Here is a 57,108-nt window from a genome sequence, read left to right as displayed (position 1 = left end):
CCAGTCGATGGTTTCTTGAATCGTACTGAGCGGTAAGCTCGTGGTGTCCACATAATCTTGCTTCGGACAGGCTTCGATTAAGCGGAATCGGTTCATAAAGAACTCGAATGGACGATCTTCATCCGCGACGACATGTTCTGTATGCAGATAAGGTTTGACCATATTTTGATAAGCCGCTAAATAGCCTCGCGGGTGTTTTACCTTTGTCGTTCGAATAATACGTCCGTCGGTAAAACTGAGTTTGCCATGAGAGCCACAACCGATACCAAGGTAATCACCAAAGCGCCAGTAGTTGAGGTTGTGCTGACACTGATAGCCCGGCTTGCTGTAACCGGAGATTTCATATTGCACATAACCCGCGGCTGCAAGTTTTTGGTGTCCGAGCTCGAAAATATCCCACAAGTCATCATCGTCAGGTAGCGTTGGTGGCTTGTAGTAGAACATGGTGTTTGGTTCGATGGTCAGCTGATACCAAGACAAGTGCGGCGGTGCCAACTCAATCGCTTTGTCCAAATCTGCCAAGGCTTGTTCGATGCTTTGATCAGGTAAGCCGTGCATGAGATCGAGGTTAAAACTGTTCAAACCGATTTGGTGCGCCAGCTTAGCAGCATTGACGGCTTCGTCTTGGCCGTGAATGCGCCCCAAACGCTCAAGCTTTTGTTGCTCAAAGCTTTGCACGCCGATAGAGATACGCGTTACACCAGCTTTGCGGTAGCCAACAAAACGCTCTGTTTCGATGGTGCCTGGATTCGCTTCCATGGTGATTTCGATTTCAGGCTTGAACGGAATACGCGCTTCAATGCCCTTAAGTAGACGCTCGATGCCTTCTGCCGAAATCAAACTCGGCGTACCACCACCAATGAAGATTGAATGCAGTGGACGTGGCGCTTCGTTAAGTCGGTATTTCTCAATGTCGGTATCCAAATCTTCTAAAAGGGCACTGATGTACTCTTCTTCTGGAATCTCGGTTTTGAGCGCGTGAGAGTTAAAGTCGCAATACGGGCACTTTTGCACACACCACGGGATGTGTACATACAAGCTGAGTGCTGGGGGCGTTAACATGGTCTAATTCGCTCGTGATTACTGAGACACTTGCTCAGACAGTTGAGCAAACAACGACTTGAGCGCTTTACCGCGGTGAGACAGTTGTTTTTTACGTGCAGGTTCAAGTTCGGCTGACGCACAGTTGTCTTCAGGAACAAAGAAGATTGGGTCGTAGCCAAAACCATTTTCACCGTGAGCTTCAGTTAGAATGCGACCTTCCCATTTACCGTGGCAGACGATAGGCGTTGGGTCGTTCTCGTGACGCATGAGGACTAATACACAGTGGAAACGTGCTGTACGCTCTGCTTCTGGTACGCCTTCCATTGCCGCTAGCAATTTTTCTAAATTCTCTTGATCAGATGCGCTCTCGCCTGCGTAACGTGCAGAGTAAATGCCCGGAGCGCCTTTTAAGAAATCGACTTCTAATCCAGAGTCGTCTGCAATGGCAGGAAGCCCTGTTTCTTGTGCGGCATGGCGAGCTTTAATGATTGCGTTTTCAATGAAAGTTGTACCCGTTTCAGCTACTTCCGATACATTGAATTCACTTTGCGCTAATACTTCAAAGCCGAAGTCAGACAATAAATCTGCCATTTCACGAACTTTGCCTTGGTTACCAGTTGCTAGCACAATTTTTTTCATGGGAATCTCTTTTAATAGTGATAGAGGAGAACAAATCGTTCTCCTCTAGATATTCTTTAACTAATAAGTGGTTTTTAGCCTGCTTAGATCCAAAAACTTTTGGAACATCACAACCCAATTACTCTTCAACATAAAACTTCTGGGTGAATTTAAGCTTACCTGAGCCTTTGTTTCCAGCTTTTACGTCAATATCGAAAGTAAAAGTTTCTTCGTGGGTAATTGGCAGTTCGGCTAAATAGTATATCGCATTGCCTTCTTTGACTTCACGAAAGGTCAAGGTCTGAGTTTGGCCGATAAGGTTCTTCGCGCGTCCAGCAATTTTTGCTTCTAATGCTGGCTTACCCAATGAAGCTCTATCTAACACGCTAATATTAACCACAGCGAGGTATCCATTACGTTTGATATCGTAGCTACGTGCGACTTTGGGTGTTAGGAATGTTGAGTTAAACGCGACATAGTGTACTTCGATATCTTTCATATTTTTAAACTGATCGGCGAAGCTTGGTAACGACAACAGGCTAATCAGTAATGCGGTAATCCATTTGCTCATTGTTACTTCCTCAAAGCACTTGTTATAAAACAACCATAGCTGCAATTTTACCTTGGTCAGGGGGGTAAAAAATGCGTACTCAGTCGTTGGTATTAGTAAGTGTGGTTCAAAATCGTAAATAAAAAGCCATCATAAGATGGCTTTAATTTCTGTCGGTATCTGGGTAGGCGATTCTATCCGAATTTGTTTGTGCCGTCCTAATTCACCTTTTTCTATGTGAACCAAGCCCTTAGCGATTTTAAACTGCTTGGCTAAGAACTTAGTTAGGTGTGCATTAGCTTTGCCATCGACAGGTGGAGCAGTAATGGCGATTTTTAGCTCTTCACCATGCAAGCCAACGATTTTATCGCGGCTAGCTTTAGGTTGAATATAGAGCTTCAGGATGATGTCCTCACCATCTTGCCAAACTGCAGCTGACATTATAGCTGGAACCAAATTGGACCAATGATATCGCCCATTAAGAAGTTCGCGAACTGCAAGCCGATAAATAACACCAGTACGCTTAAATCAAGACCACCAATAGCCGGAAGAATACGACGGATTGGAGCGCACATTGGCTCGGTCAGTTGATGGAATACGTACTCGATAGGGCTGCGGCCTTGGCTTACCCAGCTCAAAATTGCACGGATCAATAGTACCCAGAACAATAGGCCACCTGCGGCTTTGATTAATGATAATAAGCCCAAGAATAAGAAGTCAGCGCTGAAAGAGACGGAACCGTTCGAAGCTATTAGGATAAGCACGACAAATTTAAGCACACACAACACGTAGGCAAACAACACGGTTGCTAGGTCAATATTCCCCACGGAAGGGATAACGCGGCGCAATGGACCAATGACCGGCTGAGTCGCTTTTACTATGAATTGCGAGAATGGGTTGTAGAAGTCTGCGCGCGCAGCTTGCAACCAAATTCGCAAAATTACGACCATGATGTACAGGTCAAATAGGGTTGAGATGAGAAAACTCATTGAATTCATAAGGTACCCTTAACAAGTGATGGATGATACTAAACGGAGTTCATCCAAATAATTAAAACAGTTTTTCCATTTCTTCCGCGCGAGCCACAGCAGCTTGCATGGCTTTAGCGACAATATCTGAAAGTTGATGTTCGTTGAATGTACGCAGTGCTTCTGCCGTTGTCCCACCTTTCGATGTTACGTTCTCACGCAGGGTTGATAGCTCAGTTTCTGGGTTGCTAACCACCATACTGGCCGCGCCCAGTGCAGCTTGCTGAACCAATAGTCGAGCGGTCTCTTTATCAAAGCCTTGCGCAATCGCTTCTGCTTGCATCGCTTCCATAAACAGGAAGAAGTATGCTGGAGCACTGCCCGCTGCGGCAATCACATTATTGATGCCAGACTCTTGCTCAACCCAGCATACTTTACCGACCGCTTCCATTAACTCTGCGGCAAAAGCTTTGTCGTGCTCGGTTACATGAGTTGGTGCGAATAACCCACTCATACCCAACCCAAGTTGTGATGGCGTATTTGGCATAACACGAACCAAGTTCAATTTGGTGGCTAGCATATCATCCAATCGTGAACAGTTGATGCCTGCGGCAATAGAAATCACCAGTTTATTAGTGAAATCGATCGATTGCAGTGGTTTACAGACATCAGCCATCATTTGCGGTTTTACAGACAATACCACCACATCCGCCTCGGTCGCAGCTTGGATGTTATCGCTGGTGGTACGGATGCCAAAATCTTGTTCTAGCAGAAGGCGGCGAGCCTCTGAAGGAGCCGTCGCGGTAATGTTTTGCGCTGGGTATCCGTTAGCAACCAAGCCGGAAACAATGGCTCTCACCATGTTGCCAGCACCAATGAAGGCGATTTTTTTATGTTCCATTTGTCTGATTTCCATCATGATATTTAGAATTTGTTGTGCGCTCAGGTGTATAATGGCGCCGCTGTTACTTACTGCTCCTATTGGCGAGTAAGATGATTGCGCATTTACGCTCTAACGATTGACGACATAACTTATGTCGCGAGTGAGCGTTTTGTTGATTTAGCTGTAGTCTCGTGCGCCGAAAATAGCGGTTCCAATACGAACCATTGTACTACCAGCTTCGATTGCAGCGGTCATATCACCACTCATTCCCATTGATAATGTATCGATTTCTGGGAACTGTGCTTCGAGTGTTTGCTTCAACGTAGCCAACTTCTGAAATTCACGGAGTTGTGATTCGTAGTCAGACACGTTGGCAGGAATCGACATCAACCCTCTTAAAGTGAGGTTGGGTAGGCGAGAAATCAACTCCGCCAGCTCGAATACTTCCGCTTCAGTGACACCAGACTTAGATGCCTCACCACTGGTGTTAACCTGAATCAGAACTTGTAGCGGTTTAAGTTCGCTTGGCCGCTGATCATTCAGGCGTTGAGCAATCTTGGTTCGATCGATGGTGTGAACCCAATCGAAATGTTCAGCAACAAGTCGCGATTTATTCGATTGAATCGGGCCAATGAAGTGCCATTCGATTCGATTATCTGGATAATGCTCGGCAAAGTGCTGAACTTTACTGACGCCCTCTTGAACGTAGTTTTCACCAAAGGCGGTTTGTCCCGCTTGGTAGGCTTCGAGAATTGCCTCGACAGGTTTAGTTTTGCTTACCGCTAGAAGTTGCACTGACTCTGGAGTTCGACCACATTTTTGCTCGTCATATCGAATTTGAGAGGTGATATGTTCAATATTTTGTTGAATACTACTCATAGCTGTACTTTAGACTTAAGGATTTTAAATGGATATCACTGAGTTACTGGATTTTAGTGTAAAACATAATGCCTCGGATCTACATCTTTCTGCAGGTGTCCCACCAATGGTTCGTATTGATGGGGATGTGAGAAAACTAGGTATTCCAGCGTTTACACACCAAGAAGTGCATCGTTTGGTTTTCGAAATCATGAACGATGCCCAACGCAGTGAGTTCGAAGAAAAACTCGAAGTCGATTTCTCTTTTGAGTTGCATAACGTTGGCCGTTTCCGTGTCAACGCCTTCAACCAATCCCGCGGTTGTGCGGCAGTATTCCGTACCATTCCAAGTAGCATTCCAACTCTGGAAGAGCTAGAAGCGCCAGAGATCTTCAAAAAAATTGCGAATGCTGAAAAAGGCTTAGTTCTGGTCACTGGCCCAACAGGTTCAGGTAAATCGACGACCTTAGCAGCCATTGTTGACTACATTAACCGTAATCACAACAAGCACGTACTCACAATTGAAGATCCGATTGAATTTGTTCACAACAACAATAAATGTTTGATCAACCAGCGTGAAGTTCACCGTGACACCCATAGTTTCCAAAATGCTTTGCGTAGTGCATTGCGCGAAGACCCAGACGTTATTCTGGTTGGTGAGATGCGTGATAAAGAAACCATCAGCCTTGCCTTAACGGCGGCAGAAACGGGTCACTTAGTTTTCGGGACGTTGCACACCAGCTCGGCGGCAAAAACCATTGACCGTATTATCGATGTGTTTCCTGGTAGTGATAAAGATATGGTCCGCTCGATGCTATCTGAGTCCCTTCGTTCGGTTATCGCGCAAAAGCTTCTGAAGCGTAATGGTGGTGGCCGTATTGCATGCCATGAAATTATGATGGCAACGCCTGCGATTCGTAACTTGATCCGCGAAGACAAAGTCGCGCAGATGTATTCGATCATTCAAACAGGTGCGGCTCACGGCATGCAAACCATGGAGCAAAATGCTCGTCAGTTAATGGCGCAAGGCATGGTTGCCCGTGAAGAGGTCGATAGTAAGATCGGATTAGAAGTGCAGCAATTCTCGTAACGTTCATACAGATAATGGTGAATACGGAAGATGGATCTAGATAAATTTCTCGAAGGCATGCTGGCGCTGAAAGCGTCGGATCTTTACATCACGGTTGGAGCGCCAATTCTATTTCGTGTGGATGGCGAATTGCGTCCGCAAGGGGAAAAACTCACCGAGAGTGATGTGGCTGCATTACTCGATAGCGCTATGGAACCAGATCGGCGTCAGGAATTTCGTAAAAGTCGCGAGTCGAATTTTGCCATTGTGAGAGATTGTGGTCGCTTCCGTGTGAGTGCCTTTTTTCAACGCGAGTTACCAGGCGCAGTGATTCGTCGTATTGAAACCAATATTCCTACTTTTGAGCAGTTAAAGTTACCGTTAGTGTTGCAAGATTTGGCGATAGCTAAGCGTGGTTTGGTGCTGGTGGTCGGTGCTACTGGATCGGGTAAATCGACCACCATGGCGGCGATGACAGGCTATCGAAACAGCAATAAAACCGGGCACATTTTGACGGTCGAAGATCCGATCGAATTCGTGCATGAACACAAGCGCTGTATCGTGACTCAACGCGAAGTTGGGTTAGATACGGAAAGCTATGAAGTTGCGCTTAAAAACTCGCTGCGCCAAGCACCAGATATGATTTTGATTGGTGAGATCCGTAGCCGTGAAACAATGGAATACGCGATGACCTTCGCCGAAACGGGTCACCTGTGTATGGCAACGTTGCACGCCAACAATGCAAACCAAGCTTTAGAGCGCATTCTTCACTTGGTACCGAAAGATCAAAAAGAACAATTCTTGTTCGATTTGTCGATGAACCTAAAAGGCGTGGTTGGTCAGCAGCTGATCCGAGATAAAAATGGGCAGGGACGTCATGGTGTATTTGAGATCTTGCTAAATAGCCCACGTGTGTCGGATTTGATTCGTCGCGGAGATTTACATGAGTTGAAGTCAACCATGGCTCGCTCAAATGAGTTTGGTATGCTGACGTTCGATCAATCTCTTTATAAGTTAGTGATGCAAGGTAAGATCAGCGAAGAGGATGCACTACATAGTGCCGACTCGGCAAATGATCTGCGCTTGATGTTGAAAACGCAGCGTGGTGAAGCATTCTCTACGGGCAGTTTGGCAAACGTTAAGATCGATATGGATTAATCCAATCCAGAAACAAAAAAGGTTGGCAGAAGCCAACCTTTTTTCATTGTGCTTGAAGTGTTTACTCACCCCAAAGGGCTTCAAACCAGCTTTCTAGAATCACCACCGCTGACTGGCAGTCAACATTACCTTTCGATAGGGCTTTGTAGCCGCCCATGCTGAACAACTCCGCACGAGCTTCTGCAGTAGATAAACGCTCATCATGCAGTTCAACTGGCAATCCGTATCGGCCTTGCAGACGCTTAGCAAATTTTCGTGCACGAGGGGTTATGGTCTCAAGGTCTTTACCATGCAGATCGGTCGGTAAACCGACCACTAGCAAATCTGGTTGCCACTCTTTGATTTGCTTTTCGATATCGTCCCAGTTTGGAATACCGTCATTGGCTTTAAAGGCTTTTAATGGGGAAGCTGTACCAGTAATTTCTTGGCCAATAGCGCTACCAATGCTTTTGGTTCCAAAGTCAAAAGCCATAATTGTGCGTGACATAAGGTGTCTCTATCTAATGTAACTGTATATTTGGACTAAGCATGTCCAGAGTCTGCTGAAAGGTGACTTGGGTCGATGCCCAGCTTTTCGACCGCTTTCTTCCAACGCTCGTTGATTGGTGTATTAAAGATAATTTCAGGCGTTGCTTCAATGGTGAGCCAAGAGTTTTCGACCAGCTCACTTTCTAATTGGCCTGCACTCCAACCGGAGTAGCCAAGTGCCACTAAGTAATCACTTGGTTCTGCTTCTGTTCCTAACACCGACAGAATATCACGCGAAGTGGTTACCGCGAGGTCATCGGTCATTTGGACGCTGGACTCGTAGTAATCTTTGGGTTTATGCAAAATAAAACCACGATCTTCCGAGATTGGGCCGCCATTGTAGACTGGTCTATCTAGACTGGCTTCAAATAGGCGCGGGTGTACTGGCTGAACTTCCACCTGCTTGAGCATGTTGCCGACGGTGATATCAACAGGAGCATTGATCATCAGCCCCATAGCGCCGTCTTCGTTGTGCTCACAAACGTAGATCACGCTGTTTTGAAAGTACGGATCTTTCATCCCAGGCATGGCAACCAAAAAGTGATTTGTGAGATTCATACTCATACTGACCCTTAACTCTCGTAAATGCCCTTAAGCAAACATCATACAATTTACCATCTAGGTATGTGCATGAGTTTGCTTAAGTTAATGTACTACGCTCTCTATTAACTGTAATACAGTTTGAGTTATTCGCCTTTTACTCGACGTTCAATCGCATCCATCAGCTTGCCTGTGATTGAGATATCAAAAGCTGCTTCAATTTCGCGAATACAGGTTGGACTGGTGACGTTGATCTCTGTTAGCTTGTCGCCAATTACGTCAAGGCCAACAAAGATAAGGCCTTTTTCTTTCAGTGTCGGAGCAACGGTTTGCGCAATTTTGAGGTCGGTTTCGCTTAGCGGACGAGCTTCACCAGTACCACCAGCGGCTAGGTTGCCGCGCGTTTCGCCTTTAGCAGGAATGCGTGCTAGACAGTAAGGCATAGGTTCGCCATCTACCACTAGGATACGTTTGTCACCGTTGCTGATGTCTGGCACGAAGGTTTGTGCCATTGCGTAGTTTTGACCGTGGTTAGTCAATGTCTCGATGATCACAGAGACGTTTGGATCGTTTTCTTTCACACGGAAGATGGACGCGCCACCCATACCATCAAGCGGTTTCAGGATGACATCACCATGTTTTTCACGAAATTCTTTAATTTTCTCTGCTTTTCGCGTCACGATAGTTGTAGGTGTCAGCTCTGGGAACCATGCTGTAAACAGCTTTTCGTTACAATCACGTAAGCTTTGAGGCTTGTTAACGATCAGTGCACCTTGTTCTTCTGCACGCTCAAGGATGTAAGTCGCGTAGATGTATTCAGTATCAAACGGAGGATCTTTACGCATTAGCACCGCGTCTAGCTCAGACAGTTCGATAGTTTGCTCTGATTTGAACTCGTACCAACCGTTTGGATCTTCTTTTAGTTCCACCACTTTAGTATCTGCAATGGCAACGCCTTGATCGAGATGCAGATCATTCATTTCCATGTAGTGGATTTCATAGCCGCGTCGTTGCGCTTCAAGCATCATGGCAAAGCTAGAGTCTTTTTTGATGTTAATGGACGAGATTGGGTCCATTACGATACCGAGTTTGATCATTATTTTTCTCCGTTTAACCAAGATCGCCGAAACGAACTTGTAAGGCTGTAATTGCTGTCAGAGCCGCTGTTTCGGTACGCAGAACGCGAGGGCCGAGTAGCGTTTCTTCAAATTGGTATTCTCGAGTCATCTCGATCTCTTCAGACGATAAACCGCCTTCAGGACCGATCAGTAGGCGCACTTTTTCAACCGGGGTTGGCAAAGTGTTGATTGAGTATTTAGCACGAGGGTGAAGGTTAAGCTTTAAACCATCGTACTCTTCTTTACACCACTCTTCCAAGCTCATAATTGGACGAATTTCGGGCACGACATTACGCCCACATTGTTCACAGGCACTGATGGCGATTTTCTGCCATTGCGCGAGTTTTTTCTCAAAACGCTTTTGGTCAAGCTTGACACCACAACGTTCAGAAATCAGAGGAGTGATGGTATTGACGCCAAGTTCAACAGACTTTTGGATGGTGAACTCCATCTTATCGCCACGTGAAATGACTTGGCCAAGGTGCAGATCTAAAGGGGATTCAATACTGCTTTCTACACGCTCGGTGATGTTAACCAAAACTGATTTCTTGCTGACTTCACTGATAACCGCTGGAAACTCTGCGCCACTGCCGTCAAAAAGGAGAACGTCTTGGCCTTCTTTCATGCGCAAAACACGACCGATATGGCCTGCTGCGTCGTCACTTAAAGCAAGTGAGCCAAGTTGATGAATGGTTTCTGGATGATAAATTCGAGGGGTACGCATGAGATTTCCAGCAAGAGAATAAACTTAAACCCTAACATGGATGCTTTGCACCGAAAAAACAAGGGGCAAGAAGCGTTTCAATATCAGTAATTGAAACGCTTCGAGGTCGGAGGTTACAGTGCGCGGCAGGCTTCTTGAACAAATGGGTTGTGATTGCCCTGTACTTTTGCAATGCGCTCGTCACGCTCACATTCCCATTTATCGACAGGATAGGTTTTGTTCCAAGCACTCATTAATTGCGTTTGCTGCTTCGACAGTTTGAAACCGTACTCTTTGCTCATGTATAGATAGGTACGAGCAATTGAGCCACGCGCACGGTCTGGTGGCATGACTTTACGCTGCTTAAAGTTCACTTGCATCTCACAGCGACCATAACTCACGCCATCCATACCGTTCCATTGGCTGAAGTTGTAGTTCGAACGGTCACCGTTTACTTCACCAATAGCAGGAGTTAGGTTGTGCAAGTCTGCTTCCATCAAACGAAAAGTTTTGTCTTTTTTCTTACAGTTTTTACGTCCGCCATCTTGCCAGCATTGACGCTGGTGGCCAAATTGCCACGCAGGAACAATGTGCTCCCATTCGATTCGTGCAGCCCGTTTTTCTTGTTTACGGACTTGGTAACCGCAAGAGGCTAAATCGGGTAAGCCTTTCTTGCCTTGCCATTGAATGTTACAGCCACAGTAGAAGCTTGTTGGATGGTCTTGATAAATTTTGACCGCCTCACGTTTGGCTGCAGAGAATGAGCTCGGTGGCGCGGCAATCGCAGTGCTAGAAAGCGCGATAAGCAACAGAGAGAGTAAGTATTTCATGATAAAAGTCTTTATAAAGTATGACTTTATTCATGATAACACGCATAAAATAGCTTTAGTGATGAGTAAGTTAACAATAAGTGGCGAAGGGAAGGTTTTGATCAACTCGATCTTTATTTTGGGAACGCAAGTAACACTATGAGGTAAGGGCTACGATAATTGAATGCCGGTGAAGTTAAGTGGTTGGCGGCATTTTTGACAAGAGTACGTCGCCTCTTTGCGCAGCACTTTATTATGACGGCGAATCGATAGAGGGTAGGTCATACAACCACAACGATACTCAAAGGTTTTACCTTGAACGGATTTTACTTCAAAGCTGTGAGTGGTTTTGGCTGGTACGTTAAATACGGCTTCCATGACGCTTTTCCATTCTTTACCGTGAGGCCTAACTCGCCCGTAAACCTGATAAGTAATCAGGTGTGCTACTTCATGAGGAATGACTTCATCTAAGAATGCTTGGGTGTTTTCGCGAAATAAAACAGGGTTTAGGCGTACTTGATTTAATTGAAGGTAGGCTTTTCCTGCCGCTTTCCCACGGACGTCGAAGGTGATTGTTGGAATCGGGAAAGAACGTTTGAAAGCTTGTTCCGCCATCGCGATACAGCCCGCCATCACTTGCTTGGCTTTATAGCTGAGTTCTATATCCACAATTCACCTCGATAAATCAAATAAAAAAGCCCCCGCATTTGCGAGGGCCAGATCATAGCATCAGTTAATTATGGTGTGTGTTTTTTCTTGATGGTGGCATGGTAAGCGTGCCATGTACCGTAGCCTAGAATTGGCATGGTAAACAACATTCCGATCCCGTAGGTCGCAAAGCCGATAAGAATACCGCCGCAGATGATCGCTGCCCAAACAATCATTGCTGGAATGTTGGATTTCACGGCATTAAAGCTGGTAAATACAGCGGTCATCATGTCTACGCGACGCTCCATCATGAGCGGAATAGAAAAGGCTGAAATGCTAAACACCACACAAGCCAAAACAAAGCCAACTAAAGAGCCGATGACAAGGAAGGGTAGGAACTCACTTAAAGGTGCCCCTTGAACAGAAGGGTAGAGTGCATGAAGTAGAGCGGCAATGCGCATCCAAAATATCATACACACTGCGAGTAACACGGCGAACGCCCATTGAGATGTTGAGTTACGACCGATCGCTTTCATTGAATGGAACAAGCTTGCTTTGTGTCCGCGCTCTCTCTCCCAACTGGCATCATACAAGCCCAGCGCGAGAAACGGACCAATTAACATGTAAACAATCAAACTGGGCATGACGACTAAGTGTGTGCCTTGCCACTGTACGAGCAAAACAATGCCTATCGCAGCTGCCATAAAACAGATGCCATAGAAAGCACTAATAAGTGGCATTCGCACGAAATCATGCAGACCTAATGCGAGCCAATGAAAAGGTGCAGAAAGATTGACCGTATTGCACGGTATGGTTCTGGCGTATTCGTTGTCTGGCACTTCCTTTCGCTTGTTGTGGAAGTCCGATGGATTAACAGTTCGAGGCATAACTCCTCCTTGATTTATTCCCACATTATCCGCTTATACCAACTGACAGCGGTTTTTGTTCAGTCAAACTTGAAGCGACTTTTTCAAGTTTACATCTAAGCATTGGCTTAGTTTGGTATCGGCCATAAAGATGCTTAACTCATGTCTTTACTTAAGTGTTGCTTCCACAGTCGCCAGCATCCGACGTCTCTATTTAAATTGGAATTAACAATATTTTAACTATTGGCGGAGATGGGATAATTTACAAATAATTGCTTAAAATTTATTCGGTATAAAAATGAGGGAGAAACAGGACTGCTTTGTGGGGCAGGGCGGTATGAGCCGAAATGACTAGATAAAAGTTGCTGAAAATAAAAAGCCCCCACCATAGGCGAGGGCTTGATTGATTCTTGCTTAGCTTGATTATTTGATGCCAGCGAAATCGCGTAGAAGTGCAGCTTTGTCTGTCGCTTCCCACGGGAATTCTTCACGACCGAAGTGACCGTATGCCGCTGTCTTCTTGTAGATAGGTTGAAGAAGGTTAAGCATTTCTTGTAGACCGTATGGACGTAGGTCGAAGAATTGACGAACCGCTTCAATGATGATGTCGTGAGGTACTTTCTCAGTACCGAACGTTTCCACCATGATAGACGTTGGATCAGCAACACCGATTGCGTAAGAAAGTTGGATCTCACAACGGTCAGCCATGCCTGCCGCTACGATGTTTTTCGCTACGTAGCGTGCTGCGTATGCTGCACTACGGTCAACTTTTGATGGATCTTTACCAGAAAACGCACCGCCACCGTGACGAGCTGCGCCGCCGTAGGTATCTACGATGATCTTACGACCAGTTAGGCCACAGTCACCCATAGGACCACCGATTACGAAGCGACCGGTTGGGTTAATGAAGAAGTTTGTTTCTTTGTTGATCCACTCAGAAGGTAGTACTGGCTTAATGATCTCTTCCATTACCGCTTCACGCAGGTCTGAAGTTGAGATTGAGTCACAGTGTTGAGTTGAAAGAACAACCGCGTCGATACCAACGATGTTACCTTGATCGTATTGGAATGTTACCTGAGATTTTGCATCAGGACGCAACCAAGGTAGTGTGCCGTTTTTACGAACTTCTGCTTGCTTTTGAACAAGACGGTGAGAGTAAGTAATTGGCGCTGGCATTAGTACTTCAGTTTCGTTACAAGCGTAACCAAACATGATGCCTTGGTCGCCTGCACCTTGTTCTTTAGGGTCAGCTTTATCAACACCTTGGTTGATATCTGGCGACTGTTTACCGATTGTGTTTAGTACCGCACAAGAATCTGCGTCAAAGCCCATATCTGAATGTACGTAGCCGATTTCACGAACGGTTTCACGAGTTAACTCTTCGATGTCTACCCATGCTGAAGTCGTGATTTCACCACCCACCATTACCATACCGGTTTTAACGTAAGTCTCACATGCAACACGAGCCTTTGGATCTTGCTCTAGAATCGCGTCAAGAACCGCATCAGAAATCTGGTCTGCAATTTTATCTGGATGACCTTCTGATACTGACTCAGAAGTAAACAGGTGCTTAGCCATGTTAGCTCCACTATATCTGGTTTAAAACTGGGGAATGATAAACTCTCCAGCGCAAATTAATACTAATTTTTGTAGGTGTATCTACATCTAGACGTCTATTCTAAATTTGATTGCTCGAATTACAAGCTCTTTTTTGGTTTTTGTTATAACCAAACGTTTGCCTGATTTATTGATAATTTTAAGAACTTCGAACGATTTGGCGCGAAAGGTGCAATATTTGTGAGGTTTTGGACTGGAAAACGTTTGCACACCCAACAGGGCTTTGAGAGAATTATGACCTACTTTTCGTTTCGCTTAATGTACTCAGGAGCAGACATGTCGTCTCGTAAACATCTTGCCAATGCAATTCGTGCTCTAAGCATGGATGGTGTTCAACAAGCTAACTCAGGCCACCCAGGCGCACCAATGGGTATGGCTGATATCGCTGAAGTTCTTTGGCGCTCTCACCTAAACCATAACCCTTCAAACCCAGAGTGGGCCGACCGCGATCGCTTTGTGCTGTCAAACGGTCATGGGTCAATGCTTATTTACTCTCTACTGCACTTAAGCGGTTACGAGCTATCTATTGACGATCTGAAAAACTTCCGTCAATTGCACTCAAAAACCCCAGGTCACCCAGAGTACGGCTACGCGCCTGGTATCGAGACAACAACGGGTCCTCTAGGTCAAGGCATCACTAACGCTGTTGGTATGGCGATCGCAGAGAAAGCACTAGCGGCACAGTTCAACAAAGAAGGTCACGATATCGTTGACCACTTTACGTATGTGTTCATGGGTGACGGCTGTCTAATGGAAGGCATCTCGCATGAAGCATGCTCTCTTGCTGGGACGTTAGGTCTAGGCAAACTGATCGCGTTTTGGGATGACAACGGCATTTCTATCGACGGTCACGTTGAAGGCTGGTTCTCTGACGATACACCTAAGCGTTTTGAAGCGTACGGCTGGCATGTAATCCCAGCAGTCGATGGTCACGACTCAGACGCGATCAACGCAGCAATTGAAGCAGCAAAAGCGGACCCACGTCCTACGCTTATCTGTACCAAAACAATTATCGGTTTCGGTTCTCCTAACAAGTCTGGTTCGCACGACTGTCACGGTGCACCACTAGGTCACGATGAGATCCAAGCGGCTCGTGAATACCTAGGTTGGGAGTACGGCCCATTTGAGATCCCGGCAGATGTTTACGCTGAGTGGGATGCAAAAGAAGCGGGCGCCGCGAAAGAAGCAGCTTGGAATGAAAAATTCGAGGCATACGCTGCAGCTTACCCTGCTGAAGCGGCAGAGCTTAAACGACGTCTAAACGGCGAACTTCCTGCACAGTGGGAAGAAAAAGCGAACCAAATCATTGCCGATCTTCAAGCAAACCCAGCGAACATTGCATCACGTAAAGCATCGCAAAATGCACTAGAAGCGTTTGGTCAAATGCTTCCTGAGTTTATGGGTGGTTCTGCTGACCTAGCGCCTTCTAACCTGACCATGTGGTCTGGTTCTAAGTCTCTAGAAACGGAGGACTTCTCTGGCAACTACATCCACTACGGTGTACGCGAATTCGGTATGACTGCTATCATCAACGGTATCGCATTGCACGGTGGTTTCGTTCCTTACGGCGCAACATTCCTAATGTTCATGGAATACGCTCGTAACGCAATGCGTATGGCTGCGCTGATGAAAATTCAGAACATCCAAGTTTACACGCATGATTCGATCGGTCTTGGCGAAGATGGTCCAACTCACCAACCTGTTGAGCAAATGGCGTCTCTACGTGTAACTCCAAACATGAGCACATGGCGCCCATGTGACCAAGTTGAGTCTGCAGTTGCATGGAAACTAGCGATTGAACGTAAAGATGCACCAACTGCACTTATCTTCTCTCGTCAAAACCTAGCGCAACAAGAGCGTACTGCTGAACAAGTCGCAGACATCGCGAAAGGTGCTTACATCCTGAAAGATAGCGAAGGTAAGCCTGAGCTAATCCTTATCGCAACAGGTTCTGAGGTTGAGCTTGCAGTGAAAGCCGCTGAGCAACTAACTTCAGAAGGCAAGAAAGTACGCGTTGTTTCAATGCCATCAACAGATACATTCGACAAACAAGACGCCGCTTACCGTGAAGCTGTACTGCCATCAGACGTAACGGCACGTATCGCTATTGAAGCGGGCATTGCTGATTTCTGGTACAAGTACGTTGGCTTTGACGGTCGCATCATTGGTATGACAACATTCGGTGAATCTGCACCTGCTGGTCAGCTATTCGAGATGTTTGGCTTCACGACTGAAAACGTAGTGAACACAGCAAAAGAATTGCTAGCGTAATTGCAGGACCATCTAAACAGTCGAACGTAAACGACAACTGTTAGATGCTAAAGTTAGAAAGGCCATCATTATGATGGCCTTTTTATTTTTGTCAGGTTTTCCAACCTTGTGGAATGCTTTGGTGAATGCAGTCTAAAAGTACGGATAAGCGCAGTGGTGGTCGTCCTGCTGGTGTATAGCAGTTAATGGAAATAGGCTCAGAAAGCCAACCTTCTAAGCATGGTGTGATTCGCCCTGGGTGATGTTTCTCATAGCCGCATGCTGTCCAAGTCGGCAGCAGTCCAATACCATGACCATTCGCGATACTGTCTATTTGCATTGCTATGTTGTCGCTGTATAAGCGACTAACAAAGGGTTCTAAAAAGAACTCACCGTGTTGAGGGTGTGCTAGCATCAATCCATTTTCTTGCACTGAACCAAAATCGATCCATGGATGTGCTTCAAGTTCTTTGGGGTGCGGTATAGGCCCATGTTGTTTTAGATAATTTGGAGAGGCAAAAGGCGTATAGCGAAATACCCCCAGCACTTCTTTTCGCCAGTCTAGCTCTTTACGTTCACCGAGCCAGATGAACAAATCTGGGTCATGGTGCGCTTCAGAAAAGTCACTGGTAAGTTGAACCCTAACGTCAGGATTATCAGCAAGAAAACGATTGAGTACGCCGCCGAGCCAGCTTCTAACTAAGGCGGTGTGACAAACAATATGCAGTGGCCCTGAAACTTGGTTCGTTAAACCTTGGAGTGCATCATAACTCTCTTCACTTAACTCAAGAATCTGGCGGCTGTAGTGGGCAAAGATTTCTCCAGCTCTTGTCAGAACTAATCGATTACCTTGTCTGGCGGTTAGAGCCTGACCGAAGTCTTCTTCTAATTGTGCCAAGCGACGACTTAGCGTTGATTTTGGCTGATTAAGGGCTTTAGCAGCGGCTGTCAAACTTTTATGCTGATTGAGCGCATCAAAGGCTCTAATTGATGCTAAGTCGTGCATATTTCTTTTACTCCTTACTGCGTTATGTACGAGTTCCATAAATGGAAAGAACCGTTCCATAACTCTCACTATGCATCTCATTCTATTTGTGAATAATTCACTTTCGAAAATAATAATCATTATCAATTATGGAGATGTAGATGTCTACTCTTAGACTGCCAGTTATTACCGCAACTGGTATTTTAGCCTTCGTCAGTGTCCCTCATGTTTTTGCCAATGATGCAGTTTCTAAAATGGAAACAGTGGTTGTAACTGCATCAAGTTATGAGCAATCTCAAGCGGACGCGCCTGCAAGTATTAGTGTGATTTCACGTGAGGAATTGGACTCCCGTTATTACCGCGATGTGACTGATGCACTAAAAAGTGTGCCAGGTGTTGTCGTGACAGGTGGTGGTGATACCACCGACATTAGTATCCGTGGTATGGGTTCTAAATACACTTTGATACTGGTCGATGGTAAACGTCAAAGTACGCGTGAAACTCGTCCAAATAGTGACGGCCCTGGTATCGAACAAGGTTGGTTACCTCCTCTTCAAGCGATTGAGCGAATCGAAGTTATTCGTGGCCCAATGTCGACGCTTTACGGTTCTGATGCGATTGGTGGTGTGATTAACGTCATCACACGAAAAGATGCGCTAGAGTGGACGGGTAATGTTCAACTGGGCACGGTACTACAAGAGAATAGTCGCTCAGGGGGAGAGCAGAGCGCGAACTTTTTCGTTAATGGTCCGTTGGCTGAAAATTTATCTCTCCAAGTATATGGTCAGTACACAACCAGAGAAGAAGATGACATCGAATACGGTTATGAAGATAAAGATATGCAGAGTATCTCTTCAAAACTGACTTACCAGATTAATGATCGCCACTCGGTGCAATTAGAGGGCGGCACGTCGGCACAAAGTCGTCGTGGTAATGTGGGCCTTTCAGTGCCGACCACAGGGTGTCGTGGTGGGTGTGAAGATTCACTGAATGAATATCGTCGTAATTACGTAACGGTAAGCCACAACGGTGATTGGGATTCGGTGGGAATTTCAGATACTTACTTACAGCGAGAAGAGAGCGAGAACAAATCTCGTGAGATGACGATCACCAACACCACGTTCAAATCGAGCTTGGTGACTGGTATTGGAAACCATACGTTGACGACGGGTGTGGACGCTACTCATGCAGAGCTTGAGGATTTCACCTCCAACAAAGCGTCATCGAAGACTGAAACATCGAATACGCAGTGGGCTGTTTTCATTGAAGATGAATGGAGAATTGCTGATCCGTTTAGCGTTACGCTTGGCGGCCGTCTAGATCATGACGAAAACTATGGCGCGCATTTTAGTCCGCGTGTTTACGGTGTATGGCGAGTTGATCCGTCTTGGACGGTGAAAGGCGGTGTGGCAACAGGTTTCCGTTCTCCACAATTACGTGAAATTACTCCTGGCTGGGCGCAAGTCAGTGGTGGCGGTAATATCTACGGTAACCCAGATCTTGACCCTGAAACGTCGCTAAACAAAGAAATCAGCGTCTTGTATCAAGGTGATTCTGGCTTAGATGTCTCTTTGACAGCGTTCCATAACGAATTCAAAGACAAGATCACACGTGTTGTTTGTCCAGACACTATCTGTACTGATGGTCCAAACCAATGGGGCGCAGATCCAACGTACCGTATTAACGTGGATGAAGCCGTCACACAAGGTATTGAAGCGACCTTAGCATCGCCGTTAACGGAAACCATTTACCTTAGCTCGAGCTACACATTTACCGACTCAGAGCAAAAAACAGGTGAATACAAAGGCATGCCGCTGCAGCAGTTACCAAAGCATCTGTTTAATGTGGATGTGACTTGGCAAACGACAACAGATCTAGAGAGCTGGGCGAAAGTCACGTACCGAGGTAAAGAAATGGATCCGGTTACTGGCCCATCAAGAAACAGTATTGTAGAACCAGCTTATACCTTTGTGGACGCCGGTGTGACATACCAGTTAACCGACAATACTCGTATTAAAGGCGCTATCTATAACTTGCTGGACGAGGAAATCAGTTACGAAGAATATGGATATATTGAAGATGGTCGTCGCTACTGGTTAGGTTTAGACGTCGCATTTTAATTATCTATCGTTGTAATAAGGTCGAGCATAGTCTCGACCTTTTTTAATCCTGCTTTACTTTGATTCAACAGGTGCGTTTGTCAGCCTGATCAGGTAGTATCTGTGACACGAAATTTTTGGTAGGGCGAAGGATAAATGCTAAAGGTTGCGATCAATGGATTTGGACGTATAGGTCGTAATGTTCTGCGAGCGGTGTATGAAAGCGGAAAACACCAGCAGATCAAGGTTGTGGCGGTAAACGAACTAGCACAGCCAGAGGCGATGGCACACCTACTGCAATATGACACCAGTCATGGTCGCTTTGGTAAAAAAATTTCCCATGACCAAGAACATTTGCATGTTCATCATGACAGCGGTGAATATGATTCCATTCGCATTCTCCATCTCTCCGAAATCGAATTACTTCCTTGGCGTGATTTAGAAGTTGATATCGTCTTGGATTGCACTGGCGTATTTGGTTCGCAAGCGGATGGGCTAGCGCATATAGAAACTGGCGCGAAGAAAGTACTGTTTTCGCACCCGGGCGCAAACGACCTAGATAATACGATTATCTATGGCGTGAACCACGAAACTCTGAAAGACGAGCACCGTGTTGTCTCCAATGGCTCTTGCACCACCAACTGTATCGTTCCCATCATTAAAGTACTAGACGAAGCCTTCGGCATAGAGTCTGGCACCATTACGACAATTCATTCGTCCATGAACGATCAACAAGTAATCGATGCGTATCATAACGACTTACGCCGTACCCGCGCTGCAAGCCAATCTATTATTCCGGTGGACACTAAGTTGCATAAGGGGATTGAAAGAATCTTCCCGAAATTTTCCAACAAATTCGAAGCAATTTCTGTTCGTGTTCCAACGGTTAACGTCACTGCAATGGATTTAAGTGTCACAATTAGTACAAATGTGAAAGTTAATGACGTAAATCAAACCATTGTTAACGCATCTCAGTGTACATTACGTAACATTGTTGACTATACTGAATCGCCACTCGTTTCCATCGACTTTAACCACGACCCCCATAGTGCGATTGTGGATGGAAGCCAGACTAGAGTGAGTAACGGGCAACTCGTAAAAATGCTCGTTTGGTGCGACAACGAATGGGGCTTTGCTAACCGGATGCTGGATACTGCCTTAGCAATGCAAGCTTCTTCGCAAGTGGAACAGTAATGACGAAGAAGTGATGGAGAATTTTTATTTCTAGCCTTGAAATAAATCCATAATATCTCCATATCTATAACCAGTTTGAAGAATTAACAGGCTTGGCAGGGTTGCCGAGTTTTCAAAAACTTTAATTATTAAATATTTGAGAGGACACATCATGTCTGTAATCAAGATGACTGACCTGGATCTTGCAGGTAAACGTGTATTTATCCGTGCTGACCTAAACGTGCCAGTAAAAGACGGTAAAGTAACTTCGGATGCACGTATCATCGCATCTCTTCCAACTATTAAGCACTGCCTAGAAGCAGGCGCTAAAGTAATGGTTACGTCTCACCTAGGTCGCCCAACTGAAGGTGAATACGCTGAAGAGTTCTCTCTACAACCAGTTGTTAACTACCTAAACGACGCACTAGATTGCGAAGTGAAGCTAGCAAAAGACTACCTAGATGGCCTAGAGCTAAATGCGGGTGAACTTGTTGTTCTTGAAAACGTTCGCTTCAACAAAGGCGAAAAGAAAAACGACGAAGAGCTATCTAAGAAATACGCAGCACTATGTGACGTATTCGTAATGGACGCATTCGGTACAGCTCACCGTGCACAAGCATCTACTCACGGTGTTGGTATGCACGCAGACGTAGCATGTGCTGGTCCTCTACTAGCGAACGAACTAGAAGCTCTAGGTAAAGCAATGGACAAGCCTGCTCGTCCAATGGTTGCTATCGTAGGTGGTTCAAAAGTTTCTACTAAGCTAACTGTTCTTGAGTCTCTATCTAAAATCGCTGACCAACTAGTTGTTGGTGGTGGTATTGCTAACACATTCATCGCAGCTGCTGGCCACAACGTTGGTAAGTCTCTATACGAAGCAGACCTAGTTGAAACAGCTAAGAAGCTAATGGACGAGTGTGCAATTCCAGTAGCAACTGACGTTGCATGTGCGAAAGCATTCGACGAGAACGCAGAAGCTGAAATTAAGCACGTTTCTGAAGTACAAGACGACGACATGATCTTCGATCTTGGTCCAGATTCAACAGCTGAACTAGCTGAAATCCTTAAAAACGCTAAGACTATTCTATGGAATGGTCCAGTAGGCGTATTCGAATTCAAGAACTTCGAAGCAGGTACTAAAGGTATCTCTGAAGCTATCGCAGCTTCTGAAGGCTTCTCTGTTGCAGGCGGTGGTGACACGCTAGCAGCTATCGACAAGTTCGGTATCAAAGCGGATGTATCTTACATCTCTACTGGCGGCGGCGCTTTCCTTGAGTTCGTAGAAGGTAAAGTTCTTCCAGCAGTAGAAATGCTAGAAGCACGCGCTAAGTAATTAAAGCAAAGCGGGGGAGTGATTCTCCCGCTTTCTTGTTTGCTGCAACGTGTGAGGAACTCTGCTAGAATAGCCTCAGTTGTGAGCAAACGTTTGCAAGATTTTCAACTTAACAAGTTTTGTTTAAAACGACAGATAAATAGGATTACATCCATGTCTAAGATCTTCGACTTCGTAAAACCAGGTGTTATCTCTGGCGATGACGTTCAGAAAGTATTTGAAGTTGCAAAAGAAAACAGCTTTGCACTTCCAGCAGTAAACTGTGTGGGTACTGACTCTGTAAACGCAGTACTTGAAGCAGCTGCAAAAGTTAAAGCTCCAGTTATCGTTCAGTTCTCTAACGGTGGCGCTGCTTTCTTTGCTGGTAAAGGTCTAAAACTTGAAGGTCAAGAAGCTCAAATCCTAGGTGCTGTTGCTGGTGCGAAATACGTTCACGCTGTAGCTGAAGCTTACGGTGTTCCAGTAATCCTACACACTGACCACGCAGCTAAGAAACTACTTCCTTGGATCGACGGTCTACTAGACGCTGGTGAAGAGTACTTCGCGCAAACTGGTAAGCCACTATTCTCTTCTCACATGATCGACCTTTCTGAAGAGTCTCTAGAAGAGAACATCGAAATTTCTGCTAAGTACCTAGAGCGCATGGCTAAAATGAACATGACTCTAGAAATCGAATTAGGTTGTACTGGTGGTGAAGAAGACGGCGTTGACAACTCTGATATGGATGCGTCTGAGCTATACACTTCTCCAGAAGACGTTGCATACGCATACGAGAAACTAAGCGCAATCAGCCACCGTTTCACTATCGCAGCATCTTTCGGTAACGTACACGGCGTATACAAGCCAGGTAACGTTGTACTAACTCCAACTATCCTACGTGATTCTCAAGCGCACGTTTCTGAGAAATTCGGTCTTCCAGCGAACTCTCTAAACTTCGTATTCCACGGCGGTTCAGGTTCTTCTCTAGAAGAAATCCGTGAATCTATCGGCTACGGTGTAATCAAAATGAACATCGATACTGATACACAGTGGGCTACTTGGGATGGTATCCGTAAGTTCGAAGCTGAAAACCACGATTACCTACAAGGTCAGATCGGTAACCCAACGGGTGAAGATGCACCAAACAAGAAGTACTACGATCCACGCGTATGGCTACGTGCAGGCCAAGCTTCAATGGTTACTCGCCTAGAGCAAGCATTTGCTGACCTTAACGCAGTTGACGTACTATAATCGTTACTGATTAAGTTACTTAAAAACCCGCTCTTTGAGCGGGTTTTTTTATGTCTATCACTTTCTTCCCCGCTGCTTTCTCCCGATATTTTTATGCGTTAGGTTGTATTTGCTAGTGAGATATCTCACCTTTAACGTTTTTTTAAAGAAAACATGGGAATATCAGTCTTAAGAGTGGCGAAATCAGAGTGCATTGCGTAACCTGTAACAAGTCAGTGTCAGAAAGCTCTGATAAAGTCTTGTTTTGCATATCTTTGCGAAACTCTGACTTTGAAAAAAGTCAGAGTTGGGATATTGTGCCAAAAATCTGACACTGTTCAGTGGAGCAATAGGGATGTTGTTTTAGAAAAGAGCCTTTAAAAACAAGGTTCATAAATTAACGGCAATTGGATTTATATCTCTTTATTTTTGAGGATAAGAATTATGGCAGGTGAATCGGTGGGTATCGATACCACTTTAACGGATGGTCTAACTCAGGCTGAAACTTGGCTGACAAACAATTCAGATCTACTGGTTCAGTACGGTGTGAACATTATCTCTGCGCTGCTTATTCTGTTTATCGGTAATCTTATCGTTAAGGCAGTCGCTGGTAGTGTTTCTAAAGTACTAGAAAAGAAAAACATGGATAAGGCCGTCGTTGAATTTATTCACGGTCTTGTTCGTTACTTGCTATTTGTAATCGTGCTAATCGCGGCTCTTGGTCGATTAGGAGTTCAAACCGCTTCTGTTGTTGCTGTGATTGGTGCGGCAGGTCTTGCTGTTGGTCTTGCACTACAAGGTTCACTATCAAACTTTGCAGCAGGCGTACTTATTGTTGCGTTCCGTCCATTCAAATCAGGCGACTACGTAGAAATCGGTGGTGTAGCGGGTAGTGTTGAAGCAATTCAAATCTTCCAAACAGTTCTAAAAACACCAGACAACAAAATGGTTGTTGTGCCTAACTCTTCAGTTATCGGCGGTGCCATTACTAACTACTCTCGCCATGCGACACGACGTGTCGACCTAGTGATTGGTGTTTCATACAAAGCAGACCTTAAACTAACGAAGAAAGTGATTCGTGAGACGCTAGAGAAAGATCCACGTATCTTGAAAGACCCAGATATCACAATTGGTGTACTTACGTTAGCAGACTCTTCAGTTAACTTTGTGGTTCGTCCATGGGTGAAAACTGCAGATTACTGGGGCGTATACTTTGATGCAATGCAAGGTATTAAAGAAGCATTGGATGAAAATGGTATCGAGATTCCATTCCCACAAATGGATGTTCACCTGAACAAAGTCGACGCTTAATCAAAAGTAGTCGATATTCAAAAGCGAGGCCAATAGGCCTCGCTTTTTTATACTTCGTAAAGGGTGTGATGACCAGCAAGTAAGAGGCGTTTTAGATGTTTACCTGCAAATCCAAATGTGAATTCAGGTAAGCCAGGCGTATAGAGCAACTCTTGATGTTGATAGAGATTGGTATCAACAATGATAGTGATGTATTCCGGTAAGCCTATTGGGCAAACCGCGCCGGGTACGCAACCCAACACTTCGACCATTTCATCGTCATTACAAATAGAGGGACGTTTACCTGTAATCGCTTTAATCTGCTTGGCATCGAGGCGCGAGTCCTTATCTGTCAGATAAACCGCGTAACCTTGTCCTTTGAGTGTTAAAAAGAGGCTTTTGGTATGCGTACCCGTCCAACCAAGCTCTCTCGCAATGCGTATATCTGTCTCAAAGTCTAAGATGGCTTCGTGCTGCCATTCCCGAAAAGGAATAGAGAGCGCGTTGAATCGCTCTCTATTGTTGTTATAAATACGTTTTAGTGACTCCATGTCTTTGCTGCCTTACTACCTTATGATTACCAATACTTATCAATAAGCTCACTCGCTAAGATATACGCTATTGTGAACATCATCATTGCGATTGCAATGTCGATGGTTTTTTTCACTTTTGGTTTAGAGAGTGTTGGACCTAGTTTGGCTGCTCCTATCGATAAAGTGTAGAACCAAACAAAGGAAGCCAGAATCGTACCTAGTGCAAAAGCAATGCGATCATGGCCTTCAAATTGTCCACCGATCGAACCTAGAATAACGACTGTATCTAAATATAAGTGCGGATTAAGCACAGTGACAGCTAGCGCACCTAGAATAACCGTTCGACGACCTCGAGCTACAATCTCCCCTTTTGATTCCGATTCACTCTCTGGCTTAAAAGCACTTTTTAGCGAGAGCAGTCCATAGAAGCTCAAGAAAGCAATACCACCAAGTGTCACCGACATCAGTAAGATTTCATTTTGAGACAGAATTGCACCACCACCAAAGATACCTAGAGAGATGAAAATCATATCTAGCACGCTACAAATAGTGGCGGTTGTTAGGTGGTGATTACGCTTTATGCCTTGATTCAAAACATACGCATTTTGCGCGCCGATCGGAATGATCATTGATGCTCCTAAACCAAAACCTTGCAATAGAACCCACAAGCTCACACTTCACCTCACTTCAAAATAACAAATACATTTACAGAAAAGGGAAAGATAAAGCGTTTATCTAAATAAGTATAATTAATGATTTTAATCTTACATTAGATAGACTAATTTAACGGGAGGCGTTTGATCAGGAGTGAGAGGAAAGGTATGCGAGGGTTAGATTACAAATGGATTGAGGCATTAGATGCTATAGTTTATCAGGGTAGCTTTGAGCGTGCTGCCGAGCATTTATTTGTTTCTCAATCCGCCATTTCTCAACGTATCAAGCAGTTAGAGAAGTTTCTCGCGCAGCCTGTTTTAATTCGAAGCCAGCCACCTAAGCCAACGCTAATTGGTAAAAAATTGTTGGGTCTTTATCGGCGAGTACGCTTGCTAGAGCATGAAATTCTCCCCGAACTAAAAAATGATACCAGTACGCGACCTGTGCAACTCTCTTTAGCGACTAATGCAGATAGCCTTGCAACATGGCTACTGCCAGCGCTGCAAAATGTTATGAAGCAGCGTCAAGTTGAACTAAAACTGACTATCTATGGTGAATACCGCTCTATTGAAAAACTCAAAAGTGGCGAAGTGACAGGAGCGATCAGCTTGGAGTCCCAGCCAATCCCCGGATGCAGCTCAGACTATTTAGGTCGCATCGATTATGTTTGTGTCGCGAGCCCAGAGTTCTATCAGCGTTATTTTTCTAAAGGCGTAAATAATCAGACATTGGCAAAAGCACCGGCCGTTTCATATGACCAATATGATGATCTACATAAAACATTTCTTACCGAGCACTTTAACGTCAATCCTGACAGCGTTATTCATCACAACATCAGTAGTTCTGAAGCGTTTCTAAAAGTGGCGTTAGCTGGTGTAGCTTATTGCTTGATCCCCCGCTTGCAAATTACCGACGAATTAGACAGAGGTGTGTTGGTTGATGTGACTCCAGGTTTTTTAATGTCCCATCGGATTTATTGGCACCACTGGCAGTTAGAAACTGGGGTACTACAAGAAATCTCACATGCGATAGTGGGGTATGCGCAGCAGCATCTACCTCAATAAGTTTGTCAGAGCTGCATATCGTTAACTTAGTGTGTTTTGTTTAAAAATTACGCCAATGTTACATAGTCAAAGTTGTGTTAGAAGTCACTATGGGTGCTTGGATAATCGGCGGAAGTTTCTATTATGAAACCACACGCTTTCTCAGCCATGATAGTGATGTTGGAATCTGAGATTAAGTACTTAATTTTGTATGGATGGATTTATTGAATGAAATTGTATTCATTTTTGCTGGCTTCAGCACTCAGCCTTACCAGTGCTTCAGTTTTGGCGAATACGCCAGAGTTTGCTCATGTTACGACAACGGGGTATGGCGAAGTGACGGCTACACCTGATATGGCTACGTTTTCTGTAAAAGTAGTCGATACGACAATGACGGCTGAACAAGCGAAATTGTCCGTAGATAAAACCGTTGAAGAGTTTCTAAAAAGCTTGTCGGATGCCGGCTTGTCAAAAGACAATATTACTAGCTCGAATTTATACCTTGCTCCTCAGTACCACTACCCTAAATCAGGAAAAGCAGAACTTGTTGGGTATCGAGCATCTCGCAGTATTGATGTCACGGTGACGGATCTGAAAAACCTTAACCAATACCTAGATATGGCGTTAGAAGCGGGAATTAATCAGGTTGATAATATTCAACTTAAGGTAAGCAACCAAGCCGAGTATCAGCAAAAGGCACGAATGGCGGCGATTAAGGACGCAAGAGAAAAAGCAGGGTCATTAGCGACTGGTTTTGAGAAAAAGTTGGGCGATGTATGGCAGATCAATTACAGACAGATGCACGTTCAGCCTGTGTTAATGCGTTCAATGGCGATGGATAGTAAAGAAGGAGCGAATAGCTACCAAGATTCAACTATGATCATTCGCGATCAAGTCGATGTCATTTATAAGCTAAAGTAAGGCTTAGCAAACAGTAAAAAGCAAAAGGCAGGGAGTCATAACCCCTGCCTTTGTCGTTTCTGTTTCACTGTTTAGTGAAGGATACGAGCACGGATTGTGCCTTCAATGTTTTTGAGCTTTGTTAGAGCTTCTTCTGCTCGTTCAGTTTCAACGTCGATCACTACGTAGCCTATTTCAGCGGCTGTTTGTAGGTACTGCGCGGCAATGTTAATGCCTTCTTCAGCAAAGATGGTGTTGATCTGAGTTAGAATACCAGGACGGTTCTTGTGGATATGAAGCAGACGAGAGCACTCTCCACTGTGTTCTGGCAATGACACTTCAGGGAAGTTTACGCTTGAAAGTGTCGAGCCGTTATCAGAGTACTTAGCCAGTTTGCCCGCCACTTCTAAGCCGATATTCTCTTGTGCTTCTTGCGTTGAACCACCAACGTGTGGAGTGAGAATGACGTTATCGAATTTTTGTAAAGGAGACTCGAACGGGTCAGCATTTGTTTTTGGTTCAGTTGGGAATACATCAATTGCAGCGCCGGCAAGGTGACCAGCTTCTAAGCTATGGCAAAGTGCAGGAATATCCACAACGGTGCCACGTGCCGCGTTGATAAAGATGGAACCTGGTTTCATTCGAGCAAATTCAGCTTCACCCATCATGTTTTTCGTTTCCGGTGTTTCGGGAACGTGCAAAGAAATCACATCACATTTGTTCAATAGTTCACTCATGGTATGTACTTGCGTCGCATTACCAAGGGACAGTTTGTTCTCAATATCGTAGTAGTAAACGCGCATACCTAAGTTTTCGGCAATAATACCAAGCTGCGTACCAATGTGACCGTATCCGATAATGCCAAGGCACTTACCACGAGCTTCGTAAGAGTTGTCTGCACTTTTCTTCCAAATACCGCGATGTGCAAGTGCATTCTTTTCAGGAATACCACGCACTAGTAAAAGGATTTGCCCAAGTACAAGCTCTGCCACGCTTCGAGTGTTAGAGAATGGTGCATTAAAGACAGGAATACCGCGTTTTGCTGCTGCATCTAGGTTTACTTGGTTAGTACCAATACAAAAACAGCCAATTGCAACCAGCTTGTTCGCCGCATTGATTACCTCTTCGGATAGGTTCGTACGGGAGCGGATACCAATGAAGTGCACGTCTTTTACCGCTTCAATTAGTTCTTCTTCCGGAAGGGAACCTTTATGGTATTCAATGTTGGTATAACCAGCTGCTTGAAGAACTTCAACTGAAGAAGGGTGGAGTCCCTCTAACAAGAGGATCTTAATCTTTTCTTTTTCCAGTGAAACTTTGGCCATTTTTTCTCGTCCTTAAAATGGAAAGGTGGGCTAATGTGGCGCACATTGGACAAAACTATTAAAAAGGGGATAATTAACAGTTTTGTAGGAAGACAAACGTTTCCCTGTGCGTCTTCTGTTCAATAAAGTAACAAAAAAAAATTGCTTTGGGTAAGAAAATTACGGAATAAGAGATAATTTTCTTATAGAAAGGAATAAAAAACGGTGCCTTGCAGCACCGTATGTAATGAAATAACAGAAAAGTGAACCAGATAGGTTCATTTTGGGCTGTTATTTATTCTTCAATTTTTGCACCTTCTGGTGTGCCGGTGATCACTACGTCTGCACCACGATGAGCGAAAAGACCCACAGTCACCACACCAGCGATGCCGTTTATTTTGTCTTCCATTTCTTTCGGGTTGGTAATTTGCATATTGTGCACATCCAGAATCACGTTGCCGTTGTCAGTCACAACGCCTTCACGGTAAGCTGGGTCACCACCTAGTTTTACCAATTCACGAGCCACGTAAGAGCGTGCCATTGGGATTACTTCAACAGGCAATGGGAACTGGCCAAGTACGTCAACTGCTTTAGTGCCGTCAACGATACATACGAACTTATCAGAGATTGCTGCGACAATTTTCTCACGAGTCAGAGCCGCGCCGCCGCCTTTGATCATTTCACGTGCTGGGTTGATCTCATCTGCGCCATCAACATACACATCCAGCTTCATTACATCGTTACACTCGTATACTTCAATACCAAGCTCTTTAAGGCGCTCAGTTGAAGCGACAGAGCTAGACACTGCACCTTTAATATCATCTTTGATAGTGCCTAGTGCATCGATGAAGTGATTCACGGTAGAGCCAGTACCAACACCGACAATGCTGCCTTTCTCAACATATTTTAGTGCTGCCCAACCAGCCGCTTTTTTCATTTCATCTTGAGTCATGCCAATCTCCTGAATAGATGTTCGTTAACGTTTGCGGGCGTGATTATAGCGGCTTACTTGTCACTTTCCCATTGCCATATTTGGCTTGGGGTCACGATCTTAGGTAATGGAATATCCCAGCTTTCAATTGGTAAGCGTTCTACATGTTGGCAGTCATGAGCGATACCAACAGGTTTAGCTCCCTCTCCAGTTATAAACCAACGTGATAGAGTACGATCGTAGTACCCTCCGCCCATGCCTAAGCGGTGTCCGATACTGTCGAACCCAACTAAAGGCGTGCAGATTAAATCAAGCTGGCGAACGGGTTTGAGGTGTCTGATATCGAGCTTGGGCTCTAAGATGCCGTACTTGTTGTAGACGAGCTGTTCATCACTTATATACTGAAGAAACAGTAACTGACCTTTAGAAAAGGGATGGATGACGGGCAGATAAACCGATTTTCCCTGTTGCCATAACCATTCAATGAGCGGTTTAGTATCAAGCTCACCGTCTGCAGAAAGGTAGATGGCAATATGTTGCGCCTGATCGATTTCAGGAAGTTGGGAAAATTGAGTAATAAGGTCGATTCCCGCTTGGTATTGCGTATCACTGCACAGAGCGTTGCGCTTTTCACGAATCAGTTTGCGGAAGTCTTGTCGAGAGAGGTCTGACATAGAGAGAATACCCCAGGGTGCCGTTGAGGATTGTGGCCCTTGAACCAGCTGGTTCAAGGCGGATCAGCAATGACAACCGTAGGCTTCTCGGTGCATGCCGAGCTTGCTCAATAGTTACCAAATACTAACCCTTAGGTATTGCTTATCGGCTCAGGGACTTAAATCCTGCTGACGCACACCCCAGGGTAAATTTTGTATTTACTGCTGTCCTTGCGTAACTTTGCTTAGTGCGTTCTCTAAAGACGCGGTGAGCTTTTCCATTCGCTCAGTAATTTCTTGCTGTTGACCATTGGATTCGTATGACTTGGTGTGCAACTCATAGCAAATATTCAATGCAGCAAAGGTCAGCAGTTGGATTTCATTGGTTACCTTAGTACGTTCGCTCATTTCTTTCAATCGGCGATCCAGATCTTTTGCCGCTGCAACAAGAGACTCTTCTTGTCCTGTCGGACAATTCACACGTGTAAGTTTGCCTAATATTTCAACGTCGATCGCTTGATTGCTCATGATGAATAAACTCTATATTCGCGCTATCTAAGGTGTTGCTTCATACAACTACCGAGGAGCAAACTATAGGAAAACCGCTATTAAGATTCAAGCATTTCCCATCACAGAAAGAGAAATGATGACGAGATCACACAGGAATTGGGCAAATTGAACAAATGCTGTCCAAAATTGAATTTGATAGCCGTTTCAGACCACTAACCTTGATGGTAGGATATACCAATACATTATTACGCAAGAATGAGCCAAGTTATGAGTGAAATCACCCTTCCTGAATACCAATCTATTGCTGCTGAACTGCAATCGGCAAGCCTGGCTGTGACACCGGCGGAGTTACATGGCTTATTTGTTGGCATGTTAAGTGGTGGATTGGCGATCAATGATCAAACTTGGCAGCCGATTCTTTTTGACTACACCAATGATGGGATGGGGTGGCCCTCGACAGCACTCACTTTTGCTCAGAGCATATTCAACGTTACTGTTAATGAGCTTACTGGCACATCAATGGAGCTGTCTTTACTATTGCCAGATGAGCCGGGCGAAGAAGGCTTATTCGCATTAGCCGACAGTGTGTCCGACTTTGTAAACCACTTTATTTCTGGGTTAGGTCTAGCAGGCGTTGCGCTTAATAAAGCATCTGATGACGCTAAAGAAGCACTGGCTGACCTAGAAGAGATTGCCAAATTAGGCATCGATGAAGATGACGATCTTGGTGAACAAGCGCAATTGCTAGAGCAAGTGATTGAGCACATCAAAGCTTGCGTACTAACGATTCATGCTGAATTTGGTGTTCGTCCTGAAAGCAGCGACAAAAAACCTACTATTCACTAATCGTAGACCGTCCAGAGGTTAGTATGAAGCAATATGATGTAGTCATTGCTGGTGGTGCCATGGCTGGTGCAACGTTAGCATTGGCGATTGACCATTTGTCTCAGGGAAAGCTCCGCATTGCCGTCGTTGAGCCTTTTAAAGCACAATCAGATATGCACCCTGGTTTTGACTCTCGCTCAATCGCATTGTCTTACGGTACTGTCAATCTGTTGCGTCAACTACAGCTCTGGACGTCAGTAGAACCGTTTGTCACACCCATTGAACATATCCACGTTTCTGACCGTTCTCATGCTGGGATGACGGAGATTACCAAGCAAGAGGTTGGGGTTGAAGCTCTAGGGTATGTTGTAGAATTAGCCGATGTTGGGCGTGTATATCAAGAATTATTAGACAGCAGCGAATCAATTACGCTGTTTTGTCCTGACTCCGTTACCGATATCGAGCGCGAGCAAAACTGTACCCATGTGACGTTGAAAAGTGGTGAGCAACTTGAAGCAAAACTGCTGGTGGCTGCAGATGGTGCTGTTTCGACCTGTTGTCAGAAAATTGGTCTAGAACTTTCTGAGCAAGATTTTGAACAAGTGGCTGTCATTGCCAATATTGTGACTCAAGAACCTCATCAAGGTAGAGCCTTTGAACGTTTTACTGAAAATGGCCCTGTTGCTTTATTGCCAATGAGTGACAATCGAATGTCCTTAGTTTGGTGTTTGCACCCTGAAGAAGCCCAAGCCGTTCTTGAGTTATCTGATCAAGCATTTCTCCAGCATTTACAGAACGATTTTGGTTGGCGTTTAGGCGCGATGAAAAAAGTGGGGCGTCGTGCAAGTTACCCATTGCTTCTTCGCCATCGAAAGCAAAATATTTCACATCGCTTTGCGATTGTTGGAAATGCGGCGCAAACGCTGCACCCGATAGCTGGACAAGGCTTTAATCTCGGTATTCGCGATGTAGTCTCACTAGCAGAAGAAATTGTGCACCAAAGTGAGGATGTGGGTCTTTATCAAGGCCTGATGCGCTTTAGTCAACGTAGAGAAGCAGATCGAAGCGAAACTATTTGGCTAACCAGTGCCTTGGTGCATGTTTTTTCAAATGATTTACCCGCGATGCGAATTGGCCGAAATACTGCCTTAGCAGCGATGGATAACCTTTCTATTTTTAAGCAGCCGCTACTACGCCATACACTTGGCTTGGTAAAACGATGAACGGCCGCACTGAATTAGGTAATAAAAAGCAATGATGCAAAGTGTAGATATCGCCATCATCGGCGGAGGGATGGTTGGGTTGGCACTTGCTGCCGCGTTCAAAGACAGTGATCTGCGTGTCGCCGTTATTGAAGGTAAAGTGCCAGATGATTCGTTGAAAGAATTGCCCGATGTTCGTGTGTCTGCGCTGAGCCGCTCTAGTGAGACGATTTTGCGTAAACTTGGTGCTTGGCAGGGCATAGAACAGCGCCGAGCTTCACCTTACCATGGCATGGAAGTATGGGAACAAGATAGCTTTGCCAGTATTGAATTTAATGCACAAAGTATGGCACAACCTGATTTAGGGCACATTGTTGAGAATCGTGTGATTCAACTTGCGCTGCTTGAACAAGTCCAAAAGCTCGATAACGTCACTATGTTTATGCCTGCACGTTGCGCGACTCTCGCGGTCGGTGAGCAAGAAAGCTGGCTGACGCTCGATAATGGCCAAGCCATGACCGCTAAATTAGTGGTCGGAGCCGATGGGGCGAATTCGTGGCTTCGCCATCAAATGGATATTCCATTAACGCATTGGGACTATGGTCATCATGCTTTGGTCGCGAATGTCAAAACTGCTATGCCACACAACAGCATTGCGCGCCAGATATTTACTCCTCACGGACCGTTGGCATTTTTGCCAATGTCGCAACCAAATATGTGCTCTATTGTTTGGTCCACGGAGCCAAATCGAGCAGAGCAGTTAGTGGCGATGAGTGAACATGATTTCAATAAAGCGTTGACGAGTGAGTTTGATGCTCGACTTGGTCTATGTGAAGTAGTGGGAGAGCGTGCTGCGTTTCCTTTGAAAATGCGCTATGCGCGAGATTTTGTCGTCGAGCGAGTCGCGCTGGTTGGTGATGCGGCCCATACCATTCACCCATTAGCGGGGCAGGGTGTGAATTTGGGTTTATTAGATGCGGCCAGTCTTGCTCAAGAGGTGTTAGCACTTTGGAAGCAGGGACAAGATATCGGTAGTAAACGCAACCTAAGAAGCTACGAGCGTTGGCGAAAAGCGGAAGCGGCAAAGATGATCGCTACTATGCAAGGGTTTCGAGATTTGTTCTCTGGCGAGAACCCAGCTAAGAAGCTCGTTCGTGGCATTGGCTTAAGTTTAGCGGGGCAACTGCCGGGAGCGAAAGATGAGATCATGAAGCGCGCGCTTGGTTTAAAGGGACACTTGCCGGATCTGGCGCGTCAGTAAGTGCAAAGCGAACTTCAAATACACAAAAGGCTGGTTAATCCAGCCTTTGTTTTATCAACATTTTGCTAAGCATATGCGCATCGGAGTTTCATTATTTCTTGATTGATCTCTTTGACCGCTCGGAAATGGCGTTGCTCTGCTTTCTCCGGCAGTATTAACTTACCGTTATCAAACTCGAATCTACCGACCCCGTAAATATAAATTCTTCCTTTAAAAAGACGACTTATATGTTTAGCAATCATACTTGGTGTATAGCGCTTAAACAGTCTCATATTTACTTTCCTTTTATCTAACCTAGCCTAGGTATTCTACGTTCTGGACGCGAAAATTATTGTGACAGCAATAGTATTAAATACAGATGTAGGGTGTTGCGTCAGAGAATTGTGTTGTCTTAGACAATTTGACAGTGTCATCTCTTAAATAGCGTGAGGATTACCCCAAAAATAACCTCTCTAAAGGAACCCTTACCCAATACACTCCTTTTTACGTGACGCATTAAGCAATAGTTTTGTTACAGAATTAAGAATAGAACGAAAACGGTTGTTTGCTAGTTGTTTCTATTAAGGTCGTGCTTCGCGTAACACACTTTACGTTCTAACGATTAGAGGAAATGAAAGAGAAAAAGTTCCACGTAAAAAAAAGCCCGCTTCAGCGGGCGAATAGTCACAGATGCATTACACAAAAGTGGATAACTAACTGCATGAATGCTGTCACTCAGCTAGCTGACTCACTTTATATTGGTTAAGTGCTTGTTTGAAACTTAACCAACAAATTCAGCATATACGAGTTTTATCTTTGTGACTATTTATGTTTTATATGTGATTAAAAATTCTCATGTCTATTTTTGTAGATATGAGCGAGATCACGCAGTGATAGAAACACTACGTGTCATTACATTGTTTTTAGACGATTAACGACAGATCTCAGCTACGGTCGGCTGACACAATTGGATAAGATCTTGGATAGAAAGCGCCAGTCCAGCCATGCGATCGCCACTGCTGATCGTGACTTCCTGTTCTTCTAGTAAGCTAGGGTCGAACACGATTGGCATATGACGTTTTAGTAGCAGAGGAGTGACAGTACCAATTTTGTAACCAGTGATGGACTCAACATCGGCTTGATCAACACAAGTCATCCGGCGACATTTCAGTAACGAGCGCACTTTTTTGGGATCAACGCTACGATCACCTGGCGCACAGGCGAGTGCATATTGATTACCCATGTCTCGTAGCAAGATTGCTTTCACCATTTGAGAGGGGCGAATGCCGCGTTGGTGCGCGGCATCCTCAATGGTGGTTGCTGGTCTTTGATGCGGTAACAGACGAAACGGAATGTGTTGGTCTGTGAGAAATTGCATCAAAGGAGTATTGATTGTATTACTCATCATCAAGACTGTAAGGCAGTGATTCGATTGTCCATTCACATTCTGGTTGCGCAACCAAACGAAGACGAGTGTCCTCATCGAGATTATTAGGCAGCACGATCAGGCCAATCGCGTGATTGTCACTGAACTGGTAGTGATTTAATAAAGCACCTACTGAACGCCAGTTTTCACCTACGCTGCGTTCGAGCTCAATTGGTTCGTCACTGAATGGAGCAGAAGTTGCACCTTTTACGATATACATCGCACGTTTATTGGTACCGCGATACTTCGCTCGTGCTACCGTTTCTTGTCCCGTGTAGCAGCCCTTTGTGAAGCTTATGCCTCCTAAAGCTTGCACGTTAAGTGCTTGTGGAATGTGAGCATTCTGCGCGGATGCAGAGACAAATGGTAAACCTGCCTCAATATCGAAACGATTCCAAAGCTCATTTGTCGTAAAGACAGCGTCGGTAGTTTCAACGATTTGCTGTGCTTCTGGCGCACTTAATATCAGTAACCAGCGATCTTGTGCAACTTGCACTGCTGTGCCACCGTCAACTGGGCGAACGCTGCCAGTTGTCTTGCTCATTGTTGAAATGAATTCGTCGGCTTTGACGCCAGCAACACCTAAGATAACGTCATCAGAAGCTTCAATCGTTACTTTAGAGAAAATGGCGTATTTCTTTATTTCACTAAGTTCTACGTCAATCGCCGATTTTGGTTGGATCATGCCGTAGCCATCATGATGATGGAAAAGCCGGAACACGCTCCACACTTTGCCTTTTGCATCACAATGTGCGCCCAGTGTTGATTGGTCTTGTTCTAAAGAAACAACATCGCAGGTAACCTGACCTTGTAAGTATGATTTTTTATCATCACCGATCATGGTGATCATGCCGAAGTTATCCAGCAGTGAGATAGATAACTCTGGAAGTGCGTCTTGAGTTGAGAGAGGTAATGCTGAAAAACGAGTTTGCCATTCCATAATTACAATGCCTTTTGAAGATATTTTTCCGCTATGTTATACCCAAATAACCTTGAGATACTAGGGGAGCGATTTACGAATCAACATTTGTCTGCTTTCACTATCGTATTGTGACCCGCACACTAGTGACGTAGCACATCCCTTGTTACACTCCGCACTAACAACAAGACATCTATGAAGGAATAGTGAATGTACACTCCGGAAGAAAAAGCGCGTATTAAATGGGCTTGTCGTCGAGGCATGCTTGAGCTTGACGTAGTAATTATGCCGTTTTTTGAAGAGTGCTTTGATACTCTGAGTGAACAAGAGCAGCGTGACTTTGTTTCTTTACTTGAATGCGATGATCCTGATCTGTTTACTTGGGTAATGGGGCATGGCCGTAGCGAAAATTTAGGTCATGCAGCAATGGTTGATAAAATTGTCGCCCATAACCTCAGCAAAGTTCGTTAATTTTACTGCTTCTCCCTCTCTGACTGCCCGAGTCTTCAATGTTGTACTTTTCTTATTGATGACTTGGGCTGTTATCTTCTCTAGCATTCCGCTCGTATTATCGACTTATTTGTTATTACTGATTGTTAAGGCTCTCTCAAGCCAAGGCCTTGTTCAACCTACAAGTCATGGGCATTGGTATGTGCACTGCGATGGCTCGGTTAGGTTTGATGCCCTTGAGTATGGCGAATACTCGGAAGATATTGAGTCCGAAAAGGGTCATTTACAGCGAGTCGATACATCGGCATCACCATTCAAGATAACATTCCAATTGCAATCTGGCCGTAGTGTTACGATTTGGCGTGATAGCTGTGACGATGAGCAGTATCGTCAACTATCTTTGGTATTACGCCAATGGGAAATGAAACAGGGAGCTAATGCTCCCTGCTGATGTAATAGTTTACTTGGTAGAGTTAAAGCTGTTTAGCTGGAACCAAAATCGTTGGTCCGCTGTTTTCCAGTTGGTTCGGATAATCAAGCGTGTAGTGCAAACCTCGACTCTCTTTACGCTGCATCGCACAACGAACCATCAACTCTGCTACTTGTAAAAGGTTACGCAGTTCTAATAAGTTGTTCGACACTCGAAAATTGCTGTAGTACTCGTGCGTTTCTTGTTGCAACAGTTGGATACGGCGTAAGGCGCGCTCTAAACGCTTGTCAGTTCGCACAATGCCCATGTAGTCCCACATAAACAGACGAAGCTCGTGCCAGTTGTGCTGAATGATCACTTCTTCATCACTATTGGTTACTTTGCTTTCATCCCAACATGGCACCTGTGAAGGTAGCTCAACGTTAGTGTGATGTTTTAGAATATCTTTTGCCGCAGACCAAGCATAAACCACGCATTCGAGAAGTGAGTTTGATGCCATGCGGTTAGCACCATGCAGCCCGGTGTAGCTAACTTCACCAATCGCATACAAATTTTTCAGATCGGTGCAGCCATTTCTATCCACCATGACACCGCCACAAGTGTAGTGTGCAGCAGGTACGATTGGGATTGGCTCTTTAGTCATGTCAATGCCCAAGTCCATCAAACGTGAATAAATGGTTGGGAAGTGTTTCGTAATAAAGTCAGCAGGCTTATGGCTGATGTCGAGATACATACAGTCGGCACCTAAACGCTTCATTTCGAAGTCGATAGCACGAGCCACGACGTCACGCGGAGCAAGCTCTTTACGTTCATCGAAATCTGGCATAAAGCGAGAACCATCTGGACGACGCAGGTAAGCACCTTCGCCACGTAACGCTTCAGTTAGCAAGAAGTTACGTGCTTCTGGGTGATATAAACACGTCGGATGGAACTGGTTAAATTCCATATTAGCCACACGACACCCTGCACGCCAAGCAATCGCAATACCATCACCAGACGACACATCTGGGTTAGAGGTGTATTGATAAACCTTTGAAGCACCACCTGTAGCGAGAACCACAAATTTGGCTCGCACGGTTTCGACATGCTCTTCGTTGCGGTTCCAAATATAAGCACCGATAACTTTGTTTTTATCACCGCCAATTTTGTCTTCGGTGATTAAGTCCAGAGCATTGTGACGTTCGAGAACATGAATGTTTGGATGGTTATGAGCGTTATCTTGCAGGGAGGTTTGCATCGCCATACCTGTCGCATCTGCCGCGTGAAGAATACGACGACGGCTATGACCACCTTCACGAGTTAAGTGGTAGCGAGGTTCATCGTCAGAGTCATCTTCTTCACGATCAAATGGGACACCACCGTCAATCAACCACTGTACACACTCTTTTGAATGCTCAGCAATGAACCTTACGGTCTCCTCATCGCAAATACCATCCCCGGCGATTTGCGTGTCTTCAACGTGTGAATCAATGGTGTCTGACTCATCAAATACGGCAGCGATACCGCCTTGAGCATAGTAGGTCGCCCCTTCGCTGCGTGGTCCTTTACTCAGCACCATCACCTTACAGTGGTTAGCAACGCGCAAAGCCAACGACAAACCTGCCGCGCCACTCCCTACCACTAATACATCACACTCATGTTCACGATTTGTGTTCATATAACTTTTATAATCCCAAGCTAAGGTAACAAAGTTACCTTGTGTATTATTTGCACACCATGTGCATTCCATTATCGCGACATCTGTCGCTAAGGGCTAAGTTGGGAGACCTATCGACGTCCGTGTTACTGCGGTGACTGAGCCACTCTTCTTTTTCATGCAGAGCATGAGCATGCTTCCTAAGTTATAATTTGTAACGCGGTGTTCAGATAGCCATTAGCCATGCAAATGAAAAGTAATAGTTTGTCAATGCCATTGCTTTTCCATGCTCGACCCAGCACAATCTGGGACAGAGATCATTCATTATACCCATTTCCCTCCAAGATGCTCGCTTGTCAAACTTAGACTAAAGTCAGGCAGCGGTGGTCATTTGGGTACAGACATCACACTGTGAAAAACAATGACAAAAAACTTGAGAAACCATGGAACTTTCTCATTCACGTTAGGGTCACAATAGTGCTCAAGTAAGCAGTGGTGTCAATACTACGTTTTGCATAATTAGTACCCATATCTGAGAAGAGTAGGGGCATAACAAATAGGAGTATCCGCTCGAATGAACGAGCAGCTGACCGATCAAGTATTGATTGAGCGAGTTCAGAATGGCGATAAGCAAGCATTCAACCTGTTGGTAACAAAGTACCAGAATAAGGTATGTAATCTTATTTCCAGATACGTTAGTAATCCTGGCGATGTACCAGATGTAGCACAAGAAGCGTTTATTAAAGCTTACCGAGCTATCCCTAGCTTTCGTGGGGAAAGTGCGTTTTATACGTGGCTGTATCGCATTGCAGTGAATACTGCGAAAAATCACATTGTTGCTCAAGGGCGTAGACCTCCAGCGACAGATGTCGATGCTGAAGATGCTGAATTTTACGAAACAGGTAGTGCACTTAAAGAAATATCGAACCCTGAGAACTTAACGTTGTCCAAAGAATTGCAACGGGTGGTGTTCAGTGCAATCGAAGCTTTACCTGAAGATTTAAAAACCGCAATGACATTACGAGAGCTCGATGGCTTGAGTTATGAAGAAATTGCAGAAGTGATGGATTGCCCGGTAGGAACGGTACGATCGCGTATCTTCCGTGCTCGTGAGGCGGTGGAAAAGAAAATCAGACCTCTTTTGCAACGCTAGTACAAGTAATAACTATGGTGAAAATAATGGCTGACAAAGAAAAACTTTCAGCTCTCATGGATGGAGAATTGGTCGATAAGGCTTTAATTCAAGAGTTAGAGCAAGACCAAGAGAGCCGTGATGCTTGGCAGAACTATCACCTGATTGGTGATGTGATGCGAGGCGAAGCGCCAGCAAAACCTGAGTGGAATATTGCTGAAAGCGTGGCGTTAGCGTTAGAAGATGAACCTGCACACCGTGCGTTTGATTCGCACAGTGCAAATGTTATCTCAATTGCGGATACGCCAAAAGAGTCGCAACCAGAACCGCAAAAAGCAAAACGTCAATTGCCAGGTTGGTTGACGCAGTTTGGTCAAGTTGCTGTTGCTGCATGTGTATCGCTTGTTGTTATTTTAGGTGTACAGCAGTACGGTGGTAGCGATTCAATGTCGCCGCAAACAGATCAATTACCTGTATTGCAGACGGTTCCGTTTGCTGGCAGCGCAGAACCAGTGAGTTTGACTCGTGAGTCTGTAGAACGTTCTGTAGGCGAGGCAAATATGCAAGAGCAGCGCAAGCGTGTTCATGCTATGCTGCGAGACTACGAATTGCAGTTACGAATTAACAGTGATGCATCTCAACAAGATGCAAATCTGAATCCGGATATTGAATGAAAAAATTTCTGATCAGCGCTTGCGCTCTGTTCAGTATGATGTCTTCTCAAGCCTTTGCTGGTGATAAGCCAGCGGAGGCTTTATTGCATCAAATGAGCGAGGCGAGTAAGAATTTAAGTTACGAACTCTCTTATATCCTTATCAAAAAGAACAGCATTGAGCCGTTGCTGTATCGTCATGCCACGCATGGTGACGATCAATATGCTCATCTTGTCTACTTAAGTGGCCCCGTGCGTGAAGTGATTCGTCGCGGAACTGAAGTAAGTTACATCGAAACGGGTTTAGAACCGTTCACCATCGAGTCAGGTAAAATGGTCGCTCCGACTATGCCTATGCTCAACACCAATATCGATGAGCTAAACTTGTATTACGACTATGTAAAAGTGGGTAGAGCTCGTGAAGCTGGTGTTGCAACACAAGTGCTGCGTATTGTTCCTAAAGACGGTCTGCGTTATTCATACGTACTATGGATCGATGAGAAGAGTAAATTGCCGTTACGTGCCGACCTTGTGGACCGCGATGGTGAGATGCTTGAACAATATCGCACTATTTCTTACACGGTAAACCCAAAAATCGCAGAGTTAATGAGTGGCCTGCAAGATGTTCAATTACCTGCTGTTCTCACCATGCCAAAAGGCGATATTGGGACCAGTAATTGGCAGGTTGGTTGGATCCCTGAGGGTTTCGAGCCGAACGAGCTCAACCGCTATCGAATGGCCGTTACTAATCAAATGGTGGAGAGCCAGCTGTATTCTGATGGTCTGTTTAGCTTCTCTGTTTACGTAGCAAACAAAGATGAGCATTCGTTAAAAGGGCAGTTGGTTCGCCAAGGCAGAAGAACGCTACACAGTTTTGTGAGCGGTCAACATGAAATCTCTGTTGTAGGAGACATTCCACCGACCACAGCACAGCGTATAGCCCAATCTGTCACATTTAATGTAACAAAGAGTAAATAACAATGATGACCGCGTTGGCTACCGTGACAGACGTGCATCGTCGCGGCAAGCAATTCGAAATTGATTTAAGTTGCGAACAGCAGACCAGTTGCAGTAGTTGCTCTTCACAGAAAAGCTGTGGAACGGGCGTTGTTACTAAAGCTATTGGTAACAAGAGTTTATCTTGGCACCTGCGCACGGATAAATCGGTGAAAATAGGTCAAGTCGTCGAGATTGGTTTTCCTGAGTCGAGCCTAATAAAATCAGCAATGGCGGTTTATTTACTGCCATTGTTTGGTTTGATTATCGGTGCGATGTTTGGTCACTTCCTATTAGCGCCGCTGACAGCCGGCGGGGAAGGCATCATTATATTGGCATCGGTATTGTTTGCCGCTGGTGGAATGTGGATCGCAAAACGTGTTTCTCGTCCGTTAGAAGATGAATCCAAGCGCCAAGTTACCCTCGTTCGGGTACTTGGAGAGCCAATCCAGTAAGTGCTGTCCCCCTCCACTAAAGGTTATTTGGGTATGTACTTTAAATTACGTGCGCCCGTTAACGAAATTCGGTAGAATCTGCCAACTTGATTGAAATGCCGTCAGTAGATGGCGTTTCTTACTGTCCCTATTTGTAAAGAGTTAGTCACCCTAAATCTATGAAGCACATTCGTAACTTTTCGATTATCGCCCACATCGACCATGGTAAGTCGACCCTATCAGACCGTCTAATCCAAGTTTGTGGCGGGTTAACCGATCGTGAAATGGCCGCACAGGTTCTGGATTCTATGGATCTTGAACGTGAGCGTGGCATCACCATCAAATCTCAGAGTGTGACGCTAAACTACACCGCTAAAGACGGTGAGACGTATCAGCTGAACTTCATCGATACTCCGGGGCACGTTGACTTTGCATATGAAGTATCACGCTCTCTAGCGGCTTGTGAAGGTGCGCTATTGGTTGTGGATGCGGGTCAAGGTGTTGAAGCTCAAACACTGGCTAACTGTTACACCGCGATCGAAATGGATCTAGAGGTTGTGCCAATCTTGAACAAGATTGACCTACCAGCAGCCGATCCTGAGCGTGTAGCGGAAGAAATTGAAGAAATCGTTGGTATCGATGCAATGGAAGCAACCCGCTGTTCTGCGAAGACAGGCATTGGTGTTGATGACGTTCTAGAGAACATTGTGTCAGCGATTCCAGCACCGGAAGGTGATCCAGATGCGCCACTACAAGCGCTGATCATAGACTCATGGTTTGATAACTACCTTGGCGTTGTTTCTCTAGTGCGTATTAAAAACGGCGAACTGAAGAAGAACGATAAGATCAAAGTGATGAGTACGGGCCAAGTTTGGGGTGTAGACCGCCTTGGTATCTTTACGCCAAAACAAGTAGATACCGATACCCTTCGTACTGGTGAAGTAGGTTGGGTTGTTTGTGGTATCAAAGACATTCTTGGTGCCCCTGTTGGTGATACGCTGACTCTAGCGAAGAATGGTTGTGATAAACCGCTACCTGGCTTTAAGAAAGTTAAACCTCAGGTTTACGCAGGTCTGTTCCCTGTATCTTCCGACGATTACGAAAACTTCCGTGACGCACTAGGCAAACTAAGCCTTAACGACGCATCGCTATTCTACGAGCCAGAAAACTCTGCGGCACTTGGCTTTGGTTTCCGTTGTGGTTTCCTTGGCATGTTGCACATGGAAATCATCCAAGAGCGTCTAGAGCGTGAATACGACTTGGATCTTATTACCACAGCACCAACGGTAGTTTACGAAGTTGAGAAGACAGATGGCGATCTGCTGTATGTTGATAGCCCAGCAAAACTACCAGCGATCAATGACATTGAAGAAATTCGTGAACCGATTGCACGTTGTAATATCCTTGTGCCTTCAGAGTACCTAGGTAACGTAATCACTCTGTGTGTTGAAAAGCGAGGCAGTCAAGTTGATATGGTTTACCACGGTAACCAAGTCGCTGTGACTTACGATATTCCAATGGCCGAAGTGGTACTGGATTTCTTCGATCGTCTGAAATCAACATCACGCGGTTACGCATCTTTGGATTACAACTTCCAGCGTTTTGAAGCTTCGAACATGGTACGTGTAGACGTTCTTCTTAACGGTGACACTGTTGATGCATTGGCGATGATCACACACAAAGATCAGTCTCAGACTCGCGGTCGTCAGTTGGTAGAGAAGATGAAAGAATTCATCCCTCGCCAAATGTTTGATATCGCAATCCAAGCGGCAATTGGTAACCACATTATCGCTCGTTCAACGGTAAAACAGTTGCGTAAGAACGTTATCGCGAAATGTTACGGTGGTGACGTAAGTCGTAAGAAGAAACTTCTGAAGAAACAGAAAGAAGGTAAGAAACGCATGAAGCAGATCGGTAACGTTGAGCTGCCTCAAGAAGCGTTCCTAGCCATCCTTCACGTAGGTAAAGACTAAAGTTGAACTTTGTCTCACACTTGTCGGTCTTAAGACGTTAGATATTAAAATAAGTGAAAGGGTTTCGGCTCTTTCACTTTCGTATTTTTAGATAAGGGAATTTAATGGCGAATACATTCTCACTGATGTTGGTTATTGCGACTTTGGTAACTGGCGTTGTTTGGCTATTGGAAAAGCTGGTTTTCGCGAAAAAGCGTCAGGAAAAACTGGCTGAGATTCAAGCTCAGACGTCTAATGGTTTGGATGCAGTGACCTTGCAAAAAGTTGAGCGTCAGCCTTGGTGGGTTGAAAATAGCGTCTCTATTTTTCCTGTGATCGCGTTCGTTTTAGTATTACGTTCTTTTATCTACGAACCATTTCAAATCCCATCAGGCTCAATGATGCCTACCTTGCTGGTTGGCGATTTCATTTTAGTTGAGAAGTACGCGTACGGTCTAAAAGACCCAGTATGGCGTACTCAGCTAGTGGAAACTGGTAAGCCTGAGCGTGGTGATATCGTGGTCTTCAAATACCCACCACAACCAAGTGTGGACTACATTAAGCGTGTAGTTGGTTTACCTGGTGATATCGTGCGTTATTCAAGTGATAAGCAGCTTTGCGTGCAAAGCCAAGGCGAATCGGCATGTAAGCCAGTTAAACTGAGCAATGTTGAAGAAAGTCAGTTTAGCTCGAACGGTATTCCAATGATCCAACTGGATGAAAAATTGGGTAACGCTGAGCACAATATTTTGGTTAACCCTCTTGTGCGTAACCGCGTGGAGCAATATTTCCCACGCAGCGGAACGACAGAGTGGGTTGTACCACAAGGTCAGTATTTTGTGATGGGTGATAACCGTGACAACAGTGCTGACAGCCGTTACTGGGGCTTTGTTCCAGAAGCAAACTTAGTCGGTAAAGCTGTCGCGATCTGGATCAGCTTCGAGTTTGATCGTGGCGCAGATAGTGTTCTACCTTCATGGATTCCAACTGGTGTGCGTTTTAACCGCATCGGTGGCATTCACTAACCATTCAAATATCGAGAGAGTATGAATTCTCCAATTGATAAACTAGAGAGAAAGCTCGGCTACCAGTTTCAAGATGCCGGGCTTATCAATTTGGCGCTGACGCACCGCAGCGCCAACAGTAAGCACAATGAACGTCTTGAGTTTCTGGGCGATTCAATTTTAAGTTTTGTCATCGCTGATGATCTGTACCATCGTTTCCCAAAAGTGAACGAAGGTGACATGAGCCGCATGCGTGCTACTTTGGTTCGCGGACATACATTGGCGGAACTGGGTCGTGAATTCGATCTAGGAGATTATTTAAAATTAGGTCCAGGTGAATTGAAGAGTGGCGGTTTTCGCCGAGACTCTATTTTAGCCGATGCGGTTGAAGCCATTATTGGCGCAATTTACCTAGACAGTGATCTTGAAGTTGTGCGAGGCATTGTACTGAGTTGGTATCAGTCACGCCTTGAAGCCATTAAACCTGGCGTCTCACAAAAAGATCCGAAAACTCGCCTACAAGAGTTCCTACAAGGCAGAAGAAAACCGCTGCCTGTGTACACAGTGACTAATATTAAAGGTGAAGCGCACAACCAAGAGTTTACGGTTGAGTGTGAAGTAGCAGGTGTGGATAAGCCTGTAATCGGTAAAGGCACCAGCCGCCGCAAGGCAGAACAAGCGGCTGCTGAAACAGCACTTGAGCAATTAACAAATGGCTGATAACGAATTCGATATCGATGCGTTTTTCGCATCACAAGGTGAGCCAAGCTCGCCAGAAAACCAACACTGTGGCTTTATTGCTATTGTTGGTCGTCCAAACGTAGGTAAGTCGACACTTTTGAACAAGATTTTGGGTCAGAAGATTTCGATCACCTCTCGTAAGCCGCAAACGACACGCCACCGTATTATGGGTGTGGATACGGACGGCGATTACCAAGCGATTTACGTCGACACGCCTGGACTTCACATTGAAGAAAAGCGTGCGATCAACCGTTTGATGAACCGTGCAGCTAACTCGTCATTGAGTGATGTAAACCTTGTGTTCTTCTTAGTCGATGGTACGCATTGGACTAAAGACGATGAGATGGTGCTGACCAAACTTCAAAAATCGAACTTCCCAGTTGTGCTTTGTGTAAACAAGGTCGACAACGTACAAGATCGTAACGACGTGATGCTACACATGGCGGAGATGTCGAAGAAGATGGACTTCGTGGATGTTGTGCCAATCTCTGCCAAGCAAGGTAAGAACATTGACGTACTGCGTAAGCACGTGCGTAATCACTTACCTAAAGCAACGCATCACTTCCCAGAAGAATACGTGACTGACCGTTCTCAGCGTTTTATGGCGTCTGAGATTGTGCGTGAAAAGCTGATGCGCTTTACTGGTGAAGAGCTGCCATACTCAGTAACGGTTGAGATTGAACGTTTTGATTACAACCCAGAAACCGACGGTTTCCACATCAATGCATTGATTCTTGTTGAGCGTAATGGCCAGAAGAAAATGGTGATTGGCAAAGGCGGCGAGAAGATTAAAACCATTGGTCGCGAAGCGCGTTTAGATATGGAAGAATTGTTCGGTCGTAAGGTTTACCTAGAAACTTGGGTAAAAGTGAAATCTGGCTGGGCAGACGACGAACGAGCGTTGCGATCGTTGGGTTATATAGACGATTTATAATCTTGGCTGCGAAGGTGCTTCGCTCCAACATCGATGAAAAATCAGTATCGATTAAAATAAGGAGCCGCTCGGCTCCTTATTTTTTATTTCACACTTTTTAGGCACAATGACTTAGATGAGTAATCTGTCTTCCGAAGGTTTACAGCGCTGTTTTGTATTGCACCGACGCCCTTACAGTGAATCGAGCTTAATCCTTGATGTATTTAGTGAGGAATATGGCCGAATGACTTTAATGGCCAAAGGCGCGCGCAGTAAGCGTTCGAACTTAAAAGGCGCATTGCAACCTTTTACCCCGCTATTACTTAAATGGTCGGGGAAAGGCTCAATGAAAACTTTGCGTCAAGCCGAGCCGATAAGTCTAGGTTTGCCGTTAACGGGCATTAATCTCTACTCAGCCATGTACGTCAATGAACTGATTGGCCGTATTTTGATGGCTGAAGTGCCGATGCCAGCACTATTTCATGATTATTTGCATGCGTTAACCGAGTTGGCGCACAACGAGAACCCTGAGCCTGCACTGCGTCGTTTTGAGTTAGCCTTGCTGTCTGCGATGGGGTATGGCGTGGATTTTTTGCATTGTGCAGGTACCGGCGAGCCCGTCGATCCAGAAATGACCTATCGTTACCGGGAACAGAAAGGGTTTATTGCTTCGGTTAGGCGCGATAACCTCACGTTTTTAGGGAATGAACTGATTGCTATCAGTGAGCGGCGGTTCGTCACTAAAGAGCAGCTAAAAGCGGCAAAACGCTTTACACGTATAGCCTTAAAGCCGTATCTTGGCGGCAAACCTTTAAAAAGTCGTGAATTTTTCATTCAGACCCCCAGAGCACGGAGTAACGGAAAATGAGCTCAATTTATTTAGGCGTCAATATCGACCATATTGCCACTCTACGTAATGCACGTGGTACAAAATACCCAGATCCTGTTCACGCTGCTGAAATTGCAGAGCGTGCAGGCGCGGACGGTATCACTATCCACTTACGTGAAGACCGTCGCCATATTTTGGATCGTGATGTACGTATTCTGCGTGAAACCATTCAAACGCGTATGAATCTAGAGATGGCAGTGACGGACGAAATGGTTGAGATTGCGCTGCAAACTAAACCAGAGTTTGTGTGTCTAGTGCCTGAAAAGCGTGAAGAACTGACGACGGAAGGTGGCTTAGATGTTGTAGGGCAGCTTGAAAAAATTAAAGCTGCGACGAAAAAGCTGACAGATGCCGGCATTAAAGTTTCGCTCTTTATTGATGCTGACCGTCAACAGATTGAAGCTGCGAAAAAGTGTGGCGCTCCGTTTATTGAGCTACATACTGGCCACTATGCAGATGCGACGACAGAAGACGAACAGCAAGCTGAACTGAAGAAGATTGCTGCTGGTGCGAGTTATGCACATGACCTAGGTATTATTGTTAATGCCGGGCATGGCCTGACTTATCACAATGTCGCACCAATTGCTGCATTACCAGAAATTTACGAACTCAACATTGGTCACTCAATCATTGGTCGCGCAGTATTTGATGGTTTAAATAAAGCGGTTGCTGACATGAAAGCACTGATGATTGAGGCTCGCCAGTCATAGGGCTATCTAGATGGCGATTATAGGGTTAGGGACCGACATTGCAGAAATTGAGCGTATTGAAAAAGCGTTAGCTCGTAGTGGTGAACCTTTTGCTCAGCGGATTCTTTCAGAAGAAGAAATGGCCAAATTCTCACAGCTTAAGCTGCAAGGTCGTTATCTTGCTAAGCGCTTTGCAGTTAAAGAAGCGGCCTCAAAAGCATTGGGAACAGGGATCGCAAAAGGGGTCACGTTTCACGACTTTTCCATCTCGAACGATGAGCTTGGAAAACCAGTGCTCGCATTGACGGGCACAGCCAAGCAAATAGCGGATGCGATGGGCGTTAACCACATTCACCTGTCCATTTCCGATGAGCGTCATTACGCTGTGGCGACGGTCATTTTTGAATCCTAGCTTGTAAGTCTTAAACAAAATACTAAAAAGCCAGAGCATTTGCTCTGGCTTTTGTTTCTCTTCAATAGATCACTGTTCAAGGTATAACTTTGCGGTTGTTGTTACTTTAATCATTTCATCTTGCAGCTCGAACATTTCAGGCTCAACTTCCTCAAGACTGACCCCTGAGCGCAGTGCTTGCTCAAGCGTCGCACAGAGTGACTTCAGTCTTGGAACGCCACAATATGAACTACTGCCGTGCAGCTTATGGATGACATGAATTAGGTCATCACGGGAGATATCTTCTTGCTCCAGAGCTTGGTCAACGACTGCTTCTACTTCAGGGATGAACTCAATCAACATGCGCAGCATGTCTTTAGCGAGATCCTCTTTATTCGCGCTCTGTTTTAAGGCTGCTTGCCAATCAATAATCACATCCTGCTGAGGCGAAGAAACGGGTTGTGGTGCGCTTCCTTCAGGTTCATCAACGTATGAAGGGGCGACTTTGCCAATGCTCTCTGTACAAGCATTTGGGTTCCAGTGAACCAAAACCTGTTGCAGCACATGCTCTTCAATAGGTTTGGTCAAGTAGTCATCCATTCCTGCTGAGAGCAAGCGGTCTCGTTCCCCTGCCATGGCATGCGCCGTTACCGCAATCACTGGCGTGTCTTTATTTAACTCCAGCTCTTTAATGTGCTTACAAGCGGTCACCCCATCCATTTGTGGCATTTGGATATCCATAAAGATTAAATCGTACTTTTTCTCTGTCGCCAGGTTCACCGCTTGCTGGCCATTGCTACAGGCGGTGACGGTTTCTACTCGTTCGCGGAGCAGTGCAGAGATCAGCTTCAAGTTTGCAGGGTTGTCATCCACTGCTAGTACAGTCAGAGGTAAACGGTCCCCTTCGCTTGGCGTAATTGGAGCGCTTAATACAGGTGGCGATTCTACATGTTCGCTAATCAGGCTTTGTAGCAACTTACGGCGAGACAATGGCTTCGTCAGGCACTGGACGTGATGCTCTGTCATTATTTGGTCCGCAAGCGCCAATTCGGTACTCGGTGTCCCTAGGAGAACACTCGGAGCCATACGTTTCGCTTGTTCTATCCAAGGTGTAATAACTTCCGCATCGTGAGTCTGGTTGGCCGCTAAATTCAACAATACATAATCATATTGCTCTTCGTTGTTTGGTAGCGAAGAGCGGTAGGTTACTAAAATACCCTCCTGACTCAGAATCTGTTGGGTTACGGATGCGGCTTGCATGTTTGGTTCAATCAGCAGTAACTGCTTCCCAGTCAGAAGTTCCACTTCAATCAGTTCGCTCATTGGCATCTCGGTTGAGTGCAAGCGCACCGTAAACCAGAAGGTTGAACCTTGGTGTAGACGGCTGGTTAAACTGATTTCGCCGCCCATCTGGCTCACCAGTTTCTGAGTGATAACCAGACCAAGACCAGTACCGCCGTAACGACGTGAAATACTTGCATCTGCTTGGCTAAAGGCTTGGAACAACTGCGCTTGCTGACGCTCAGAGATACCAATACCTGTATCACGCACCATGAATTGCAGTTCGACGGAGTCTCCTGATTGAGAGCGCATTTCTACGCTAACATCAATGTTGCCTCGCTCGGTAAACTTGATTGAGTTACCGACTAAGTTCGTCAAAATTTGCTGAATACGTAGTGGATCCCCAACTAAACCCGGTGGAATTTTAGGGTCCACTTTTAGGGTGATTTCTAACCCTTTCTCATGTGCACTTGTGGCTTGTAGGTTAATTACCTCTTCTAAACTTTCTCGGAAATCAAAAGGAATGTTTTCCAGCGCCAGCTTACCCGCTTCAAGTTTCGAGAAGTCGAGAATGTCATTGATGATATTCAGCAGGTTGTTCGCCGACTTCTCAATCGTCTGTAGGTAATCCGTTTGGCTGTTAGAAAGCTGCGTTTTAAGCATTTGACGAGTAAAGCCAATCACCCCATTGAGCGGAGTACGCAGCTCGTGCGACATGTTTGCCAAGAACTCTGACTTAACCCTGGCCGCTTCTTGCGCGCGTTTCTTCGCGATATCCAGCTCAACGTTCTGAATTTCTAGCTGCTCAAGCGTTTCACGTAAGTCGGACGTGGCTTGGTCTATACTGTGCTGCATCTCCACGTGATATTCTGATAACGATACCGCCATGGCGTTGATGCCATTTTTTAGCTGGTCTAACTCCCCGTGCATTTTGCCTTCGATACGCACATCAAGATGACCGCGGCGAATGCGGTCAACGACATTCTTCATGTGGGTGATAGGTTGGGTCACATCGTGCATTAGACGTGAAGCAAACACACTTGCTAAGCCAAGACCGAGAACCAGAACTAAAAACGCAGAGAAGACTTCTTGATACTGTTGCAGCCTCAAGGAGGAGAGATCTAACTCGACGGCGATGTAACCAATCGCTTTTGTGCCTTGGCTTTCGTTCGACAACTCCGCTAAGTAGTGACCTTCTGACAAAATGGGGACACGCAATATCAGTGAGTTTTCGTAGATTTCCGAATTACCCAGTTGCGGGATCGGTTTATCTTTGGGAAACATCAAGGCTTCAAAATTAGGATGAAAGTTAGAGGTCACAAAGAGCTCATGATGTTCATCAAATACCGCGATACTACGAACCAGTTTGGAGTTTTTGCGGTGCGCGTAGCTTATCAAGCGACGTACCGCCTCTCGGCTTTCTGATAGTAGATGAGTTTCACTGGCAATCGCCAGCGGCTCAATAATGCTGTTACCAGTGGTGATAACTTGTTTCTCAAGGTCTTGGTAGCGGTTAAATGAGAAAAAGCCGCTCAGTAATAAACCAATAATGAGAGTGGGAGCGAGAGTTAGTGTAATTACACGTGCTCGTAAGCCATATCTGGTCATGTTATCTAATTACATCGGAGTCTGGATATGGGAAAATAACGCATTATTTCTCAAGCGCACGATAAAGCCTTGAGCAAAGAAGTGACGTCACCGAATAAACGGTAAGCATAATCAAGTCACTCGAATCACACAACGGCTGCAATCAAGAATAGTGAAGCCGAAGAGCAATTACACATAAATCAGGCATAGAGCATGGCACGCATCTTTCAACCGAAAAAGAAAACCCAACTCAATACTCGGCACCAAGCAGTGCAAGTAGAGCGTTTAGATCACCACGGCGCAGGCATTGCTTACCTCAAAAAGAAGCCATTGTTTATCGATGGAGCACTGCCGGGTGAGGAGGTGGTCACTCAATTGGTGGAAGAAAAGAGCAAATACGCTCGCGGTAAGTTGATTAAAATCCTTAAGCCGAGTGAAGCTCGTGTGGAGCCATTTTGCCCACATTATCATGAGTGCGGTGGCTGTGATTTGCAGCATCTAGATTATGACCAACAATTGACGTACAAACAGCAAACGTTGCGTCAGCTAATGCGAAAATTTTCAGGCAGTGACATTGAACTAGATGCCCCGTTATTGGGATATTCGCAGGCCTACCGTCGCCGTGCGAGAGTGAGCTTGTTTGTTGATAAAAAAACACGTCAGCTACATTTTGGTTTCCGTAAAAAGCAGAGTAAGCAAATTGCGCAAGTGACCGATTGCCCAGTGCTGGCACCGGAACTGAATGTTTTGCTGCCAGAGATTTACTCAGCCCTAAAAGCGTTCAAAAAGCCTGAACAATTGGGTCATGTAGAGCTGGTACTTGGTGATAATGGGCCGTGTATTACGCTGCGCCACTTGAGCGCTCTGACAACGAGTGAAACTCAATCTCTAACGGAGTTGGCAAAACGTCATGGCGCATCGTTGTACTTAATGCCATCGACAGAACAATTAGACCTTATCGAAGGCGATATGCCTTTTTATCAAGAAGTTGGAGTGAAAATCCCTTTTGCACCAAATAACTTTATTCAAGTAAACCAAGGTGTAAACCAACAAATGGTCAAGCAAGCGGTTGAGTGGTTAGACCCACAAAAGAGTGACCGAGTGTTAGATTTGTTCTGTGGTTTAGGCAACTTTAGTTTACCAGTTGCGAAATTAGCTAAGCACGTGGTTGGAGTAGAGGGTGTTGCAGAGATGGTAGAAAAAGCCACAAACAATGCATCTTTGAACCAAATCAATAACGCGCAATTTTATCACGCTAACCTTGAGCAAGATTTTGAAGGCCAAGCCTGGGCCGCAGAGCGGTTTGATAAAGTATTATTAGACCCGGCACGCGCGGGAGCGAGTGGGATCATCGATCAAGTTTCTGAGCTTGGCGCACAGCGTGTAGTTTATGTTTCTTGTAATCCTGCTACCCTTGCTAGGGATAGTCAAAGCTTGATAGAGCAAGGCTATAAATTAACGAAATTAGGTATGCTGGATATGTTCCCTCATACCAGTCATCTAGAATCGATGGCATTGTTTGAAAAGTCCTAACTTTAGGACTTTGACCCCTTATTTGTGGTGGGTGGTCATAAAGCCAGCGTGTACGCGCGGTAAAAAGAACTAACCTGGACGGTGTTAGTCAAACCACACGAATATAATAATTAGGATGATGAGATGGTTGCGGTAAGAAGCGCGCATTTAAACCAAGATGAACAGTTTGAACTCGAAAACTGGGTGGCTAGCCTAGGACAAGAGAAAAACACAGCCTCACGCTTAATCGAAGTATATCGAGATTGCCAGACAGTATTAGCTGATAACGAGCAAGCGGAACTGTTGTTGTGGCGTGGACGAGAAATGATCGAAATTTTGATCACCTTGTCTATGGATCAAGCCACTTTAGTGGCTGCTCAACTGTTTCCTTTGGTTTCAAGTGGTGCTTTTAACAGAGAAATTCTGGAAGAGAAATACAGCAAAGAAATCATAAAATTAATCGACGGCGTTGAAGAAATGGCTGCTATTGGCCAACTCAACGTCAACATGGAAGGCAGTGCAGCGTCATCTCAGGTAGATAACGTACGCCGCATGCTGCTTGCCATGGTGGATGACTTCCGCTGCGTAGTTATCAAGCTCGCGGAACGAATTTGTAACCTTATTGAAGTTAAAAAAGCGCCAGATGAAGTTCGACGTGCGGCGGCAAAAGAGTGTGCCAACATCTATGCGCCGCTAGCAAACCGATTAGGCATCGGTCAGCTGAAATGGGAAATTGAAGATTACGCTTTCCGCTACCAACAGCCGGAAACTTACAAACAAATTGCCAAGCAGCTTTCTGAGAGGCGCATCGTTCGTGAACAGTACATCAAAGACTTTGTTGAAGACCTCACGCACGAAATGGAAGTATCGGGCATCAATGCCGAAGTGAGTGGTCGACCTAAGCACATCTACAGCATTTGGCGAAAAATGCAGAAAAAGAGTTTGGCCTTTGATGAGCTGTTTGATGTGCGAGCAGTGCGTATCATCGCAGACAAACTGCAAGATTGTTACGCGGCTTTAGGCGTAGTTCACACCAAATACAAGCACCTGCCGAGCGAGTTTGATGACTACGTTGCTAACCCTAAACCAAACGGTTATCAATCGATCCATACAGTAATTCTAGGGCCAGAAGGCAAAACCATCGAGATCCAGATTCGTACCAAGCAAATGCATGAAGAGTCGGAACTGGGGGTTGCAGCGCACTGGAAATATAAAGAAGGGGCAAGCAGCCGAAGCGGTTATGATGAGAAGATCACGTGGCTGCGTAAGCTACTGGATTGGCAAGAAGAAATGTCTGACTCTGGCGAAATGCTCGATGAGCTGCGTAGCCAAGTCTTTGATGACCGTGTTTATGCCTTTACACCACGTGGTGATGTTGTCGATTTGCCAATGGGGGCAACGCCGCTAGATTTTGCCTATCACATTCACTCCGAAGTGGGACACCGTTGTATCGGTGCCAAAGTCGGAGGTCGTATTGTGCCGTTCACGCATAAATTACATATGGGTGACCAAGTCGAGATTATCACTCAGAAAGAACCTAACCCATCACGTGACTGGTTAAACCCATCATTAGGCTTCGTTCATTCTGGTCGTGCGCGTGCCAAAATTAACGCCTGGTTCCGAAAACAAAGCCGTGAGAAGAACCTTGAAGCAGGTCGTGAAATCCTTGAGCATGAGTTAGCCAAAATTGGCGCAACGTTAAAAGATGCAGAGCATTACGCCCTCAAGCGGTTTAACGTCAAAACACCAGATGAATTGTATGTTGGGGTAGGTAGCGGTGATTTGCGCATCAACCAAATCATTAACCATATCAACGCGTTAGTTAACAAGCCAACGGCAGAGGAAGAAGACCAGCAAGCACTGGAAAAACTGCAAGAAGCAGAGCACAAATCACCAGCGCAAAGCCGACCGAAAAAAGACGCCGTCGTTGTAGAAGGTGTCGATAATCTAATGACGCACCTAGCGCGTTGCTGTCAGCCGATTCCAGGTGATGATATCTGTGGTTACATCACGCAAGGTCGCGGCATTTCAGTACACCGTAGTGACTGTGAACAGTTAGAAGAACTGCGCCATCATGCGCCAGAGCGTATCATTGATACTGTCTGGGGCAGCGGCTTCGTCGGGTCATACATCCTCACCGTCCGTGTTGAAGCGATGGAGCGAGGTGGTCTACTCAAAGACATTACGACACTGTTCGCCAACGAAAAGATCAAAGTGACCAGTATGAAGAACCGAGTCGATTACAGACGTCAACTTGCCATCATGGACTTTGACCTAGAAGTCACCAATATTGAGGTGCTTTCTCGTGTTTCGAAGCGTGTTGAGCAGATTAAGGATGTGATGACGGTGAAACGCCTCGGCTAAAATTCTCGTCATACTTGAAGCTGATAGCGTTGTTGCCTGCGCTCACTCCGGAGTGCCGGCCCAGGCTCATCACATAGGCGAGCTATGCTCAGGAGTCGCGAAAACTTGTTGCCTTGTCAAAGTAACAATTACTTAGTGAAAGCTGCTGAGAAAATATAATGTAGAAGGTGAGTGGTTTTGGTCGCTCACCTTTTTCTTTAGTAGAAAGGTTTAAAGGAACAAAAAATGAGTCATCCAATTGAACAATTAGAACAAATCATGGCGAAGTTGCGTGACCCAGAAAACGGTTGCCCTTGGGACTTAAAACAAACCTTTGACACCATCGTTCCGCATACAATAGAAGAAACCTACGAAGTGGTGGACGCGATTCAAAATCGAGATTGGCCCAATCTAAAAGAAGAGCTAGGGGATTTGTTGTTTCAGGTGATTTTTTACAGTCAGCTAGCGAAAGAGCAAGAGCTGTTTGACTTTTCGGATGTCGTCGAAACCGTGAACGAAAAACTGACTCGTCGCCACCCGCATGTTTTTTCAGATGTTGAGTTTGAATCTGACGAGGAAATTAACGCGAACTGGGAAGCGGAAAAAGCAAAAGAAAAAGCCCTAGTAGGCAAAGCGGAAGAAAGTATCCTAGACTCAATACCAAACTCTTTACCGGCACTTTCTCGTGCTACAAAAATTCAGAAAAAATGTGCAAAATTTGGGTTTGATTGGGGTTCACTTGGCCCGGTTGTCGATAAAGTACGAGAAGAAATTGACGAAGTCATGGAAGAGGCACTGCAAGTTCAGCCCGATGAAGAGAAAGTTGAGTTGGAGCTCGGTGATTTGCTATTTGCGACTGTCAATTTGGCTCGCCACCTTGATAAAAACCCAGAAGTCGCGCTAGGAAAAGCAAACGTAAAGTTTGCGCGACGTTTTAAACAAGTTGAAGGCAAGGTCCAGCAGTCAGGCAAAGTACTTACAGATTGTTCTTTATCAGAACTTGACCATTTTTGGGATGAAGTAAAACAAGAAGAATCGAGGCAGAGGTAAACTGGCAGAATACATAATATAAGGTCAGCTTGTTTGGTTACACGAAAACGGACTTTGGTTTGTCTTTGCTCACTTTGATTTGAAGCAAAAAATAAAAAATTACGGTGTGATAGATTTCACGTTGTGGCGGTAAGGAGCTTCTGGTATATTTATCTCCCGTCCAGAAGCACTCCATTTCCCTCATTCAACCAATTTCAGGTTAAACATGACGACAAATTACATTTTTGTTACTGGCGGGGTTGTATCCTCTCTAGGTAAAGGTATTGCAGCAGCATCTCTTGCGGCTATTCTAGAAGCTCGTGGTCTTAAAGTGACTATGATGAAGCTTGACCCTTACATCAACGTTGACCCGGGCACAATGAGCCCTACTCAGCACGGTGAAGTGTTCGTTACAGAAGATGGCGCAGAGACTGACCTTGACCTTGGTCACTACGAGCGTTTCATCCGTACCAAGATGACCAAGCGTAACAACTTCACTGCAGGTCGTGTTTATGCCGACGTACTTCGTAAAGAACGTCGTGGTGACTACCTAGGCGCAACTATTCAAGTTATCCCTCATATCACTAACGC

General features: G+C 45.3%; 56 protein-coding genes, 1 other RNA gene and 1 pseudogene (1 of these 58 only partly in view). 30 read left to right on the top strand and 28 right to left on the bottom strand.

Annotated features, from left to right (window positions below; genetic code table 11):
* From hemW to R7F07_RS22140, 7 genes are all read right to left on the bottom strand, one after another.
* Positions 1–1,062, bottom strand: the 5' portion of a protein-coding gene (gene hemW, locus R7F07_RS22170; RefSeq protein WP_017821891.1) for a radical SAM family heme chaperone HemW. It extends 117 nt beyond the left edge of the window; 1,062 of the gene's 1,179 nt are visible here — the first part of the coding sequence; the start codon lies at positions 1,060–1,062; its stop codon lies off the left edge, out of view.
* An 18-nt stretch (positions 1,063–1,080) separates the two neighbouring features.
* Positions 1,081–1,683 carry an XTP/dITP diphosphatase gene (locus R7F07_RS22165; protein ID WP_005381009.1) on the bottom strand — a complete coding sequence of 201 codons (603 nt, stop codon included), beginning with the start codon at positions 1,681–1,683 and terminating at the stop codon, positions 1,081–1,083.
* 118 nt (positions 1,684–1,801) lie between these two features.
* Positions 1,802–2,233, bottom strand: a complete 432-nt coding sequence (locus R7F07_RS22160) for a DUF4426 domain-containing protein (RefSeq protein WP_005381010.1) — start codon at positions 2,231–2,233, stop codon at positions 1,802–1,804.
* Between the two features lie 129 nt (positions 2,234–2,362).
* Positions 2,363–2,653 (bottom strand): DUF167 family protein YggU, encoded by a 291-nt coding sequence (gene yggU / locus R7F07_RS22155; protein ID WP_005393980.1) that lies wholly within the window; start codon positions 2,651–2,653, stop codon positions 2,363–2,365.
* Positions 2,653–3,210 carry a YggT family protein gene (locus R7F07_RS22150; RefSeq protein WP_005381012.1) on the bottom strand — a complete coding sequence of 186 codons (558 nt, stop codon included), beginning with the start codon at positions 3,208–3,210 and terminating at the stop codon, positions 2,653–2,655. The genes yggU and R7F07_RS22150 overlap by 1 nt, the downstream gene beginning before the upstream one ends.
* Before the next feature lie 52 nt (positions 3,211–3,262).
* Entirely contained in the window at positions 3,263–4,081 is an 819-nt protein-coding gene (proC, locus tag R7F07_RS22145; RefSeq protein ID WP_005381013.1) for a pyrroline-5-carboxylate reductase, read from the bottom strand.
* A gap of 159 nt (positions 4,082–4,240) precedes the next feature.
* Positions 4,241–4,942 (bottom strand): YggS family pyridoxal phosphate-dependent enzyme, encoded by a 702-nt coding sequence (locus R7F07_RS22140; RefSeq protein WP_005384521.1) that lies wholly within the window; start codon positions 4,940–4,942, stop codon positions 4,241–4,243.
* A 28-nt stretch (positions 4,943–4,970) separates the two neighbouring features.
* Between R7F07_RS22140 and R7F07_RS22135 the strand changes: the two genes are divergently transcribed.
* Both R7F07_RS22135 and R7F07_RS22130 read left to right on the top strand, forming a co-directional pair.
* Positions 4,971–6,011, top strand: a complete 1,041-nt coding sequence (locus R7F07_RS22135) for a type IV pilus twitching motility protein PilT (RefSeq protein WP_005381015.1) — start codon at positions 4,971–4,973, stop codon at positions 6,009–6,011.
* Positions 6,012–6,041: 30 nt separating this feature from the next.
* A complete protein-coding gene (locus R7F07_RS22130) occupies positions 6,042–7,148 on the top strand; it encodes a PilT/PilU family type 4a pilus ATPase (protein WP_005381016.1) in 1,107 nt (368 codons plus the stop codon).
* A 61-nt stretch (positions 7,149–7,209) separates the two neighbouring features.
* Here R7F07_RS22130 and ruvX read toward each other — a convergent pair whose 3' ends face one another.
* From ruvX to metK, 8 genes are all read right to left on the bottom strand, one after another.
* On the bottom strand, positions 7,210–7,635 hold the full coding sequence (ruvX, locus tag R7F07_RS22125) for a Holliday junction resolvase RuvX (RefSeq protein ID WP_005381017.1): 426 nt from the start codon (positions 7,633–7,635) through the stop codon (positions 7,210–7,212).
* 35 nt (positions 7,636–7,670) lie between these two features.
* A complete protein-coding gene (locus R7F07_RS22120) occupies positions 7,671–8,234 on the bottom strand; it encodes a YqgE/AlgH family protein (protein ID WP_005381020.1) in 564 nt (187 codons plus the stop codon).
* Positions 8,235–8,362: 128 nt separating this feature from the next.
* Positions 8,363–9,313, bottom strand: a complete 951-nt coding sequence (gene gshB / locus R7F07_RS22115; RefSeq protein WP_005381021.1) for a glutathione synthase — start codon at positions 9,311–9,313, stop codon at positions 8,363–8,365.
* Between the two features lie 13 nt (positions 9,314–9,326).
* Positions 9,327–10,058, bottom strand: a complete 732-nt coding sequence (gene rsmE, locus R7F07_RS22110; protein ID WP_017821890.1) for a 16S rRNA (uracil(1498)-N(3))-methyltransferase — start codon at positions 10,056–10,058, stop codon at positions 9,327–9,329.
* Positions 10,059–10,171: 113 nt separating this feature from the next.
* On the bottom strand, positions 10,172–10,867 hold the full coding sequence (gene endA / locus R7F07_RS22105; protein WP_017821889.1) for a deoxyribonuclease I: 696 nt from the start codon (positions 10,865–10,867) through the stop codon (positions 10,172–10,174).
* Between the two features lie 150 nt (positions 10,868–11,017).
* Positions 11,018–11,515 carry a SprT family zinc-dependent metalloprotease gene (locus R7F07_RS22100; RefSeq protein ID WP_064368774.1) on the bottom strand — a complete coding sequence of 166 codons (498 nt, stop codon included), beginning with the start codon at positions 11,513–11,515 and terminating at the stop codon, positions 11,018–11,020.
* Between the two features lie 68 nt (positions 11,516–11,583).
* A complete protein-coding gene (locus R7F07_RS22095) occupies positions 11,584–12,381 on the bottom strand; it encodes a DUF2189 domain-containing protein (protein ID WP_005381026.1) in 798 nt (265 codons plus the stop codon).
* A 402-nt stretch (positions 12,382–12,783) separates the two neighbouring features.
* A complete protein-coding gene (gene metK / locus R7F07_RS22090; protein WP_005384541.1) occupies positions 12,784–13,938 on the bottom strand; it encodes a methionine adenosyltransferase in 1,155 nt (384 codons plus the stop codon).
* Positions 13,939–14,253: 315 nt separating this feature from the next.
* On the opposite strand from metK, the gene tkt reads away from it, so the two are divergent.
* Positions 14,254–16,248, top strand: coding sequence for a transketolase (tkt, locus tag R7F07_RS22085; protein WP_033907453.1), 1,995 nt, complete (start codon positions 14,254–14,256; stop codon positions 16,246–16,248).
* Between the two features lie 91 nt (positions 16,249–16,339).
* On the opposite strand, the gene R7F07_RS22080 is transcribed toward tkt, so the two are convergent.
* Positions 16,340–17,233, bottom strand: a complete 894-nt coding sequence (locus tag R7F07_RS22080; RefSeq protein ID WP_017633561.1) for a LysR family transcriptional regulator — start codon at positions 17,231–17,233, stop codon at positions 16,340–16,342.
* Positions 17,234–17,373: 140 nt separating this feature from the next.
* Between R7F07_RS22080 and R7F07_RS22075 the strand changes: the two genes are divergently transcribed.
* From R7F07_RS22075 to mscS, 5 genes are all read left to right on the top strand, one after another.
* On the top strand, positions 17,374–19,332 hold the full coding sequence (locus R7F07_RS22075) for a ligand-gated channel protein (RefSeq protein WP_053306783.1): 1,959 nt from the start codon (positions 17,374–17,376) through the stop codon (positions 19,330–19,332).
* A 135-nt stretch (positions 19,333–19,467) separates the two neighbouring features.
* A complete protein-coding gene (gene epd / locus R7F07_RS22070; RefSeq protein WP_171343179.1) occupies positions 19,468–20,505 on the top strand; it encodes an erythrose-4-phosphate dehydrogenase in 1,038 nt (345 codons plus the stop codon).
* A 151-nt stretch (positions 20,506–20,656) separates the two neighbouring features.
* Entirely contained in the window at positions 20,657–21,817 is a 1,161-nt protein-coding gene (locus tag R7F07_RS22065) for a phosphoglycerate kinase (protein ID WP_005384547.1), read from the top strand.
* A 153-nt stretch (positions 21,818–21,970) separates the two neighbouring features.
* Entirely contained in the window at positions 21,971–23,047 is a 1,077-nt protein-coding gene (gene fbaA, locus R7F07_RS22060) for a class II fructose-bisphosphate aldolase (RefSeq protein ID WP_005380996.1), read from the top strand.
* A gap of 423 nt (positions 23,048–23,470) precedes the next feature.
* Positions 23,471–24,337, top strand: a complete 867-nt coding sequence (gene mscS / locus R7F07_RS22055; RefSeq protein WP_005380995.1) for a small-conductance mechanosensitive channel MscS — start codon at positions 23,471–23,473, stop codon at positions 24,335–24,337.
* 47 nt (positions 24,338–24,384) lie between these two features.
* On the opposite strand, the gene R7F07_RS22050 is transcribed toward mscS, so the two are convergent.
* Both R7F07_RS22050 and R7F07_RS22045 read right to left on the bottom strand, forming a co-directional pair.
* Positions 24,385–24,867 (bottom strand): YbaK/EbsC family protein, encoded by a 483-nt coding sequence (locus tag R7F07_RS22050; RefSeq protein ID WP_017633558.1) that lies wholly within the window; start codon positions 24,865–24,867, stop codon positions 24,385–24,387.
* Between the two features lie 26 nt (positions 24,868–24,893).
* Positions 24,894–25,523, bottom strand: coding sequence for a LysE/ArgO family amino acid transporter (locus R7F07_RS22045; protein WP_171343180.1), 630 nt, complete (start codon positions 25,521–25,523; stop codon positions 24,894–24,896).
* A 147-nt stretch (positions 25,524–25,670) separates the two neighbouring features.
* On the opposite strand from R7F07_RS22045, the gene R7F07_RS22040 reads away from it, so the two are divergent.
* Positions 25,671–26,567 (top strand): LysR family transcriptional regulator ArgP, encoded by an 897-nt coding sequence (locus R7F07_RS22040; protein WP_171343181.1) that lies wholly within the window; start codon positions 25,671–25,673, stop codon positions 26,565–26,567.
* A 207-nt stretch (positions 26,568–26,774) separates the two neighbouring features.
* Positions 26,775–27,467 (top strand): oxidative stress defense protein, encoded by a 693-nt coding sequence (locus R7F07_RS22035; protein ID WP_005384550.1) that lies wholly within the window; start codon positions 26,775–26,777, stop codon positions 27,465–27,467.
* A gap of 71 nt (positions 27,468–27,538) precedes the next feature.
* Here the strand turns inward: R7F07_RS22035 and serA are convergent, their stop codons facing one another.
* The 5 genes from serA to R7F07_RS22010 all read right to left on the bottom strand — a co-directional run bounded on the left by serA (position 27,539) and on the right by R7F07_RS22010 (position 30,862).
* On the bottom strand, positions 27,539–28,771 hold the full coding sequence (serA, locus tag R7F07_RS22030) for a phosphoglycerate dehydrogenase (protein WP_017821632.1): 1,233 nt from the start codon (positions 28,769–28,771) through the stop codon (positions 27,539–27,541).
* 274 nt (positions 28,772–29,045) lie between these two features.
* Positions 29,046–29,702: a ribose-5-phosphate isomerase RpiA gene (rpiA, locus tag R7F07_RS22025; RefSeq protein ID WP_005380982.1), complete on the bottom strand. Its 657-nt coding sequence runs from the start codon at positions 29,700–29,702 to the stop codon at positions 29,046–29,048.
* Positions 29,703–29,755: 53 nt separating this feature from the next.
* The gene (locus tag R7F07_RS22020) at positions 29,756–30,355 is read right to left on the bottom strand and encodes a 5-formyltetrahydrofolate cyclo-ligase (RefSeq protein ID WP_005384552.1); all 600 of its coding nucleotides are present in this window, start codon (positions 30,353–30,355) and stop codon (positions 29,756–29,758) included.
* Positions 30,356–30,360: 5 nt separating this feature from the next.
* Positions 30,361–30,545, bottom strand: a non-coding RNA gene (ssrS, locus tag R7F07_RS22015) — 6S RNA.
* A gap of 8 nt (positions 30,546–30,553) precedes the next feature.
* A complete protein-coding gene (locus R7F07_RS22010) occupies positions 30,554–30,862 on the bottom strand; it encodes a cell division protein ZapA (RefSeq protein ID WP_005384553.1) in 309 nt (102 codons plus the stop codon).
* Between the two features lie 249 nt (positions 30,863–31,111).
* On the opposite strand from R7F07_RS22010, the gene R7F07_RS22005 reads away from it, so the two are divergent.
* The 3 genes from R7F07_RS22005 to R7F07_RS21995 are packed head-to-tail and all read left to right on the top strand — an operon-like array spanning position 31,112 to position 34,132.
* On the top strand, positions 31,112–31,690 hold the full coding sequence (locus R7F07_RS22005) for a YecA family protein (RefSeq protein WP_005380976.1): 579 nt from the start codon (positions 31,112–31,114) through the stop codon (positions 31,688–31,690).
* Between the two features lie 23 nt (positions 31,691–31,713).
* Positions 31,714–32,892, top strand: coding sequence for a 2-octaprenyl-6-methoxyphenyl hydroxylase (gene ubiH, locus R7F07_RS22000; RefSeq protein WP_017633555.1), 1,179 nt, complete (start codon positions 31,714–31,716; stop codon positions 32,890–32,892).
* A gap of 31 nt (positions 32,893–32,923) precedes the next feature.
* Positions 32,924–34,132, top strand: coding sequence for an FAD-dependent 2-octaprenylphenol hydroxylase (locus tag R7F07_RS21995; protein ID WP_017633554.1), 1,209 nt, complete (start codon positions 32,924–32,926; stop codon positions 34,130–34,132).
* A gap of 65 nt (positions 34,133–34,197) precedes the next feature.
* Here the strand turns inward: R7F07_RS21995 and R7F07_RS21990 are convergent, their stop codons facing one another.
* From R7F07_RS21990 to ygfZ, 3 genes are all read right to left on the bottom strand, one after another.
* Positions 34,198–34,404, bottom strand: coding sequence for a DUF1107 domain-containing protein (locus R7F07_RS21990; protein ID WP_005380970.1), 207 nt, complete (start codon positions 34,402–34,404; stop codon positions 34,198–34,200).
* 638 nt (positions 34,405–35,042) lie between these two features.
* Positions 35,043–35,516, bottom strand: a complete 474-nt coding sequence (locus R7F07_RS21985) for an aminoacyl-tRNA deacylase (RefSeq protein WP_005384562.1) — start codon at positions 35,514–35,516, stop codon at positions 35,043–35,045.
* Positions 35,509–36,477: a tRNA-modifying protein YgfZ gene (ygfZ, locus tag R7F07_RS21980; RefSeq protein WP_025768842.1), complete on the bottom strand. Its 969-nt coding sequence runs from the start codon at positions 36,475–36,477 to the stop codon at positions 35,509–35,511. Before ygfZ ends, R7F07_RS21985 begins: the two co-directional genes overlap by 8 nt.
* A gap of 189 nt (positions 36,478–36,666) precedes the next feature.
* On the opposite strand from ygfZ, the gene R7F07_RS21975 reads away from it, so the two are divergent.
* Positions 36,667–36,927, top strand: coding sequence for a succinate dehydrogenase assembly factor 2 (locus R7F07_RS21975; RefSeq protein ID WP_005380951.1), 261 nt, complete (start codon positions 36,667–36,669; stop codon positions 36,925–36,927).
* Positions 36,896–37,357: a protein YgfX gene (locus tag R7F07_RS21970; RefSeq protein ID WP_238939353.1), complete on the top strand. Its 462-nt coding sequence runs from the start codon at positions 36,896–36,898 to the stop codon at positions 37,355–37,357. Before R7F07_RS21975 ends, R7F07_RS21970 begins: the two co-directional genes overlap by 32 nt.
* Before the next feature lie 22 nt (positions 37,358–37,379).
* On the opposite strand, the gene nadB is transcribed toward R7F07_RS21970, so the two are convergent.
* The gene (gene nadB / locus R7F07_RS21965; protein ID WP_005380947.1) at positions 37,380–38,993 is read right to left on the bottom strand and encodes an L-aspartate oxidase; all 1,614 of its coding nucleotides are present in this window, start codon (positions 38,991–38,993) and stop codon (positions 37,380–37,382) included.
* 553 nt (positions 38,994–39,546) lie between these two features.
* Between nadB and rpoE the strand changes: the two genes are divergently transcribed.
* From rpoE to acpS, 11 genes are all read left to right on the top strand, one after another.
* The gene (rpoE, locus tag R7F07_RS21960; RefSeq protein WP_005380946.1) at positions 39,547–40,125 is read left to right on the top strand and encodes an RNA polymerase sigma factor RpoE; all 579 of its coding nucleotides are present in this window, start codon (positions 39,547–39,549) and stop codon (positions 40,123–40,125) included.
* 26 nt (positions 40,126–40,151) lie between these two features.
* Positions 40,152–40,778 (top strand): sigma-E factor negative regulatory protein, encoded by a 627-nt coding sequence (locus R7F07_RS21955; RefSeq protein ID WP_005380944.1) that lies wholly within the window; start codon positions 40,152–40,154, stop codon positions 40,776–40,778.
* Complete coding sequence (gene rseB / locus R7F07_RS21950) at positions 40,775–41,734, top strand: sigma-E factor regulatory protein RseB (protein ID WP_005380941.1); 960 nt, start codon at positions 40,775–40,777, stop codon at positions 41,732–41,734. Before R7F07_RS21955 ends, rseB begins: the two co-directional genes overlap by 4 nt.
* Positions 41,735–41,736: 2 nt before the next feature.
* A complete protein-coding gene (locus R7F07_RS21945) occupies positions 41,737–42,207 on the top strand; it encodes a SoxR reducing system RseC family protein (protein ID WP_005380936.1) in 471 nt (156 codons plus the stop codon).
* 158 nt (positions 42,208–42,365) lie between these two features.
* Complete coding sequence (gene lepA / locus R7F07_RS21940) at positions 42,366–44,159, top strand: translation elongation factor 4 (protein WP_005380934.1); 1,794 nt, start codon at positions 42,366–42,368, stop codon at positions 44,157–44,159.
* 104 nt (positions 44,160–44,263) lie between these two features.
* Entirely contained in the window at positions 44,264–45,163 is a 900-nt protein-coding gene (lepB, locus tag R7F07_RS21935; protein WP_171343182.1) for a signal peptidase I, read from the top strand.
* A 21-nt stretch (positions 45,164–45,184) separates the two neighbouring features.
* Entirely contained in the window at positions 45,185–45,862 is a 678-nt protein-coding gene (gene rnc / locus R7F07_RS21930) for a ribonuclease III (RefSeq protein WP_005380932.1), read from the top strand.
* On the top strand, positions 45,855–46,817 hold the full coding sequence (gene era / locus R7F07_RS21925; protein WP_005380931.1) for a GTPase Era: 963 nt from the start codon (positions 45,855–45,857) through the stop codon (positions 46,815–46,817). The genes rnc and era overlap by 8 nt, the downstream gene beginning before the upstream one ends.
* A gap of 115 nt (positions 46,818–46,932) precedes the next feature.
* On the top strand, positions 46,933–47,664 hold the full coding sequence (gene recO / locus R7F07_RS21920) for a DNA repair protein RecO (RefSeq protein WP_005384578.1): 732 nt from the start codon (positions 46,933–46,935) through the stop codon (positions 47,662–47,664).
* A complete protein-coding gene (pdxJ, locus tag R7F07_RS21915; RefSeq protein ID WP_005384579.1) occupies positions 47,661–48,395 on the top strand; it encodes a pyridoxine 5'-phosphate synthase in 735 nt (244 codons plus the stop codon). Before recO ends, pdxJ begins: the two co-directional genes overlap by 4 nt.
* Positions 48,396–48,405: 10 nt before the next feature.
* A complete protein-coding gene (gene acpS, locus R7F07_RS21910) occupies positions 48,406–48,786 on the top strand; it encodes a holo-ACP synthase (protein ID WP_005380927.1) in 381 nt (126 codons plus the stop codon).
* 69 nt (positions 48,787–48,855) lie between these two features.
* On the opposite strand, the gene barA is transcribed toward acpS, so the two are convergent.
* A complete protein-coding gene (gene barA / locus R7F07_RS21905; RefSeq protein WP_005383774.1) occupies positions 48,856–51,654 on the bottom strand; it encodes a two-component sensor histidine kinase BarA in 2,799 nt (932 codons plus the stop codon).
* 192 nt (positions 51,655–51,846) lie between these two features.
* Between barA and rlmD the strand changes: the two genes are divergently transcribed.
* The 4 genes and pseudogenes from rlmD to R7F07_RS21885 all read left to right on the top strand — a co-directional run.
* Positions 51,847–53,166, top strand: coding sequence for a 23S rRNA (uracil(1939)-C(5))-methyltransferase RlmD (rlmD, locus tag R7F07_RS21900; RefSeq protein WP_154205033.1), 1,320 nt, complete (start codon positions 51,847–51,849; stop codon positions 53,164–53,166).
* Positions 53,167–53,289: 123 nt separating this feature from the next.
* Positions 53,290–55,509 (top strand): GTP diphosphokinase, encoded by a 2,220-nt coding sequence (relA, locus tag R7F07_RS21895; RefSeq protein WP_005393896.1) that lies wholly within the window; start codon positions 53,290–53,292, stop codon positions 55,507–55,509.
* 225 nt (positions 55,510–55,734) lie between these two features.
* Complete coding sequence (gene mazG, locus R7F07_RS21890; protein WP_171343183.1) at positions 55,735–56,538, top strand: nucleoside triphosphate pyrophosphohydrolase; 804 nt, start codon at positions 55,735–55,737, stop codon at positions 56,536–56,538.
* 205 nt (positions 56,539–56,743) lie between these two features.
* Positions 56,744–57,108: pseudogene (locus tag R7F07_RS21885) on the top strand (hypothetical protein); the annotation flags it as partial.

The organism is Vibrio sp. YT-16, assembly GCF_033337405.1.
Classification (GTDB): Bacteria; Pseudomonadota; Gammaproteobacteria; order Enterobacterales; family Vibrionaceae; genus Vibrio; species Vibrio alginolyticus.
Note: the sequence above shows the minus strand (reverse complement) of the source record. Positions and strands in the feature narration are given on the sequence as shown.

Excerpts from the sequence above, each read along its gene's own strand:
- gshB (WP_005381021.1), bottom strand. The coding sequence starts at position 9,313 with ATGATCAAACTCGGTATCGTAATGGACCCAATCTCGTCCATTAACATC.
- R7F07_RS22165 (WP_005381009.1), bottom strand. The coding sequence starts at position 1,683 with ATGAAAAAAATTGTGCTAGCAACTGGTAACCAAGGCAAAGTTCGTGAA.
- R7F07_RS21995 (WP_017633554.1), top strand. The coding sequence starts at position 32,924 with ATGATGCAAAGTGTAGATATCGCCATCATCGGCGGAGGGATGGTTGGG.
- R7F07_RS22050 (WP_017633558.1), bottom strand. The coding sequence starts at position 24,867 with ATGGAGTCACTAAAACGTATTTATAACAACAATAGAGAGCGATTCAAC.
- R7F07_RS22120 (WP_005381020.1), bottom strand. The coding sequence starts at position 8,234 with ATGAATCTCACAAATCACTTTTTGGTTGCCATGCCTGGGATGAAAGAT.
- rsmE (WP_017821890.1), bottom strand. The coding sequence starts at position 10,058 with ATGCGTACCCCTCGAATTTATCATCCAGAAACCATTCATCAACTTGGC.
- proC (WP_005381013.1), bottom strand. The coding sequence starts at position 4,081 with ATGGAACATAAAAAAATCGCCTTCATTGGTGCTGGCAACATGGTGAGA.
- R7F07_RS22095 (WP_005381026.1), bottom strand. The coding sequence starts at position 12,381 with ATGCCTCGAACTGTTAATCCATCGGACTTCCACAACAAGCGAAAGGAA.
- R7F07_RS22005 (WP_005380976.1), top strand. The coding sequence starts at position 31,112 with ATGAGTGAAATCACCCTTCCTGAATACCAATCTATTGCTGCTGAACTG.
- R7F07_RS22080 (WP_017633561.1), bottom strand. The coding sequence starts at position 17,233 with ATGCACGACTTAGCATCAATTAGAGCCTTTGATGCGCTCAATCAGCAT.
- R7F07_RS22150 (WP_005381012.1), bottom strand. The coding sequence starts at position 3,210 with ATGAATTCAATGAGTTTTCTCATCTCAACCCTATTTGACCTGTACATC.
- mazG (WP_171343183.1), top strand. The coding sequence starts at position 55,735 with ATGAGTCATCCAATTGAACAATTAGAACAAATCATGGCGAAGTTGCGT.
- acpS (WP_005380927.1), top strand. The coding sequence starts at position 48,406 with ATGGCGATTATAGGGTTAGGGACCGACATTGCAGAAATTGAGCGTATT.
- R7F07_RS22140 (WP_005384521.1), bottom strand. The coding sequence starts at position 4,942 with ATGAGTAGTATTCAACAAAATATTGAACATATCACCTCTCAAATTCGA.
- era (WP_005380931.1), top strand. The coding sequence starts at position 45,855 with ATGGCTGATAACGAATTCGATATCGATGCGTTTTTCGCATCACAAGGT.
- R7F07_RS22040 (WP_171343181.1), top strand. The coding sequence starts at position 25,671 with ATGCGAGGGTTAGATTACAAATGGATTGAGGCATTAGATGCTATAGTT.
- recO (WP_005384578.1), top strand. The coding sequence starts at position 46,933 with ATGAGTAATCTGTCTTCCGAAGGTTTACAGCGCTGTTTTGTATTGCAC.
- R7F07_RS22035 (WP_005384550.1), top strand. The coding sequence starts at position 26,775 with ATGAAATTGTATTCATTTTTGCTGGCTTCAGCACTCAGCCTTACCAGT.
- barA (WP_005383774.1), bottom strand. The coding sequence starts at position 51,654 with ATGACCAGATATGGCTTACGAGCACGTGTAATTACACTAACTCTCGCT.
- mscS (WP_005380995.1), top strand. The coding sequence starts at position 23,471 with ATGGCAGGTGAATCGGTGGGTATCGATACCACTTTAACGGATGGTCTA.
- lepB (WP_171343182.1), top strand. The coding sequence starts at position 44,264 with ATGGCGAATACATTCTCACTGATGTTGGTTATTGCGACTTTGGTAACT.
- R7F07_RS22010 (WP_005384553.1), bottom strand. The coding sequence starts at position 30,862 with ATGAGCAATCAAGCGATCGACGTTGAAATATTAGGCAAACTTACACGT.
- R7F07_RS21975 (WP_005380951.1), top strand. The coding sequence starts at position 36,667 with ATGTACACTCCGGAAGAAAAAGCGCGTATTAAATGGGCTTGTCGTCGA.
- rlmD (WP_154205033.1), top strand. The coding sequence starts at position 51,847 with ATGGCACGCATCTTTCAACCGAAAAAGAAAACCCAACTCAATACTCGG.
- R7F07_RS22065 (WP_005384547.1), top strand. The coding sequence starts at position 20,657 with ATGTCTGTAATCAAGATGACTGACCTGGATCTTGCAGGTAAACGTGTA.
- R7F07_RS21955 (WP_005380944.1), top strand. The coding sequence starts at position 40,152 with ATGGCTGACAAAGAAAAACTTTCAGCTCTCATGGATGGAGAATTGGTC.
- nadB (WP_005380947.1), bottom strand. The coding sequence starts at position 38,993 with ATGAACACAAATCGTGAACATGAGTGTGATGTATTAGTGGTAGGGAGT.
- metK (WP_005384541.1), bottom strand. The coding sequence starts at position 13,938 with ATGGCTAAGCACCTGTTTACTTCTGAGTCAGTATCAGAAGGTCATCCA.
- R7F07_RS22075 (WP_053306783.1), top strand. The coding sequence starts at position 17,374 with ATGTCTACTCTTAGACTGCCAGTTATTACCGCAACTGGTATTTTAGCC.
- R7F07_RS22160 (WP_005381010.1), bottom strand. The coding sequence starts at position 2,233 with ATGAGCAAATGGATTACCGCATTACTGATTAGCCTGTTGTCGTTACCA.
- serA (WP_017821632.1), bottom strand. The coding sequence starts at position 28,771 with ATGGCCAAAGTTTCACTGGAAAAAGAAAAGATTAAGATCCTCTTGTTA.
- tkt (WP_033907453.1), top strand. The coding sequence starts at position 14,254 with ATGTCGTCTCGTAAACATCTTGCCAATGCAATTCGTGCTCTAAGCATG.
- R7F07_RS22130 (WP_005381016.1), top strand. The coding sequence starts at position 6,042 with ATGGATCTAGATAAATTTCTCGAAGGCATGCTGGCGCTGAAAGCGTCG.
- fbaA (WP_005380996.1), top strand. The coding sequence starts at position 21,971 with ATGTCTAAGATCTTCGACTTCGTAAAACCAGGTGTTATCTCTGGCGAT.
- rpiA (WP_005380982.1), bottom strand. The coding sequence starts at position 29,702 with ATGACTCAAGATGAAATGAAAAAAGCGGCTGGTTGGGCAGCACTAAAA.
- ygfZ (WP_025768842.1), bottom strand. The coding sequence starts at position 36,477 with ATGGAATGGCAAACTCGTTTTTCAGCATTACCTCTCTCAACTCAAGAC.
- relA (WP_005393896.1), top strand. The coding sequence starts at position 53,290 with ATGGTTGCGGTAAGAAGCGCGCATTTAAACCAAGATGAACAGTTTGAA.
- rpoE (WP_005380946.1), top strand. The coding sequence starts at position 39,547 with ATGAACGAGCAGCTGACCGATCAAGTATTGATTGAGCGAGTTCAGAAT.
- epd (WP_171343179.1), top strand. The coding sequence starts at position 19,468 with ATGCTAAAGGTTGCGATCAATGGATTTGGACGTATAGGTCGTAATGTT.
- ruvX (WP_005381017.1), bottom strand. The coding sequence starts at position 7,635 with ATGTCACGCACAATTATGGCTTTTGACTTTGGAACCAAAAGCATTGGT.
- R7F07_RS21985 (WP_005384562.1), bottom strand. The coding sequence starts at position 35,516 with ATGAGTAATACAATCAATACTCCTTTGATGCAATTTCTCACAGACCAA.
- R7F07_RS21990 (WP_005380970.1), bottom strand. The coding sequence starts at position 34,404 with ATGAGACTGTTTAAGCGCTATACACCAAGTATGATTGCTAAACATATA.
- pdxJ (WP_005384579.1), top strand. The coding sequence starts at position 47,661 with ATGAGCTCAATTTATTTAGGCGTCAATATCGACCATATTGCCACTCTA.
- R7F07_RS21945 (WP_005380936.1), top strand. The coding sequence starts at position 41,737 with ATGATGACCGCGTTGGCTACCGTGACAGACGTGCATCGTCGCGGCAAG.
- lepA (WP_005380934.1), top strand. The coding sequence starts at position 42,366 with ATGAAGCACATTCGTAACTTTTCGATTATCGCCCACATCGACCATGGT.
- R7F07_RS22135 (WP_005381015.1), top strand. The coding sequence starts at position 4,971 with ATGGATATCACTGAGTTACTGGATTTTAGTGTAAAACATAATGCCTCG.
- rseB (WP_005380941.1), top strand. The coding sequence starts at position 40,775 with ATGAAAAAATTTCTGATCAGCGCTTGCGCTCTGTTCAGTATGATGTCT.
- endA (WP_017821889.1), bottom strand. The coding sequence starts at position 10,867 with ATGAAATACTTACTCTCTCTGTTGCTTATCGCGCTTTCTAGCACTGCG.
- rnc (WP_005380932.1), top strand. The coding sequence starts at position 45,185 with ATGAATTCTCCAATTGATAAACTAGAGAGAAAGCTCGGCTACCAGTTT.
- ubiH (WP_017633555.1), top strand. The coding sequence starts at position 31,714 with ATGAAGCAATATGATGTAGTCATTGCTGGTGGTGCCATGGCTGGTGCA.
- R7F07_RS22020 (WP_005384552.1), bottom strand. The coding sequence starts at position 30,355 with ATGTCAGACCTCTCTCGACAAGACTTCCGCAAACTGATTCGTGAAAAG.
- yggU (WP_005393980.1), bottom strand. The coding sequence starts at position 2,653 with ATGTCAGCTGCAGTTTGGCAAGATGGTGAGGACATCATCCTGAAGCTC.